This is a genomic window from Rhizobium sp. BK196 (genome assembly GCF_014193255.1).
Taxonomy (GTDB): Bacteria; Pseudomonadota; Alphaproteobacteria; order Rhizobiales; family Rhizobiaceae; genus Rhizobium.
On the sequence record NZ_JACHZB010000001.1, the window covers coordinates 466018 to 520160 of the forward strand.

The window sequence follows — 54143 nt, forward strand, 5'->3', positions numbered from 1 at the left end:
GGTGCCGCCCCAAAGACCGTCGATGCCATGGCCGTCATTGATCAGGATGTCGTCACCAGCGCCGCCATAAAGAGTGTCATTGCCGAGGCCGCCGGAAATGATGTCGCTCCCCGCGGTTCCATTGAGAACATCATCTCCATTACCGCCAGTCAGGACATTATTGAGCGTAACCACACTTTGAGACATCGATATTCCCCCAAAATTCAAAACTGCAATCTTAAGAATATGCGAAAAATACATATCGCTGAAGTTGCACTAATTGCAAGTTGGTTATTGGCTAGAGTTTCTGAAATCTGGTTCAAGGCTAAGAGTGGACTTCGGACCGAGACAGGCCAGCAATCAGTCGTTGAACCGTCGAACACCGTCCCTATGCTTCTGCACGAAACGGCAAAGACGAATGGAAGCGCGATGACCAACGAAATGTTGCAGGACGTGGCGACGCGATGGGACGCCAACGCAGATCAATGGACGCATGACGTTCGCAATGGCTACGATACCTACCGCGAACTCTTCACCTTCCCCGCTTTCGTGACTTCCTGCCGCCGCTTGCCGGGTTCGATGTGATCGATTTCGGCTGCGGCTAGGAACGAACACCCGCCGCTTCGCGCAGATGGCGCGTGCACGACCGGCATCGATCTCTCCGCATCGCCTATAAGTCGCCTCCTACAGCGCGTCATGCGGCAGGCCTTCCGCCTCATCCGCGCGGCGGTTTCCTCGCCTTCAGCGCGCTCCATCCTGCTTCATCACGCCCGGCCTTGGATGGCAGAGGAACGAGGCCGACATTGCTGCTGCGCTCTGCGTCTCGTGCTATTTCGACCGCACGAGCTTCACCGAGGAATGGCGTTTCGGCAGACGTCCGGCAGACGAAGAGGTCAAGCTCTTCGCCGTACCCGTTTCCCACGCACCATGTCCTGTTATCTGAACGCGATTGCCACTGCCGGATTCCGCATTATCAAGATCGGGCGAACCACAGCCCAGCCAGGAAGTCTGTGAAACCCCTCGTTTCGCCCGCTGGCGGAACCTCGCCGCATTCCTCTTGCTCGTCATGGCCTAGGACCCCTAGTGGAATGGCCGCCCATCATTCGAAGGCTCCCGGTAACGGCGAGCTTAAGCTTGTTCAGCTTCCGCTAGAAAATATTGCTGACTTGTGACCGCGGTCACTATCGGAAACAGCCACTGCTTGTATTTTGCCCTCGCTGGATGCTGCACCTACCAGCTGGAGAAGGGTCGCCGGGACCCTACTTGGTGGCCCTTCTCATTTTCTCGCTGACGATAGTGGTGCGATGGCGACCTCGGAGTCACCGAAACATCTCGCTCTGGCTGCCGATCCTGCCGCCTTTGCGCACTTCGGTGGCCGCATCCGGCCATGCAGGCTGCTTGTCCCCGAGCCAGGATACGATGACCAGAAGCACCGCAGCCACCATCAGCGGCGGGCAAAGGTAAACGATCATGAAGGAATGTAGCGGTCTCACAGTGGCGTTTTCTCTAGTTTCTTATTTTGTCACGGGAGCTATAGAGGCCGTCAAAGCCTGCGTCAGGTCGTCATCATCGGGTGTCGTTAGGGGTCATATCAGCCGGTGTGAAGGAAACATTCGAGGCGTGCGATGCATCCAGCTTGAGATAGAGTCCGCGGGCGCTATGGTAAACACCAACCCACATCAGCAGACTGAGCTGAAGCGCTATGATAAAAGAGTACACCCGCATAGTTTCCCTTCGGATCAGCTTTTTAAAAAGCCAGTATTTCAAGTTTAATCCGCAAATATACACGCAGAATAACTCGTTCTTTTAACAGCTATCACAACGATATTCGATTTACTATTATCTGAAGCATAGCAAAAAAGGCGGGAAAATAGCCCGAATGGGTGAAGCGGAAAGTACCAAAAGGGTTATATTTGCCATCCCATCAGCCGGCGGCGTCTCGGTTCTCACGGGTGCGCATTCGTCGTCCGACGATCATTGAAGAGGCGGCGAACCGGCCTATCCTCCCGCGACGTGAATTGGCAAAGAACAACGGGAGGCCCGATGACTGACGAAAATCTGCAGGACGTGGCGGCGCGATGGGATGGCAATGCCGATCAATGGACGCATGATGTCCGCAATGGCTACGACATCTATCGCGAGCTTTTCACCTTCCCCGCCTTTGTCGATTTTCTGCCGCCGCTGGCAGGGCTCGATGTGATCGATTTCGGCTGCGGCGAAGGCACCAATACCCGCCGCTTCGCTGAGATGGGTGCGCGCATGACCGGCATCGATGTCTCCGAACGCATGATCGGCCATGCACTCCAGGCCGAAGACAAACACCCCCTCGGCATTGCCTACAAGATTGCCTCCTATAGCGCCGATACCGGCTTTCCGGAGGCCTCCTTCGACGCCGTCATCTCCACCATGGCTCTCATGGACGGCCCGGATTTCGAGGCGGCCATGCGGGAGGCTTTTCGCCTGCTCCGCCCCGGCGGATTCCTTGCCTTCAGCATACTGCATCCCTGTTTCATCACGCCGGGCCTCGGCTGGCAAAGGAACGAGGCGGGCCTTGCGACCGCCCTTTGCGTCTCGCGCTATTTCGACCGCACGACTTTCACGGAAGAATGGCGTTTCGGCAGCCGGCCGGCCGACGAGATTGTTGAACCCTTCGCCGTACCCCGCTTTCCGCGCACATTGGCCGATTACCTGAACGGCATCGTGGCCGCAGGATTCCGCATCGGCAAGATCGGCGAGCCGCAGCCAGGCCCTCAAGCCTGCGAAGCCGATGCCCGCTTTGCCCGATGGCGGGATCTCGCCGCCTTCCTCCTGCTCGTGATGGCCGAGCGCCCGTAGATCGGCACTCCCCCGGGTGATGCCGTATCCACCGGAAGGTGATTGAACCTTTGGCGATCTGCCTAAGTCACGCGAACGAGCGCATCTTGATCACTGGGCCTGTTTGGGCCGAATGCTTGAGGACATGAAATGCGCGATCTGCTGTCAAACTTCGAAGAAGACCATCGTAGTCTCGGCTATGGTTCTGAGGTTCCAACCTATCGAGAACGTCGGTTCTCATGGCTCCATGCGATCGCGGCGATCTTGATTCTGGGCGCAGCGATCTTCATCGGCGGTCACGGATTGGTTTAGAGCGCCGTACGTCCATTCGGACGGTTGCGGGCATCAAAACCAGAGATCGCGCACGCATCGCCCCTTTGAGGGCAGGTCCTCGAACGTATCAAGTCCGTCGAAATGATCGATCGGCAGGTCGGAAACGAGATCCGGCGGCGCCAGCCGCATGTTGACGGCCATGCGCTGGCGGCCATCCCTGTCGAGCCTCAAACCGCGCCAGGCGAGCACACAGGCACAGGCGGGGCAGAACAGGATTTCCAGCGACGACGTCTCGCGGCCGGTCCGCGTATAGGAGCCGGTCTCGCCATTCACGGATATCCGTTCGCCCTCGTAATCATAGGCCCAGAGCGCCCGTAGCGCCGGCAGAGGGTGCAGTTGCAGGCGGTGATCGAGCCAGGATCGCCTTCCAGCGTCCAGGCCGCCTTGCCGCAATGACATGAACCGATCAGCATGCACCGTTTCATCCTGCCTGTTCCGATAAGCACACCTTGCTCCATTCCTCTGACGTCTGCAAACGACGAACGATCCGATGTCCCCGCACACAGTGACGGATCGCGGCCCTTGACTCCCGCCAAAATGAGAACATAATAGGAACATTCTTGGCGCTGCGGCCGCCATCCCGACAATCTGGAACTGAAATGCTCTGCAAGGAGAACGAGAACATGCGTCCGCAATCGGCCCCTAAAGTCTCGAATGAAGAGACTGCAAACGAAGACCTGAACTGGGAAGTCGAGGCCGTACTTTCCTGGCATGACGAGGATGCCAAGGCCGCCATCGCCACACTTCTGCAGGACTGCCGCCACCTGCGCAGCCAGCTTGCTCTGGCCGAGAGCGTGATAAGCCGGGGCATGGTGCGCGGCTGGCGGCCATCCTTCGACCGCCCTCCTTTTGAACGCAGATGAAACACCGCCGCAGCATCGATCTCGTCGCCGGCTACGAGGCGGTCGAGATCGACAGGGAGACGCTCGCCACCCTGCCGCAATGGTATGTCATCCACGCGCAATGCCCGGCCTGCCGGCACGAAACGATGATCGACCGGCGTCAGCTTGCCTACCGTTCCGGCAAGGACACGACCCTTGCCAAAATCGGCCTTCACCTGAAATGCAACGGCTGCGGCAACCGCAGGGGAAACCAGTTGCTGCTTGGAAAGCTGCCGCGCGATTGACCGCCTTTCGTTACCTGCCGGCCGAGGCAAGCAGCAGCCTTGCCGCCACCATTGCCCCATCGGTGCGGATTTCAGGGGCAAAGGCCGAAGCGCGTTTACGGATCTCCGGCTGTAGCGCTGCTGAAAGCGCACTCGAAAAGCTCTGAAGCGTCGGTGTCGTCCCTTCATGGGCCACGCCGATGCCGAGTGCTGCGACGCGGGCTGCCCAGTAGGGCTGATCGGCTATCTGCGCCACGACGACCTGCGGCACGCCGGCTCGGGCTGCCGCTGCCGTCGTCCCTGCTCCGCCGTGATGGACGACGGCCGCAACCCGCGGAAAGAGTGCCTGATGATTGGCCTCGTCGACGATGAAACAATCGCTTGCGCCATCATCAGGCACAAGACCGGCCCAGCCTTGCGACAGCACCGCCCGCCGCCCCTGCTCGCGGATAACGGCAACGATCAGGCTGGCAGCATCACGGAGCGCATGCATCGGCATGCTGCCGAAACCGACATAGACGGGCGGATCGCCGGCATCGAGAAAGGCTTCCAGCGCCGATGGCAGCGGCCGGTCGTCATCGAGCATCCACGCACCCGTCTGCACCGGGTCGATCAGATCCGTCTCGAGCAAAGGCGCGAGCACCGGATCGGCCGCAAGCAGGGGCCGGCGGGTCAGAACGGAGTCGCGCACATTTTCGACAGGCGCCATGCCCATCGATGTGCGCAGACGATTGAAAGCCCCGCCGAACATCACGTTCTTGGTTTCGATATCATAATCCCAGAGCACGCGGTTGTCCGTCACGCCGGGCGGATGCGGCCGGCCGGGAAACGCATGCGGCTTGTGATGTTCGGATGGCAGGAAGATCGGGCAGAAGGCGGCGCCGAAATAGCCGATGCCCGCCCGATCCGCCACGAGCCGCGCCGCCGCCATCGACGGAAAGAGGCCTGCCGCGACAACGAGATCGCAGCCTTCCGCAGCTGCCGAAAGGGCTTCGACCTGTCCTGCCATGATCCCTGCCGCCCGTTCGGAAATGCCTTCGGCGGAGCGCTCTCGCGTGTCGCCCGCAGCACTCCTCTTCATCACCTCGCTGACCCATTGCCGCACGGGCGCATTGGCTGGCGCCAGCGGCACGCCGAGGCGCTCGAGCAAAGCGGCAAATTCCGCATCCGGCGGCGCGCACACGATCGCCTCTGCGCCTGTTGTCCTCAAAGCCACCGCCAGCGCCGCCAGCGGCTGCACATCTCCCCGGGACCCATATGTGGACAGTAATACACGCATGCTTTTCTCCTGGTGCTGTTGATCAGGATAAGCGTTCTACGCCTCGATCGGGGTCTTGCCGCAAGCCCCCTCTGCGCCATATCTAAAGGCATAGCAGGCAGTGTTATCGTTTCCTGTCCGCAATTCTCCCTTCATCGCGCCACAGGCTTCAGGTCAAAAACCGGCTGAGATAGGCATAGCTGCGCGCCGCAAATTCGAAGGGCCGCCGCGGATTGTCGTGCTCGACGACGAAGAGCCGCACTCCGCTCGTCACCGCCGCCCGCCAGAGCGACGGCCAGAGCAGGACGCCGGAGCCGACATTCGCCCAGCCGTCTTCGTCCGGGTCCGTATCGTCAGGCGCCTGATCCTTCACATGCACTGCAACCAGCACACCGGCATAGCGCCTGATCCATTCGATCGCATTGGGTTGGGCGCGTGCCAGCCAGGCAATATCGGCCTGCCAGGTGAGCGGACTGCCCCTGGCCGCCTCGAACATCAGCTCGAAGCCGTAGCGTCCGCCGATGGTGCGCTCGAAGCCCGCCGTCTTGTTGTGATAGCCGAGAACGATGCCGTCGGCCTTCATCTGCTCCGAGAGAGCGCCGAGCTCGTGGCCGATCCTCTGCCATGCCGCTTGCGTTTCCCTCGCCATCGATGGTGCCGGATGCGGAACGAAGAGCTGCCCGATGCCGCATTGCTGGCAGGCCTCGACGAAGCGCTGCCGCTCGCTGCGCAACGCCTCCAGCCCGACATGGGCGGACGGCGCCGCCAGCCCGTTTCCGACGAGCCCGGCCTGCAGGCTATCGGCATCGCGCAAATGCCCCTCGAGCGGCTCGACCGCGCCAAAACCGGCAGAAGCCGCCTTTTCGAGCTGCGTGCCGAGATTTCCAAGTCCGCGCATCGAAAAGAGCTGCAGCGAAAGCACCGGCTTCGTCATCGCTCATCCCCAGATAATCGTCTCCCTCGCCGGCAAGGCATCCCGCGCATTCCTCCTGGCCGAATCCACGTCACAGTGTCGCCCGTGTCGGCGCAGATTGCGAGGGCAAAACGGCCGATGTCACCCCGATGCCGACAAGGCGGGTTTCGGCAGCAGCTTGCGTTTCAGGTTGACGATATGGCGGCCGAAGGATCTGTCGATACGCTTCACGTCGATCAGCGTCAGGTCCCCGCAGGCAGAAAACGTGTGCAGGCCGTCTGGGTAACCGGCAGTGGCGAGACCGCCTGTCAGCTGCGCCGGCAGATGCGCGCAGCTCACATGCTTCTCGCTGAGCAGGCTGAAGCGCAGGAAGCGCAGGCCGCCGCCATAGGTGACGCTGCAGTCCTGAACCGGCAGGATGATCTGCCCGTCAGCGCCGATAAAGGGCGTGCCGCCCGGCCGGGCGCCGGAGCGATCCACCAGAACCGGATTTTGCGGATGGGTCTTCCACGGTCCGGTCAGGCGATCGGCAAAGGCGATATGCAACTCGCGCTGGTCGCGGGCGCCGGCCCCGACGAGCGTGTAGAACATCCACCACTTGTCCTGATGCTGAATGAGGCAGGCTTCGGCGATGGGCAGATCGGCCAGAAGCACGGTTTCCCGCACCCAATCGTCAGGAAAAGCGCGGGCGCGGTACAGTGCGACCTCCCCCGCCTTATGGCTTTCCGGCATCATCAGCACCTCGCCATCCTGCTCGATGAGGAAAGGATAGGAGAGATGAAAAGGCTTGGTGAGCACCACCGCTCTGCCGCGCCATTGCAGGTCCGGCCCCACCAGTTCGTGGCGCTCGATGAAGCCATGCTTGGTATGGTAGTCATAGGCTTCCACGAAGACGTGCAAGCTGTCGCCCTTCTTCACGGCGAAGGGATCGGCGAGATATCGCCACGGCCCCGGATCGGGCAGCCATGTAATACGGCTGGAACAATCGGCCAAAGTCTCGGCATCGAGCAGCGCCTCGGCGGGCGCCGGCACGATACCCACGTGCCAGAAATCACTTTTGGGTTTCAGACGCATGGATCAACCGCGGCTGATCGTTGTCGGGCGCAGCCTTGACTGCGGCTCCGCGGGCAATTCGGAAATAAAAATCGATAACATTCGCAATACCTGCCGAACGGGAGAAAGGAGCCAAGTCGTAGCCTACGCGCGACAGGCGGACAACACTCTCTTCCCGCAGCGCATCGGCAAGCGCCGCTGCGAGCTGCTCGACGGAGCCGGGCGCGACCAGCGTCACCGGATGCTCGCGCAGATATTCCGACGGACCTTCGGCGGCCGTGGCGACGATCGGCAGTCCCTCCCGCATGGCTTCGAGAATGGCGAGCCCTGCCGATTCCTCGCGTGACGGCGATACGAAGAGATCGAGATTGCGCAGGAAACCCGGTACGTTATTGCAATGACCGAGCAGACGGATGCGGTCGTCGCCCTTGGCAAGCGTTTCCAGCGCGGCGCGATGCGGCCCCTCGCCGGCGATGACGAGAACCGCATTGTCGGGTGCCGTCTGCCGGAAGGCCGACACCAGTACGTCATATCCCTTGCTGAGATGCAGGCGTCCGACACCGCCGACGAGCCGTGTTTCGCGCGGCAGATTGAGCTGCGCCCGCAAATCGAAGCTCACCGCGGATCTGAGTTCAGGCAGCCAGTTGGAAATCAGCGTCGATTGGCCGTCATATGTGCCGAGCCGCGTCGATTGGGCGGTATTGACGCAGATAACGCCGTCCAGGCAGGCATGCTGCCTGGCCTTGTAGCCGACATGCAGGGTTGCGATCCTGGCGACGCCGTCCGGCGCTGCGGCGAGCGCCTTGCAGCCATGGCTGAGATGCCCATGCGCGATCTCGATCCCTGTCCTGTCCATCAGCCGCCGCAGCCTCAGGCCGCGCAGAAACGGGATCGTGAAGCCGTGGAAAACCACCTCTTTCGAGAGCAGGCCGACCATCGGTGATCCCTGTCGCCCGGCAACGTGAACCTCATGCCCAAGAGCAGCCTGCCCATTGGCAAGATCAACGCAGTATCGTTCCGAGCCCGCAACTCTGGAGGAGAACAAGACATGCAGAATTTTTAACTTTTGAGACGCTGCTATATTGGCAGCGGCATAGGCACGCGGGTACAACTCACCCACGAAGTTCTTTCGAGCGCTCATGATACACCTCAGACCGATAGCCGACCGAGTTGAGGTGTTGGGGAAACACTTCTCGATAGGTTCAGTGATGAGTTACAGCCGGGACTTGACGCCAACAAGACTGGCGAACCATACAAATCTGTAAGGTTTCACGCCACAGAACGACCATTTTTGAGGTAACCAGCTGAATTTTCTTCTAAAAATTGCGACAGTATTATGGGCGGCGATAACATCGATCGAAAAGCCAGCTAAAGTGCGACAAAAAGTCTTGAGACCAGCCGTAAGGACAACACCAAAGCCGACCCTCATAATCTGACCTTCAGTCCGGCATCTTATTTTTTCAGTGCGTAGTTAATTCTGCGCACCGCCTCGGTGATGCGGATTGCATAGGTCGGCAACCGCCTCCACCAGGGAAATTTGGTTTCCTTGTAGACGGATCGAGTCCCGATATTCGAGCTGCCCTCTTTTACATCGGCCACATTCTTACGGGTCGTGTAGATCCGCGCTCGCGATGCCCAGCCGCGCTCCAGTTCGATATCCCAGGGAAACCGCATGACGCCGATCGTCTTCAGAAGCTTCAGGGCGCCCATCCGCGTCACCGCATAGCAGGCCGCCGATCCTTGCGGACCATGGGTCGCCCGGCCGATCTCGTCGCCGAAAGTCGAGGCGGCGACGGGCCTGAAGCCGACAGTGCGGTGATTGAAGAGCTTGATCACATCGGCGCCGGGTACTGCCGCGAGCGCCGCCTCGGCGCGCGTAACCAAGTCGGCAGACAAAATGACATCGTCCTCGACGACGATGCAGGCAGCCTCGCCCGTTTCGAGAAAGGCTGCGAGCACCTTCAGGTGGCTCCGGTAACAGCCATATTCGCCCGGCAGCATGGTCCGGCCATTGTTGCGTTGAAATGCGCGCTCATCACAGGCCGTGCGCTGGTCAGCGGCGACCTCCCGCCCATCGACGCCGGCAATGCGAACGAGGTCGAACTGTAGGGCTTTGGCCTGATCGGAAAGAGCATTCCACCGGTCCTCGGACCGGTCGAGATTGATCACATAAATGCTGATGCTCATCGTCCAACCATGGTTCGCCTTGCAGCGGGATTACGCCCCCCGTCAGAAATGCTCGCCTAGCACTTCCTCCGGCGGCTGCGCAACCTGCCGTCTGCGATGACATCAGCTTGAATTGCCGGCTTAGAGCGCCCTTAGTCCAATCGGACACAAAGGAGGCTCTAATTCTTTGAATCGCGCATCAGGCCTTCCGAAAATCGATTCCGATTTTCCGGCCAATGCTGTAGAGCCTCCAGCACTCCTTGCCTATCGATCAGCCGTTCAGGACACACAGATTGCCCGCCTTCCCCTTCTCCCTAAACGATCCCATCCAGCATCATGGCCCGCTTCCGAAAATCTCCGACGTCGTCATCATCGGCGGCGGCGTTATCGGTGTTTCAGCGGCGCTGTTTCTGGCGAAGCGCAAGATCTCCGTGACGCTCATCGAAAAGGGCCGCATCGCTGCGGAACAGTCCTCCCGCAACTGGGGCTGGATTCGCAAGCAGGGACGCGATGCCGACGAGCTGCCTATCGTTATCGAAGCCTGCCGCCTCTGGCAGGAGCTCGCAGCAGAATGCGGCGAGGATATCGGCCTGAACCGGACGGGCGTCACCTATCTCGCAAACTCCGACAAGCAGATGGCGGGCTTCGAGTCTTTCATGAAGCTCGCGAGCGCCTACGACCTCGACACCCGCCTGCTCGACAGCGGGCAGACGGCTTCCCTCTTCAAAGGCATGTCCCGCAGATTTGCGGGCTCGATGACGACACCATCGGACATGCGCGCCGAACCGTGGCTCGCCGTCCCCGCGCTTGCCCGGCTCGCCGCCCGCCTGGGTGTAACAATCATCGAAAACTGCGCGGCGCGAACCCTCGACCTCTCCTCGGGCAAGGTGAGCGGCGTGTGGACCGAGGCCGGCCGCATCGAGACCTCGACCGTGCTCGTCGCAGGCGGCGCCTGGTCGTCGCTCTTCCTCAGAAACCACGGCGTCTCAATCCCCCAGCTCGCTGTCCGCGCCACCGTCGCCGCAACCGAGCCGATGGCCGAGATCCACGCGGGTGCCGCAGCCGGAGCAGACGTCGCCTTCCGCCGCAGGCAGGATGGCGGCTACACGCTGGCGCCGGGAAGCCACCGCCTCTATCTCGGCCCTGATGCCTTCCGCCACGCCACGAAATACCTGCCCGCGCTCGTGGCCCACCCCTTCGGCACCCGCTATTCGCCCGCAGCACCCGAATTCTATCCCGACAGTTGGTCGACGCCGCGCAGCTGGACGGCAGATGCGGAGAGCCCGTTCGAAAGGATGCGCGTGCTGAACCCCGCTCCCGAACAATCCAGCCTCGATGCCATCAGCCGCAATTTCAAACGCCTCTTCCCGCAATTTCAAACCGTGCGCCTGAAAGCGACCTGGGCCGGCATGATCGACGCCATGCCCGACATCGTGCCGATCGTCGACCGCGTAGAGGCAGTCACCGGTCTCTTCGTCGCCACAGGCATGAGCGGCCATGGCTTCGGCATCGGCCCTGGCATCGGCCGCGTGGTCTCGGACCTCATCCAGGGCAATGCCATCGGCCATAATCTCAACCGCTTCCGTCTCTCGCGTTTCACAGACGGCAGCCGCATCCGGCCGGGGCCGGCGATTTGAGCGACCTCCAGCCCTATTTCCTCCTCGCGATAAAAACCGATGTCGTCATATTCCTGGTGACGACACCGCCAAAATCGGCCCTTGCAATATCTTCCAGCGCGTCCAGCAGCGCCTCGCGCTTCTCCGCCTCCAATGCCACGACATTAGAATAGGTCGCATAGAGCCGCCGCACCGCGGGCGGATCAAGCGTCAACGTCCACTCGACCATGACAGGCAGTTCGCATTGGAATGAAGCCTCCTCAAAATCGCTGATACGGGCTTGGCTATCGAGCCCGTAAGGCGTCTGCACTGTCCCTCCGCCGGACGGGCTTGGACGATGCCCGGCAAAAAGATGCGCGCTCGCCTCATGAAAGGGATCGGGCCGGATATTGTCGCCAAAGACGTTCCAGATCAGAGCCACAGCGCCGCCATCACGAAGCAGCGCATGGATACGCCGCAGCGCCGGAACAGCATCGAGCCAATGAAATGCCGTCGCGCTGACGACGAGATCGAAGGACTGCGGAGCCTCGGCCAGCTCTTCGAAGGTCTGCTCGATCACCTCGAATTCGTCGCGGTGCAGCCGCGCACGCAGGAATTCCGCAAGCCTCCTGTCCGGCTCGACGGCCAGAAGCCGCCGCGGCTCGTGATCCAGAAGATGTTCGGTGGCAAGCCCGGTTCCCGCGCCGATCTCCAGTATCGCGATACCGGATCGCAAACCGGCCCGCTTCCGCAACAGATCCCACACCTGATGCGGATAAGGTGGCCGGGCGGACTGGTAGTTTTCAGGGCTCAGTCCAAAGGCCTGCCGGCCGAATGAACGGGCAATTATATCGCCGGACATAACGATCTCCGCGCTGATCGGCTTAGATCTAGCGTCAAATGTCGCGCTCAACAAGCATCCGGGTGGTCGTCTATCTCGGCGGCACCTTCGTGCGCGTGCTGCCCGCCACGTGGTCCGCTGGCTCGTTATCCTCGCCGGGACAGTCATGACAATCGTCTACGCTGTCAAATATTGGAGCTGAGGCCCGCCCTATCTTCACCTCCCTCGCCACAACCGCTTCAACCCCTGCCACCGTTTCACGAGACGGATCACGACAGGCGGCGGGATCTTCCTATTGTCGGCCACCGTCCCCTGTCGCGTGACGGGCGCTCGAGGATCGAGCAGGAAGGCGACCATCACACAGTCGCTCGTCGCCTCTGCCGTCAAACGCTCCTCCGACAGCAGCAGACCTTGCTCGCCTTCGCCAAACGTTTGCCCGGCGGCAAGAACCGCGCCGCTGAACACATAGAAATAGAGGTCGCACCCCTGTTTAAACGGAAATTCCGCCCGCCCGCCGGCCTCCAGCCGAATATCGAAGAAATCGATCCGGTTGCGAACGAAGAACGGCGCATCGCCTCCTTTCGGCCCGACGAGATGCCGCCAGCGATTGGGCGTCATTGCGGGCATCGCCCCATACTGGATGCCGGGTTCGAGATCGACCGCATTAGGCCGCACCAGGATCTGCAGCATGCGCAGCGGCGGATCGGAAGCGAGCGTCTCCTCGGAATGCCAGAAGCCGCGCCCGGCATTCATCACCATCAGATGGTCGCCGTCGCAAACCAGCCGGCCTTTGGACCGGTCTTCGTGGCGCATCACGCCTTCAGGCACCCAGGAGATGATCTCGTCATTGCGATGCTCATGCATGGCGATCAGCCGGCCCGGATGCAGGATGGACTCGACCACCATCGCCAGCGGCCCGTGACCGTGATCGCGAGGCTTCGGATTTACCCATCCCGGCATGTTGATATGCGCAACGAACCCTCCCATGTCGCGCACGACGAAGGTTCGCTCCCCCTTGAGCAGCATCGTGTCCTCCTTGCCTGCAAGCAGTGACGATACCGGCCCATTAGCGCCCCGATACCATCAGAGGTCAACAAAGCGGCCTGCCATTGATCTGTTCCGCCCCGGCCTTAAATGCCTGCGCCGTATCGCAACAAGGAAACTCATCGTGAGCAATGACAACACAATTCCGTTCCGGCGCCCTGACGCCCTCGCCAGATTTGCGAAGTCCCGTCTCGTCGCAGCCCGCTATGGCGGCGCGGATGAAGCGCGGCTCTCGGCATTCGAAACGCAGCACGAGGTTAGTCTGTCCGATGGCTATCGCGATTTCCTGATGCGGGAAAACGGCCTTGACTATCACATCCCCCACACCACCATCGCCACCCTGCCTGCAGAGGCGCAGAGCGATGCCTTCGTTCTCTCCGACATCAACACGCTGTTTGGCATCGGCAACGGGCATCCGTATTTCGATCTCGAGGAACTCGCCCGGGACATGGATTTCCACGACTACGGCTTCACCCCGTTCGCACATGTCATCGGCCTCGGCGGCGACTTTTCCACCCTCGTCGAAATTACCGAAGGCAAACATACAGGCGCGATCATGTACACCGATGGCGAGCTTTTCCATGGCATGCGCAGCGACGGCATCGCCGGAAAATCCGCTGACGAAGCGATCGACTATTTCATTGATAGCGGCTACTACTATCGGGTCGCGACAAACCTCTCCGACCTCTTCGAAAAATATGCCCGGCTGATCTGAAGCTTCGCATCATCCCCGCAGATACAAAACTCTCGGCGGCCGATATCAGACCTCTCGCGCTTCCCTATATCGGACAGGTTCAAGCTGCGATAGCAACGCGGCAACAGCCTCATCCACGCCCTGCTTCGCAGTGTCGATGACGATGGGACTTTGCTCCCAAGACTCATAATAGTGTGCAGTCACCTCTTCCCAGCGAGGTTTTACCAACCCCGGAACATCGCTTGCCCGCGTTTCCACCCGCCAGCGATGTTCGTTCCGGTCCGAGCAGACGATTTCGATCTCAACGGCCGGCACACCTGATCGCGCTGCGACCGACAGCCAGGCATCCCGTGTCACTTTCAAAGGATTGACCGAGTCCGCAACGACGATCTTGCCGAGCGTGAGATTGTCTTCGGCGATCCCATATCCGACCATGTAGCCCGCCGGGCCAACCTCCGAGCTCAACATGTCCGAAGCCCGTATGTTCTGTTCGATCGTATCGATACGCAGATGGACGGCCCCAAGCTCCTTCGCCAGGGCACGCGAAATCGTCGTCTTCCCCGAGCCGGGTAAACCGCCGAAAATGATCAGCATGAATAGGCACCTCCCGCTTGCTGATGATGAACCCCGTGAATCCTAGCGGCATTTCCCGATCTTGGAATATGCGGCTGTTTTTTGCCCGCCACGCCGGCCATTTCGCAGGAGACGCGTCTCGCCTTTCGCGCTATGAATCTCGATCACATCCCGCCCCATCCGATACCGAGGTCCCCACATGGCACTGAAAATCCTTTTCATCGGCGGCACCGGCCAGATTTCCTATCCTTGTGTAGAGCGCGCAGTGGCCCAGGGCCATCAGGTCAGTGTCTTCAACCGCGGCCTCAGGGGCGATCCGCTGCCCGCCGGCGTCACCTCCATCGTCGGTGAGCTTGGATCATCAGCCTATGCCGATCTTGCCAAGGCCAATTACGATGTCGTCGCCCAGTTCATTGCCTTCACGCCGGATCAGATTGCCCGCGATATCGAGATATTCTCGGGCCATTGCGGCCAGTACATCTTCATCTCGTCGGCCTCGGTCTATGAAAAGCCGGCCCGCCACTATGTGATATCAGAAGAGAAGACACCGGCGATCAACCCCTACTGGCCCTATAGCCAGGCCAAGATCGCCTGCGAGGAACTGCTGAAGAGGTCCGAAAACCTCGCCTGGACGATCGTGCGCCCCAGCCACACCGTCCGCACCGGCCTGCCCATCATGATGGGCGACAGCGATGTCATGGCGCGGCGCATGCTGGATGGCGAGCCGACCATCGTGGCCGGCGATGGCCATACGCCCTGGACGCTGACCCGTTCGGTCGATTTCGCCGTGCCCTTCGTCGGCCTCTTCGGCAAGCAGAAGGCGCTGCAGGACATCTTCCACATCACCAACGACCACGCCCATATCTGGGACGACATTCAGAAGACGATCGCCAGATTGCTCGGCGTCGAAGCCAAGATCGTCCACGTGCCGACAGACACGCTCGTCAAGTACAACCCGGAATGGATCGGCCCGCTGACCGGCGACAAGGCCTGGACGGCAATTTTCGATAATTCCAAGGTCAAGAGTGTGGCCGGTGACTTCACCTGCGCCGAAAGCCTCGATGAAATCCTTGCCGAGCCGATCATGCATCTCAAGCAGCGTTTCTCGAAGGGTCGTCCGCCGAAGGGAGAGTTCGACGCTCTGATTGATCGCATCTGCGCCGAACAAAGCGCTCTCGGCGCTGCCGCATGACAGCTTAGGCAAAAGCCCGTTACGCCTCGAAGGCGCGAAGGCACTTCATCACTTCGCGCAGCCCCCGCGTCAGATGTTTGTCGCGGCGGATGACCATGCCGAGTTGGCGCACGAGCGGCGGCTGGACGGGTGATGTCACGAACCGGCCCCGGTCGCGCTTCAGGGCAAGCCCAGGGAGTATCGACCACCCGAGCCCCGCGGCGACCAGCTCCTTGATCGCCTCGACGCTGCCGAACTCCATGGTGGGCTGGCTCCTGATGCCGGCGACCTCGAACCACTCGTCGGTGGCGCGGCGCGTATTGCCGCCCTCGTAGAGCATCATGATCTTGTCCTTGAAGAAATCAGGCGTCGGGCCACCCTCCGGGATCGCACTTCCTTTCGGCGCCACGGCGACGAGTTCGTCCTCGTAAAAGGGCTCGATCTCAAGTGAACGCCCGGAGGCCGGCAGCGTCACGACGGCGATGTCGAGCGCGTTGGCTTCGAGATCGCGGATCATCTCATCGGTGTTGCCGACACGAACCACAATCTCCAGACCGGGCATGCGTTTCTTGACGGGGGCGATCGCGCGGGGAAGCAGATGGATCGAGGCGGTGCCGCCGCTGCCGATCCGCACGCGCCCCACCGCACCTTGTCGGTAAGGCGTCATCGCCTCCTCGGCGGCCGCGCATTCGCCAAGAATCCGGCGCGCATGAGCCAGCAGTTCGACGCCCGCCGCAGATGGCTGGGCCCGGCGGCCGACCCGCTCGATCAGCCGAACCCCCATCCTCTGTTCCAGAAGCTTCACCTGCAGGCTGACGGCCGGCTGCGTCAGCCCCGCTCTTTCGGCAGCAGCCGTAAAGCTGCCGAGATCGACGACGCTGACGAAGGCGGCGAGCTGGTCGAGATTCAGCATCAGAAGAATTCCTTATGGGTTGCATAAGAACCATAAGCTTCCCTGCCGGCATGCGCCAGTCCATTTTGAGGCACCCGAGATGAAAGCTGGAGATGCCCGATGACAACGAATTTGGAACTGCCGACTACGATGGATCGCGCCCCGAGCGGCGGCATCGCGCGGCGCTGCCTGATGCGCCTCAACCTCTATTTCAGTAAGCGCCGCGAGCGGCTGATGCTCTCCTGCCTGTCGGACGAGCAGCTCCGCGATATCGGCGTCAGCCCTTCGGAGGCGAGGGTCGAGGTCAACAAGTCATGGTTCTGGGGATAGCGGCCACTGGGCTCTAAATGATCCGCCGGGGCTGGAGAAAACCGGTTTGGCTCTTATGTCTCTGCCATCAGGGAAAAAACAGCCGAGGAGCGCGCCATGGCAGTAGCAAAGAACACGATCTGCGTCTGGTACGACAAGCACGCCGAGGAAGCTGCCCGCTTTTACGCCGGCGTCTTTCCAGACAGCAAGGTCGGCGCCATCCACCGCGCCCCCGGCGATTATCCGGACGGCCAGCAGGGCGACGTGCTGGTCGTGGAATTCACGGTTGCCGGCATTCCCTGCATCGGCCTGAATGGCGGCCCTTCGATCAAGCACAGCGAAGCCTTTTCCTTTCAGATCTCGACGGAAAATCAGGAAGAGACCGACCGCTACTGGAACGCAATCGTCGGCAATGGCGGCCAGGAAAGCGAATGCGGCTGGTGCAAGGATAAATGGGGCGTCTCCTGGCAGATCACCCCGCGTGTCCTGATGGAAGCGATACAGGCAGGCGGGGCCGAGGCAAAACGCGCTTTCGACGCGATGATGACGATGCGCAAGATTGACATCGCGGCAATAGAGGCAGCCCGCCGCGGCTGAGGCAGCGGGTTCTGCAACTATGGCAGCCGGCTGGTGTCTGGCGCTCGAACAACAGCCGGGAGTTATTTCCGAGCAGATAATCGCCTTCATAGCTTGTAATGTTCAGCTTGAACTTTCGCGGCACCTCCCAAAATAGCCGCCGCTGATGGCAACCGCCGTCGTTTCAAGGCGAGTGGATTCAATCCGGCACGCCGGCATCTCCCCATAAATCCCGAAATCTTTCCCAAACCTCGCGAAACAGGAGTCTTCCGATGGCCGATGCCCAATGCAGCTGCGGCGCGCTCAGACTGGCGCTGCCGGAAAAACCAAATGTGGTGATCGCCTGTCACTGCATCGAATGCCAGAGACGAACAGGCGCCCCTTTCGGCGCCGGTGCCTTCTATCCGGCCGAAGCCGTCACCATGTCCGGAACGGCCAAGCAATACAGCCGTGACGCGGCAAGCGGCGGAAAGGTGCATTCCTATTTCTGCCCGAACTGCGGCTCATCAGTGTACTGGAAGGCCGACAACCTGCCCTCCATGATCGGTGTGGCTCTGGGAGCCCTGAGCGACGTGAGCCAGTTCCGGGCTCCGGCCAAATCAATCTTCGAGCGGTCGAAGCACAATTGGGTTCAGATCGACAGTGCCGACGAACACTTCCAGCAGGGCAGCGTTGCGCGGCAGTCACATTGAGGCCGCAGGTCCGGAAGCAACCCACGGCCGCTGCCCGCACTTTTCCAAAATTTCTAATTGAGATTGCAGCCGGAAGATGATTCCATACGGTTCGCGTCGCCTTGTATACCCGCCCTCCTCCGATCTTTGACCCGAGAGGCTTCAAGCCGATTATGTCGATCTCAGATGCGATCTATCGCCCCTTCGAACGCCTGATCCAGCCGCTCGACATCCCCTACCGGCCGCTGCCGTCAAAGGGTCCTGTGACGGTGCTTCTGCACTTCATCTCGATGTTCCGCGGCGTGCTGATTGCGGTGGCCCTTTCCACCATGGCGATCGAGGCCATGAATCTGACGATCGTCTGGGGGCTGTCGGTCATCGTCGACGGCGTGACGCAGCAGGGAGCACGCGCTTTTCTGCACAGTGAATGGCCGCTGCTGACCTTCTTCGGCCTGCTGCTCTTCCCGGCCATTCCGATCGCCTCGTTCCTCGTCAACACGCTGACCTCGCATACGCTCGGCATCGGCATGCCGGCCGCCATCCAGTGGCAGGGCCACAAGGCAGTGGAGCGGCAGGATCTCGCCTTCTTCCACGATCTCTATGCCGGCCAAGTCGCCTCGCGCCTGACGCAGGTTGCCTCCGCCGTCCAGCAGCAGATCATTTCGGCTTTCCAGTCCATCCCCCGCTTCCTGATGCAGATGGTGGGCTCTGTCGTCCTGCTGAGCGCGCTGTCCTGGCAACTTGCCCTGCCGGCGATCGTCTGGATCACGCTCAACGTTCTGCTCGCCGTCAGGCTGGCCCCTGTTTTCACCGAGCGCTCACGCCGCTCTGCCAAGCGACGCAGCCTGATTTCCGGCGCCATCACCGATCTCTATGCCAATATGCAGATGGTGAAGCAATTCGCCGCCGAAGACAGCGAGGCGGGCGCTATCCGCGGCATCATCGGCAAGGCGATAAAGGCGCAGCAAAGCGAACAGCGCATCTATCGGACCGCGGAGCTCACCGTCGTCGTCCTCAACATGATGCATTGGCTGGCGATTCTGTCGATCGGCTTTACAGGGCTCGTCGACGGCTTCGTCACGATCGGCGAATTCACTGGTGCCGTCTATGTTCTGACCCGCCTGTCCGGTCACACGTTTACATTCCTGCAGATGGGTTCGCAGATCTTCCAGGCGATCGGCACGATCAAGGACGCCATGCCTGTCATGACGACGCCGCCCACCATCACCGACCGGCCGGATGCGAAAGAGCTTGCGGTGACATCAGGCGAAATCCGTTTCGACCATGTCCGCTTCGCCTACAAATCCGGCAGGTCCGTCATCGACAATCTCTCGCTGACGGTCCGGCCGGGCGAAAAGGTCGGCCTCGTCGGCCTTTCCGGCGCCGGCAAGACGACGCTGGCCAACCTGCTTCTGCGTTTCTACGACATCAAGGATGGCGCTGTCCTCATCGATGGCCAGGATATCCGAACCGTCACCCAATCGAGCCTGCGCCGCGCCATCGGCGTCATCGCTCAGGATGTCGCTCTGCTGCACCGCTCGGTCGGCGACAACATCCGCTACGGCCGGCCGGAGGCCACGCAGGAGGAAATCGAGGCCGTCGCCAAAATGGCGAGCGCCGATCTCTTCATCGCCGATCTCGCCGATAGCGAGGGCCGCAAGGGCTACGAGGCCTATGTCGGCGACCGTGGCATCAAGCTTTCGGGCGGGCAGCGCCAGCGTGTGGCAATCGCCCGCGTGCTCCTTAAGAACGCGCCGATCCTGGTACTCGACGAGGCAACCTCAGCCCTCGACAGTGAATCCGAAGCTGCCATCCAGGAACGGCTTGATCTCGTGATGGAAGGCAAGACGGTCATCGCCATCGCCCATCGTCTCTCGACCATTTCCAGCATGGACCGCATCGTTGTGCTCGACCACGGCCGCATCATCGAGGAGGGCCGGCCGGAGGAACTGATTGAAGGCGACGGGCTCTTCGCGCGCCTGTGGCGGCGGCAGACGGGCGGGTTTATTCCGGAGGAGATTGAAACGGAATAATAATTGCTCTTTCCAGCAGAAAAGCTGGAGCGCGCGGCCCCTCACCCTAACCCTCTCCCCGCTGGGTAGAGGGGACGTGGCACACGACGCCTTCGAGAGCGTGGAAACGGTGCGGCATATCCCTTCTCCACGCCGGATGTAACCCGAGCAACCTTGCGGATGCGACCACGCCAGGAACTCACCCTCTCGTTACTCATTGGTCGGCTCGGGTACATGACGAGAGGCCCATTCGAACGCTTCGTCGATAGCCGCAAACTTGACCGCCTGCCAATGTCGGTAGTCTCGGACTAGCTTTGCCCCGATCCAGAAATTGCCGCGCTCACCGTCGACGTCCCATCCACAAGCATCGAGCAACTGGGCACGGTCGAAGAGACGCCGCGCATGGGTTCGGGAGATGGCGTAGCGCTTGAAGAAGTCTCCAATGCGCAAAGGGCCGACAGGCATGCGCGCTTCCAGCTCCTTTTCCGGCGGCACCCGAGACATCAGGTCGTGCAGGATGTTGCTGCCGGAAGCAGTTCGAACGAAAGCGTCTACGCTCTGCGGAGGGCTGGCCCATTCCGGATCGTGAAAGAGGCTCTGGGCCATTCTTGGCTGCGCATACCACAGCAGGCGCCGATCGGCCGATGACCGCGAGAACCGCGTGCCCCGATCGAGCATGTCGAGCGATTTCAGATGTTCATCGAACCATTCGCGGATCAAGGTTTCCGCAGTTTCGGAAATTCTGAGCTGACGAACGCGCCTGTCCCCGCTTTCATGAGTATCGAGCAGGAGACCGTAATTGCGCATCTCCGCAAGATGCGCGAACGCCGTGTTCTTGGAGGCAATGCTACTCTCGGCGATGAGGGCCTTCAGCTTGGCGGCAGTAAGGCCCGAATGAGACGGTGACGTGACGCGCTGAAAATGAAAAGCCAGAATGGATTGCGTCAGCAACCATCGTTTCATATCTGCGGTATAGCGCACGATACGAGGCGCGGCATCGTGCATGGCGATGAGCTTCAGCGCAGCATCCTTCAAAGCGAACGGATAAAGGCGATTTTCCACAATGGCTTCGACGGTTAGAATCACCGTCGCATCGGTGGCGCAGCGCATTGCGGTTGATACGGAAGTCAACGGATCTCTCTAGGCAAAGTTTGAATTGGGCAAGTTACGGCCTGAGCGATCTGCACCATGTCTCTTAAAATTGAATTGCAACGGGCCGAAAGCCCCACAAAAGCGTAAGCCAGAGGTCTGGTCTCGCAGATCGCGAAAGCGGTCCTGGACCACGCCGCAGCAATTCGACGATCACGCATCCGATACCGGCCGTCCAAAAAGGCCTTGAGCTATGTTTTCCAGTTCTATCGGCTTTTCGCAGAGAATATAGCCGCCAAATCGCCCCGGAATGACGGATGGATCGTAAGCGGTGGCGAACACGAAGGGTATGCCGAGTTCTTCGAGGCGTTCTGCCACGGGAAAGACCAGCGCATCGGACAGAAAAACATCGAGAATGGCGGCATCGATCTGCTGATCTTTGATAAGGGAGAGCGCATGGTCGACACGTGGTGTCGGACCGATCACGATCGCGCCGAGCTTGGTAAGCTCTTTCCGCGCATCCTCTGCAAGCAGAAACTCATCTTCTACAACCAGAACTCGCTTTCCGGCAAAAAGGGAACTGTGGGGAAAGCTGGACTTCAACGGCTCACTCCACCTGTTGCTAATTGAGCGGGAAAGAGAGATTAACGGTCAAACCATCGGGATCGAAATTAGTTTCAACCTGCCCTCCGAGCCGGTAACCGATTTCCCCCTGCATCAGCGACATTCCAAATCCATCCGCCTGCGGTTTCTTGACGGCCGGGCCGCCGCGTTCGCTCCAGTCGAGGATGAAAGAATGGTTTTCGAGCTGCCACCGGACATCGATACGGCCCTCGCCATTGCTCAAGGCTCCGTATTTGGCGGCATTGGTCGCAAGCTCGTGGACGACCATCCCGAGCGCAAGCCCGCGCTGGGGATTGAGCTTATATTCCGGTCCGTCGAGCGTGATCCGTTCCGCGCCGAATGGCGTCAATTCCTGGCTTATCAGCTCCTGCACGGAAGCTTCTTTCCAGTGTTCGCGTGAAAGCAGGCCATAAGTCCGCGACATGGCTTTCAAGCGGCCGACGAAGGCTGCGTGAAACGCCTCCGGCGAAGCAGAAGATTCCAGCGTCTGGGTTGCGATGCTGATAGTCACCGCGAGCATGTTCTTGACGCGATGATTGAGCTCCGAGATCAGCACCTTCTGGTGCTCTTCGGCTTCGGCCAGCGTCGTGACGTCGATCAATGTCACGATCACGCCATCGATCTTGTTGTTGTCGCCGCGATAAGGAATGAGGCGCGCCAGGAAATGACGCCCCTGATCGTCGCGCTGAAGATGATGATCGCGCTTTTCCCCCAAAGCGAAAACCTCGGCGATATGGTCCTTCAGTTCCGGATAGTCGATATCGCTGGAAAGTTCGGTCAGCGGCCGGCCGACATCGGATGCACGCAGTTTGAAAAAATTCGACGCCGTCGGCGTGAAATTGCGGATGACCAGATTGCGGTCGAGGAAGATCGTTGCGATCTGCGTGGCGTCGAAGAGGTTTTTCAGATCGTTATTCGCGCGGTCAAGTTCCTCGATCTTGCTGTTGAGTTCGGCATTGATCGTGTTGAGCTCTTCGTTGAGGGACTGCATCTCCTCCTTGGAAGCCTCGAGCTCCTCGTTGGAGGATTGCGCCTCTTCGTTGACCGATACCAGCTCCTCGTTGGAGGACTTCAGCTCTTCGAGCGCAGTCTCATATTCCTCGATCGTCGACTGAAGGCGCTCGCGTGTGTCGCGCAGTTCCCGCTCGAGGTCTGCCGTGCCTTCCAGGTTTCGCTGCGCGCGTTCGGCTTCCGAGCGCGCCTGCGACGGTCCAAGCGTTTGAAACAGAACGACATAAAGTGCTTCGCCTGACCCGCGATTACCGAGCGGCTCAACCGCCAGCGACACAAGCTGGACGCGGCCGTCATCGTCATCCACGACGATATTTTCCTTCGTGACACGCTGCCTTGACGACGCGCATTCGCGCAAGGCGGCCCTGAGATCGAGCCGCATGTCGCGCCGTGCCATGTTGATCAGCTGGCGGCTCGGCGCTCCCTGCGGCACTTCCAGAAACTTGCCCGTGCGCCCGGACGTATAAACGACATCACCGTCAGCATTCACCACGACGTGAGCGGGCGCAAACGATTCGAGCACTTGCGCTTCAACCGCCTGGCGCAATTGCGCGCCACCAAATCCGCGCGACTCGATTCTGGCGGACGTGGGGAAAGGCGTATACCGCTCGTCCCCGGTTAGGATCGGAACACGGTACGCATTGGCATGTTCCCGCGCCTGAAAGATGCGGTTCTTCTTGTCGACGGTGGTAAAGAGATCGCCGTGCTGACCGATCCCCTCCGAAGTGCCGAGAAAGAGATAGCCGCCGGGTTTCAGCGCATAGTGGAATGTCGGGATCACCCGGTTCTGTATGTCAGGGCCGAGATAGATCAGCAGGTTGCGGCAGGACACGAGGTCCATGCGGGAAAAAGGCGGATCGCGGATGACGCTGTGCGGCGAGAAGATGCACAACTCGCGGATGCTGCCGCTGACGACGAAACTGGCGCCATCGCTACCGAAATACTTTTTCTTGCGCGCGCTTGAAACGCCTTCCAGCAGCACTTCCGGATAGCGGGCGGTCCTGGCGATCTGCAGCGCAGGTTCATCGATATCAGTCGCAAATATCTGCACCCTCGGCACCTGCGACAGTTTCTCCATATGCTCGCGCATGAGAATTGCAATCGAATAGACTTCCTCGCCCGTTGCGCAGCCCGGCACCCAGACGCGCACCGTATCGGTCGCTGTTTTGCCGGCAAACAATTCCGGAATCACCTTTGTATCGAGCAGAGAGAATGCGTCAGCGTCACGGAAGAAATTGGTGACGTTGATCAACAAGTCGCCGAAAAGCTTCGAAACCTCATCGGGATCCTGCTCCAGCGAGTCAACATAAGCCTCGATGGTCTTCAATTGCCTGACCTGCATGCGCCGGCGCACCCGCCGCAGGAATGTCTTGGTCTTGTACCCGGAAAAATCATGGCCGGTCTGATTGCGAAGGATCGAGTAAATGCGCTCGCGGGCCTGTTCGAGATCTCCAGCCTTGTTCTCTCCATCGGCCTCTCCGACATCGGAAAGAAGATCGAAGCTGCGTGCGAAGGCTACCAGCTTTTCACCCATTTGCTCGGCCGGCAGGGCGAGATCGATGAGGCCGCTCGCAATGGCGCTTTGCGGCATATCCGGATTGCGGGGACCCGAGCCATCGGCAATCTGAGCGATCGTCAGGCCGCCGCGCTCCTTGATGGCCTTGACGCCGAGCGTCCCGTCGCCATCGCCGCCGGACAGAATGACACCGACGGCAAATTCGCCCTGGTCTTTCGCAAGCTCGCCGAAGAAGACATCGATGGGCTTACGTTCCCTGGAATTGATGTCGAGCGGCTTGACGGAAAGCACGCCGTTACGAAGGCTCAGCACTACATTTTCCGGCATGACGTAGACTGTTTCGGGAACCACCATTACCCCATCGGCGGCAAGCACCACCTCCATGTCGGTATAGCGGGCAATGACTTCGTGCAGGCGGCTTTCGCGCCCCGGATTCAAATGAGTCACGATGACGAACGCCATGCCGCAACGTTCCGGCAAGCCCTGGAAGAAGCCTTCCATGGCAGGGATACCGCCCGCCGACGCGCCGATGCCGACGATCGGAAATTTCGGATTTGCCTGTGCCATGTCGCCGCTCCTCAAGACCGGAGATCGCGGCCCTTCCCTTCGTAGAATTAGGGTGCAGGCCTGTCTTTGGCAATCTCCATTTACTCGCGGAACTTCTGCCTTATTTTCTCTGTCTGGAGCCATGATGAGATGGAGCGCTCAGGTGGAAGAAAAACTGGGCCATGTGCTGGTTGTCGAAGACGAATACCTGATAGCGGCCGATCTCGTGGAGGCTCTCGAACAGCACGGGGCAACCATCGTCGGCCCGTTTTCAAGCATCGCACATGCCAAGGCAGCAATCGAAAGCGCTTCCGAACTCGATGGCGCGGTGATCGATATCAATCTCAGGGGAGAATTGAGCTTTCCTATCGCCGAGATGCTGCGGCAAAGGCACATTCCCTTCATATTTACGAGCGGCTACGACCATCTCGTCATCCCCTCGTCTCTCTCCGAGGTGCCACTGGTGTCGAAGCCCGCCGAACCCGGCGAAATAGCGGGATTGCTTGCAAGCCTCATCAGCAAGGGACATCAGACGCTTCAATGACCACGGACCGCCGGCCCAGCGAGAACCCCAGAGAACCTTAAGCCAGAGGCTTCGTCGCACAGATCGCGAAGCGGTCCTGCACCATGCGCTCCAGCCCGCGCAGGAAGGGCATCTTGCGCGCCTGCGCCCAGTGAATGTCGGAGAGCTTGCGATCGACGACGATATTGTCGAAGCCCGCCTGCCGCAGCAGTTCGACGATCGCTTCCGCCGGCATCTGGTCCGAGAAGTAGACGTGCGAGCGGATCGCCTGATGGCGGGCCATCATCTCCGGCTTCATGTGGCTGGCAGGCGCCCTGCCTGTCAGCCTCGTCCAGACTTTCTGCAGCCCCTTCACCCAGGTTTCCTTGCCCATATTGCCGTCGACGATCAGCACCTTGCCGCCCGGCTTCAGCACGGAGAACCATTCGCGGAAGGCCGAGGGCGGATCGACCAGCGTCCAGACGAGATGACGGTTGGTGATCACGTCGTAGCTATCCTTGGGTTCCATGGTATTTTCCGCGTCGCCCGAGACGAAACGGATATCGGTGCCGCGCTTTTTCGCCTTGGCGCGCGCCTGCGCCAGCATCGCATCCGACCAGTCGAGCCCGGTCACCTTGAAGCCCGCCCCGTGCATGAGATGAGAGATAACCGCCGTGCCGCAGGCAAGGTCGAGCGCCGCACGTCCCTGCCCCTCGCCGAGATGCTTGCGGATCAGCCGCTGCCAGCCTTTTCGCTCGGCTTCGGAAAAGATTTCGTGGCCGACGCTCTCGTCGAAGGTCGCTGCCCTTTCCGACCAGAAATCCCGGATTTCATCGCGAATGGAGTAGTTCGTGTTCATCATATTCATCGTCTGCACCCAACGCCGGACTTACTTTGGAAAAGCTCTAAAACATAAAACTTGATTCCAAAACTCAGTTTTTCTATGCCTCGGGAAATAACCGAGGACGGAGAGACTTTCCAGATGAATTTTATGAAATTGCTTGCACTGGTCGCGGCCGCGGTTGCGGTACTGCTGCCGTTCTCGGTCTTTGCCGATCCTTTCACCATCAAGGATGTCGCCGGCCGCGAGGTCACTTTCGACAAGCCGGTCGAACGCGTGATTCTCGGCGAAGGCCGCATGCTCTATGCCATTGCTCCGATCGAGAAGGACGATCCCTTTGCCAAGATCGTCGGCTGGCGCAACGATCTCTGGACCACCGACAAGGATGGCTTCAACGCCTACGTCGAGAAGTTTCCTAAGGGTAAGGACCTGCCCTTTCTCGGCAACCTGACGGACGGCACGCTGCAGACGGAGACCGTCGTCGCTCTCCACCCAGACCTGATGCTGCTGCCAATCGGCAACAAGAAAGCGGCCGACGAGGTGAAGCTCGAGGAGATGCTCAGCAAGATCGGCGTTAAGATCGTCTATATCGATTTCCGCGAACACATCCTCGCCAATACCGAGCCGAGCCTGAAAATCCTCGGCAAGCTCTTCGGCCATGAAGACCGCGCCGAGGCCGTCGCCACCTATTGGAAAGAGCAGATGGCGCGCGTCACCGACAAGCTGAAGGAAGCCAATCCGAAGAAGCCCAACGTCTTCATGTATCGCGCCGCCGGCCTCGTCGAATGCTGCGGCACCTTCGGTCCTGACAATTTCGGCCTGATGGTGGATTGGGCCGGTGGCCACAATCTCGGCTCCGATTTCCTGCCCGGCTATACCGGCTCGATCAATGCCGAACAGGTCGTCGCCTCCAACCCTGACGTCGTCGTCGTCACCGGCTCGAATTGGAGCCAGACCAAGGACGCCAAGGATTTCGTCAATGTGGGCCCGGCCGCTGCCGGTACGATCGACGACAGCCGCAAGGCGCTCGACGCGCTGGTGCAGAACCCGGCCTTCACCGGCTCCAAGGCCGTTGCCGATGGCAATGTGCATGCGATCTGGCATCAGTTCTACACGAGCCCGTACCAGTTCGTCGCCGTGCAGCAGATGGCCAAGTGGTTCCACCCGGATCTCTTTGCCGATCTCGACCCGGATGCGACCTTCAAGGAATTCCACGAGAAGTTCCTGCCGGTTCCTTATCAGCCGGGTTACTGGGTCGACGCCAAGGCCGGAAAGTAAGGCCAATGGCAGAGATCGTCGCCATGCCGATCGAAGCCGAGGAAGGCAGGGCGCGTTACCGCGCCCTCGCCCGCCGCAAGCTTTTGATCCTCGTTGCCATGACGGCAGCGCTCTGCCTGTCCTTCGCCATCGATCTCGCCTGGGGTCCTGCCCGCTACGGCCTCGGCGAAGTCGTGACCGCGCTCTTCGATCCAGACGCCGTCTCCGCGCAGATCCGTACCGTCGTCTGGGATATCCGCATGCCGGTCGCCATCATGGCGATCGTCGTCGGCGCCTCGCTCTCGGTTGCCGGTGCCCAGATGCAGACGATCCTTGCCAATCCGCTGGCAAGTCCCTTCACGCTCGGCATTTCCGCCGCCGCAAGCTTCGGCGCGGCACTCGCCATCGTCACGAGCGTACCGATCCTGCCGGTTGCGGCAGGCCTCTTGGTACCGGTCAATGCCTTCGTCATGGCGCTCATCGCCACCCTCTTCATCCATTTCATCTCGCAGGCACGCGGCGTGTCGGTGCAAACCGTCGTGTTGCTCGGCATCGCGCTGGTCTTCACCTTCAACGCGGCGCTCGCCTTCCTGCAATATCTCGCCTCTGAACAGGCGCTGTCGGCCGTCGTCTTCTGGACCATGGGCAGCCTCACCAAGGCCACCTGGCCGAAGATCTGGATCACGCTCGTCGTATTGCTGATTTCGCTGCCGCTCTTTGCCCGACACGCCTGGGCGCTGACCGCGATCCGCCTCGGCGAGGACAAGGCGGCAAGCTTCGGCGTCAATGTGCGCCGCATCCGGCTGGAGACGATGCTGATCATCTCGCTGCTGGCTGCCGTGCCCGTCAGTTTCGTCGGCACGATCGGTTTCGTCGGCCTCGTCGGCCCGCATATCGCCCGCATGATCCTCGGCGAAGATCAGCGCTTCTTCCTGCCGGGCTCGATCCTCTCGGGCGCGCTGCTGCTCTCGCTGACGTCAGTCGTCTCGAAGTCGATCATTCCGGGCGTCGTCTTTCCGATCGGTATCATCACCGCACTCGTCGGCGTGCCCTTCTTCTTCTCGCTCATCCTCTCGAACAGGAGCCGCTCATGGTAGCGCTTCAACTGCAGTCGGTCGGCGCCTATCACGGTCGCAAGCTCTTCGTCGAAAACGTCACGACGCCGAAGCTGACTGCCGGCGAGCTCGTCGCCGTGATCGGCCCGAATGCCGCCGGCAAGTCCACCCTCTTCAAGCGCATCACCGGCCTCCTGAAAGGGCCCGGAAACGTGCTGGTCGAGGGTGCAAAGACCAGAAACGCGATCAGCTACATGCCGCAGGACACTTCGGCCAATGCGGTGCTGACGGTCTATGAATCGATCCTGCTTGCCCGCAAGCAGGGCCAGTCCTGGGGCGTTGGCGATCAGGATCTGAGGCTCATCGACGACATCATGAAGGCGCTGAATATCGAGGCCATCGCCTTCCGCGACCTTGGCGCTCTCTCCGGCGGCCAGCGCCAGCTCGTCTCCATCGCCCAGGCGCTGGTGCGCGAGCCCGAGATCATGCTGATGGACGAGCCGACCAGCGCGCTCGATCTTCACCGCCAGGTGGAAGTGCTCGATTTCATGCAGCGCCAGGCCCGCAAGCGCGGCATGATCGTGCTGATCGCCATCCACGACCTGAACCAGGCGCTGCGCTTCGCCGACAAGGTGCTGGTGATCCAGAACGGCCGCATGCTGGCCTGCGGCAAGCCGCGCGAGGTCGTCACCGTCGACATGCTGCGCGAGGTCTACAAAATCCACGCCCGCATCGAGAAATGCTCTATGGACCACGACCACGTCATCGTCGACGGTACGGCGCATTAGGGTGTTCCCAACACCCTTGAAGTGAGCACAAAATATCGTCTTATCGGATTTAATTGTGATTGACGCCCTCAACTAAAACTGGCAGCCACTCCTTCATTCAAGTCGCAACAGGCTCGGGCATACAAGCGACTGATCGGCTGATGAAGAGAGACGGAACAGTATTGGTTGGAGGCACATATGGCATCTAATAGAGCGCGATGGAGTATGGTTGCCGGACTAGTCGCAGCGCTGATTGCGACACCAACGCTGGCGATCGACTCTGTAAAGCTACAGTCAATTCGCTCATCGCTGTCTCTGGAGGAAATCGTCGCATTTGCCATGTCGAAATCGACAGCGCCAATTCTCGACATCGACAAAACAATCGAGATCAACATCGTCATCAATGCGAAGGGTATGGAGAGGGGCGATGTTCAAGCTTTGCAGCTCGAGTTTTTGCGCGTGTTTTTTGGGCTAATGGCGTACGCAGACGTGCGTCTCAATTTTGATGCCAGCCAATCGATAAATTATTCAGCTGGAACACCATATGCGCCTTTCGGTGATCAGAACCGGCCTTTAAACACCCAGACCTTCGAAGTGTTCGTTGATCGTGATGCGCTCAAGCTGGCAAAATTAGGGCAGATAACAGTGCACGATATCGACACGCTTCGAAGCAAACCGGACACGTTGGAATGCTACCACGAGCGCCGAAAAGGATACCCGACTATCAGCGTAGTGGTCGACCGCGATACTAATCCGGTAGGCTGCCTTTACACAGTCCTGTTGCAGTCGATCGGAATTGAGCTACCTTTCGGCGGGGTTGCAGCAACATATCGCGCCGGGGACCTTCCCGGCTTCAGACGCAATGCCGAAATGGCGGCAGCATATGCCATTCATGAGTGTCGATCTCTCATAGACGAAAAAAATCAGTTCGAAAAATGCGTGAGGGGAGTTTTTGGCAATGGGAAGTTGTGACCGTTACCTTAGACCCGACAATCAAAGTTGGCGTCCCAGTTGCCAATTGGATCCAGTTCGGTCACCGGCGAGTTCAGGGGGAATACCGGGCTCACCTATGTAAGGCTAGGCAATCCAGCGCGAGCCTAATCGCTGCGTTAGGTTAGAGCATCGGGCCGAAAGGTATAAAGTGGTTTTCGGATAATGCGATGCTTGAACAAAAAACCTAAAGCAGCGGAGATGATTCTGTTTTCCCTTCCGCCGCAATAAGGGCGCGCGCCCAACTTCAGACCATTATCGACCGCGCGGCAGGGTCTGCTCCTGCCGCATCCCATCCACGTCCTGCGCCTGGCGAAGCTCGCGTTCCGCACGCTCCTCGGATTCCTCCACTGTGCGGTGATGTCCGGTCTGCATGATATCGTCACGCAGTTCCTGATCGAGCGGCGCTTCGTCATCGAGATCGTAGGCGCGAACGCCGGGCGCGTCCGGATCGAGCCGGCTGGTAACACCTCCGGTCGGCGCGGCCGGACCGGCCGCTCCGGCTGCAAAGACGTCGTCCTGCACAGCGCTTGCCTGCCGGGCACGCTCGGCGTCGTCAGCCTCACGAGCCCGGCTCGCATCATATCGCGATGCCGCGAGGGTTTCGTTCGACTTGTTGATATTCCAGCCTTCTGCGCGCCAGAGGTCCGCACGCTCATCCATGTCGATGCAGCCTTCGTCGTCGAGAATGTCATGAGCGATACCGTAGGTCGCATCGTCAACCTCGACGGAGATCAGAAAGCCGCCACGCCGCAGGCCTTCGGCATAAACCGATCGGTCTTCATCCGGAAACAGCCAGTCCTCCAGCTTCGACCAGAAACCACCGCGGTCGTCGCCGGCAACGCCGGCCTTGTCGCCATCGGCTTCATATCCCGGCATCATTCTGACACTGGTGATACCCAGGTTCTTCAGCCGGTCGATTGCGCGATCGGCGTCGTCACGGCTGTCGAAGAAAGCGGTCAGCGTGCTGCGGCCCTCACCGCCTGAAAATTCGGGGGCGCTGTCATTACGAAGATTGCTCATGGGGTTCCTCCTCCAGGTCTTTCCTCTCCGCAAACGGGCGAAGAAGCTTGAGGTTCCAGATGATACCTGAAGCCGTCAAAATGCTACTTAGGCAAGCAATTCGATCCAGGAGAAACCGGACCTCCATCGATATCGATGCCCTCGGCCCCAAGAGCACCGCGCCTGATGATATCAGTGGCTTGACGATCTCCTCCCCTCCGCATGCCGGGTGGTGATCCGGCTCGTATGGCGGGTATAAGTCTCCACGCCCAGAATAACCGGAACACCGAATGAAGACCGTCCGCATCGCCGCCGCCCAGACCATTGAATACCGGGAAAATGTCGAGGCGGCCCTGACATGCGCGCTCGACATGATCCGTCAGGCCGAAGCGGAGGGTGTGCGGCTCCTTTGCTTTCGCCGCCGATCGCTAGGGCGTGGTCGCACTGCTGGATCTCTAACCGGATCGGTTGGATCTCTTGACCTCTTTCGCGGCAACTTCTATTTTGACCACATATGGTCATATTAACCGGAGGCCGCGATGTCGACAATAAGTGTGGCTGATGCCAAGGCCGGTTTTGCCGGTCTGGTGGAAGCAGCAGCAAACGGAGAATTCGTGACGATCACGCGCCACGGCAAACCCGCTGCGGTGCTCGTTTCGGTCGAAGCCGCCGAAGCCGCAAAGAAAGCTCTGAATAAACCTCGGCCAAATTTCGGAGATTTCCTGCTCACCTTTCCCGGTGGCGTTGAGCTGGAACGGAATCCCTCGAAAATGCGAGATGCTGATCTGTGACCGCGTATCTTCTCGATACGAATATCATCAGCAAGTTCGCGCCGGACAAGACCCCGCCTTCCGTTCCTGTGCGGGCATGGTTCCACGAGCAAGGCGAGGCCGACGCGCTCTTTCTATCCGCCATGTCGGTCGCGGAGATCGAAAAGGGAATGCGAAACCTGCACCGTCGCGGCGGGATCGAGCGCGCAAAACGCCTCGCCTCATGGCTGGACTTTATCACTGAGAGTTTCGGCGATCGTCTTCTGCCAATGGATACCGTAGTCGCGCGGATCGCCGGGGCACTGGAAGATGAGGCCGCGAGCCAAGGGCACAATCCCGGCCTTGGCGATATCATTATCGCAGCCACCGCACGTGCCTATGACCTCACCGTAATCACCGAAAACTCCAGGCATTTCCGGCCGCTCAACGTTGCCGTCGATCTTCCGGCGGCGTTCCGGCCGGAATGATCATCACCCCCATCACGCGTTCGTTACCGCCCCGCCTGTAACAACTCGTCCTCCGCTTGCGAATACCCTGACGTGCCCCGCCGAAAACAGGGGCGTTACGAGCAACGGAGACTATCCATGTTGAAGACTTCCATCAGCACTGCCCTTCTTGCCGGCGCAATCACCTCCGCCCTTGCCAGCATGGCAGGCGCCGCCCCGCTGACCAAGGCCGAGGCCGCTGCTGCAACCGCTGCCCACAAGGAGAAGTGCTACGGCGTTGCGCTGAAGGGCCAGAACGATTGCGCTGCCGGCCCGGGCACGACCTGCCAGGGTACCTCGGTCAAGGACTTCCAGGGCAATTCGTGGAAATTCGTCCAGGGCGGCACCTGCGCCAAACTTGATCTGCCCGGCGGCCGTCATGGCTCGCTGAAGCCGCTGGAACGCGACATCTAAGCCGGCACAAAAATCAGGAAAGCGGAGGCGAACTTGGCAAACGTCAGCATGATGGCGAACCTTCCCATGGAGACGGAAAGCACCCTCCGCTTTCCGACACTTTCGGTTGCCGGCCTGGCCGGTACCAGCTTCAAGCCGGAGCATCTTGCGGCAATCTCAGCCGTATCGGGCCGGGAGGGCTTCTTCGAAGTCCATGCCGAAAATTATATGGGCGCCGGCGGCCCGCCGCATCGCGCGCTCGAAAGCGTACGCCGCGACCACCCGATTTCATTGCATGGCGTCTGCATGTCTCTCGGCGGCCCGCAGCCGCTCGACAAGGATCATCTCAAGCGTTTCAAGACCCTCGTCGACCGTTACGAGCCGGCGCTGGTCTCCGAGCATCTCGCCTGGTCGACGCATGTCGACACCTATCTGAACGACCTGCTGCCGCTGCCCTATACGGCTCAGACGCTTGCCCATGTCTGCGATCACGTCGATGAGATGCAGAACGCGATCGGCCGGCCGATCCTGCTCGAAAACCCGTCCACCTACATCCTCTTTTCGGAATCCTCCATGAGCGAGACGGATTTCATCCGCGAGATTTCATGGCGAACCGGCTGCGGGCTGCTGCTGGACATCAACAACGTCTTCGTCTCCGCCACCAATCACGGCTTTTCGGCGCTGGAATACCTGCGCGATTTCCCGCTCGCCAAAGTCGGCGAGATCCACCTTGCCGGCCATGCCGAACAGGAGGATGACGAGGGCGAACTGCTGCTGATCGACAGTCATGACGGACCGGTCGCCGATGCCGTCTGGCAGCTCTATGAAATCGTCATTGCCAGGTGCGGACCGATTCCGACGCTAATCGAATGGGACAGCAAGATCCCCGACTGGCCGGTGCTGCGCGCCGAGGCGCTGGCCGCGCAGGCAATTCTCGACCGGCATAGCACTGAGAGGGAGACCTCCCATGCGCTCGGCTGACATCCTGCCGATCCGGCAACCCGCGCCCGATTTTGCTGGCCGGTTCTCGGCAGCACTGCTTTCCCCCGATGCCCCGGCCCCTGACCTGGTCACCGGTCCGCGAGGCAAGCGGGCCGAGAAACGCTACAATGTCTACCGCAACAATGTCACCGTCAGCCTGATTGCGGCGCTGTCGTCGATCTTCCCGGCGGTAGAGCGCATCACCGGGGCGGATTTCTTCCGCGCCATGGCCCGCTTTCATGTGCGCGAAACACCGCCCGCCTCGCCGCTGCTCTTCGAATACGGCCAGGATTTCCCCGATTTCATCGACCGCTACGAATATGCCGTCGACATGCCCTGGCTTTCGGATGTGGCCCGCATCGAGCGGGCCTGGCTGGACGCCTATCACGCCGCCGACGCGCCCGCCTTGCGCGCCGAAACCCTTGCCGCCATACCCCAGGAGAATCTGGGCGCGGCGACATTCCGGCCGCATCCGGCAACGCGAGTGGTTTCATCTGACCATCCCGCCGTCACCATTTTCGCCATGAACCGCGGCACGGGACCGGTCAGCCGCGTCGACGATCACCCCGAAGACGGGCTGATCACCCGTCTCGACGACGAGGTCACCGTGCGCCTCCTGCCGCCAGGCGGTGCGGCTTTCTTCAACGCCCTTCTATCAGGCGAATGCCTTGCCGCCGCTGTCGCAGCCGGCCTCGACGCCTGTGCCGCTTTCGATCTCTCTGCTGCCATCGGCGAGATGATCGCATCAGGCGCCTTTTCCGCTATCGAACTGGAGATTTCCAATGTCTGATACGCTTCACTCCATGCCTCACGATGGGCCTCACAACGAGCCCCGCAACGGCGCTCTCTCCCCGCTGGCGAGGCTGGCGGCGACGGCTGACAGACTTGTCCGCGCCGTCGCCCAGCCCGATCTCGTTCAGGCTGTTCTGCGTGTGGCGCTCGCCGTGCCCTTCTGGCGCTCCGGCATCCTGAAATGGGATGGCTTCCTGCAATTGAACGATACGGCGATCGATCTCTTCACCCAGGAATTCATGCTGCATCTGCCCGGCGGCCCCTATCCCTTCCCCGCGCCATCAGTCATGGCCTTCCTCTCCGGCTGTGGCGAGATCATCTTCCCGACGCTCCTCGTCTTCGGTCTGGCCACCCGCTTTGCCGGCCTCGGCCTGCTCTTCATGACTCTCATCGTCGAACTGACTGTTCCCGATGGCTGGCCGATCCACATCACCTGGGCGGCGATGGCACTTGCCATCATGCGCTACGGCCCGGGCCGCCTGTCGCTCGACCATCTGATTGCGCGGATGTCAGGCGCTGCCAACAGCTAGAATTCACCGCAGCCTGCACCGACACAAATACCCGTCCGGCTCCGCATTGAGCCGGGCGGCTTTTGCGCTTTGTTGCCGTACTCCTCTTGCCGTCTGCCTGCCGATGCGTTCAATAGGCGCCGACGCCGGCTTTGCCTCACGTACCGCGTCATCAAAATTTTCAGGATGACGGTAACAAACACGTGGCCCCGTGCGTAGAGATGAGTAGCGGATGAAATATTCGGCCCGTGAAGAGGAATGGGCGGCATGGATGCGCGCGGCAATCGCCGGCGACGCGCTGTGCTATGACCGTTTCCTGAAGGCCGTGACACCCTATCTGCGTTCGATCGCGCGCAGGCGCTGCGACCAGTTCGGTGCCCCGCCGAGCGAGGTGGAGGACGTGGTGCAGGAAGTGTTGCTGGCAGTGCATCTGAAGCGTGGGACCTGGGATATCTCGCGGCCAATCGGCCCGTGGCTGTCCACCATCGTGCGCAACAAGCTGATCGACAGCCTGCGCCGCCGTGGCCGCCATGTCAGCGTGCCGATCGAGGATGTGATGGAGACACTGGAGGCCGACCACCAGGAAGACGGCGCTGACCGCATCGACGTCGAACGCATGCTGGACGGTCTGCGCGATCCGCAGCGCGAAATCGTCCGCTCGATCTCGCTCGGTGGCGCCGGTATCCGCGAAACGGCGGAGCGGCTACAGATGACGGAAGGCGCCGTGCGAGTGGCGCTGCACAGGGCGCTCAAAGGATTGGCCGCCCTCTATCGGAGCAACACGCGTGAAAACGGATGACCTGATCAACATGCTGGCAAAAGATGCGCGCGTCCGCCTCCGCTTCGGCCGCGTCTTCCTGATCGCGCTGGTCATCGGTGTGGTGATATCAGCTGCGCTGCTGCTCTCGACTATCGGCATCCGCAAAAACATGGCTGAGATGATCGAGACGCCGCGCGTCCTCTTCAAGCTCGGCATCACCCTGCTGCTCGCCCTTACCGCCACCCGCCTAGCCTTCCGCATCGGCAAGCCCGGCGTCTCGCTGCGCTCTGCGGCCTTGACGCTCATCTTGCCGCTGGCGGTTCTGATTGCAGGCATCGTGACCGAACTTCTCGTCGTGCCGCAGGCAGACTGGGCAAGCCGCATGGAGGGACAGTTCTCCGCCTTCTGCCTGTTCTTCGTGCCGACGCTCTCCATTGCCCCGCTCGCCGCCATCCTCTATTCGATCCGCGAGGGCGCCCCGGAAAATCCGGGCACGGCGGGCGCGGTTGCGGGCCTTGCCGCCGGCGGCATCGCGGCCGCCATCTATGCCTGGCACTGCCCTGACGATAGCCCGCTGTTTCTGGCGACATGGTATTCGATCGGCATTCTCGCCGCGACGGGAGCCGGCTTCCTGCTGGGCCGAAAAATTCTCCGCTGGTAGCAGCGGCGGCAGAAAAATCATCCGGCGCCGGGAACTTTCGGCCTCGATCTCAGTCCGGTACGCGGACCGCACGGCGCACTTTCCTTTGATAGAACCATGCACCACACGATGCGTCGTGCGATCCAGCTGCCATTTCCCAATTTGGCCCGCTTCGGCGGGCCTCTTTCCAGCCCTCAACGGCGACGCTTTAACGTGTCCGCTTGCCTGTCAACACCTGCCAGGCGAGCCGCAGCGTATCGAGACGGGAGCGAATGCGCTCCTGTTGCGGGATGGCTAGCCGGTTGCGAAAATCGGCAAGCGCCTGGGCTTCGAGCCTGCTTCCCAATTTTTCCGGCAGATGCGGCACGGGCGCGCCCGTCAGCCGGTCGATAACGGTCCAGTCGTCGTCGTTCCGGCGCTCGATGTCGTAGCGATTCATGATGGTAGGATATCTCTACATTAGAGGATGCGGACGACAAGAAAAGCGGCTTTCTGATGCACTTGCAATCGCCAAAATGTGAGCAAACGTCAGAAAATACGTTCATGGTCAAAATTGCGTTGCCGACCCGGTGTCACGCGCTAAGTTTCCTTGCTCTGAATCTGTCGAAGCGCTTGCGAACCTTTGCCGGCCTGGCCTTCAGTTCGGCCTTGGCATATTCCAAATCCAGGAGAGGCAGGGGCCGGGCGTTGATCTCGCTGATCTTGGCCCCAAGCGCGGCAAGACCCATCACGATCTCGTCGAACATCCTTGCTTCCCCCTGCCTGGCTTCCTCTTGCCTGGCTTCCATGTGGCCCCTCCTCCACTGCGGTTCCCTCTCGGTCACTACGGTAGCATTCGATGAAATCTGAGACCAATGCCACATTGGAGCTAGCCCGAATGAACCTCATTTGCCGTCTTTTCGCCATCGCCGCGACATGCATTGATAGCAATACGGATTTATGATGCCGCAAGCGCCGGAAGCAGCCACGGGAGGATACCATGCGCGAGATGACACCATCGGAAATGCTGAAAGACCCGATGATCCGCCAGATGCTACGCGCCGACAGGATCACCCTGGCATCCTTTGCGGCCCTGCTCGACGCCGCCGCCCGTCAGCACGCCCGCCCCGAAAGCGACAAAGCCTTTGCGATGTCGAAGAGGTCGGACAGCTGGAACGTCGATGCGGCGGCCTATATCTGATCAACCGTTTTCCCGATGCCCGTCCGACTCCGGGCACCCCTGAGGCCCGCTCCCAAGTGAGCGGGTCCTTTTTGTTTGCGGAGGCGCAGGCCTTCGATGACCGAATACCTGATAATGAAGGCGGCAGGCCCTCATGCATGCCTGCCGCCTCCCACCTCCGAGCGTCCGCCGCCCAGCGCTCAAGGAGGGAGGGCCACAATAGCTCCGCATTGTGGCCTTTAGGACAGTTTGTCAGGAAGATATTGCCGGTGTCATCGGGCCGCCACATCACCCATCTGGGGCAGCCCGATGGCTTTGGGCATATGTCGTTGAAAGTCTTGGAGGAGATCGGTCCCCCCCTGTGGATAAGCTGTGGAAACATTGTGGATTACAGGCCGGATGCAGGCGCAGGACCGCGTCGGACGTTGCCATTTCGTTCCAAATGCGGTGTTCTAACACTGCCTGCGTCGGCCTCCGCCGCAACTGACGCCGACGCAGCCATAGGGCGCTCCGACTTGAGGTCGTGGAGCGCCCTTTCTTTCTAGCGTGGCAGACATGTCACGCGCTCAAGATTCAGGCAAAGCGCAATTCCGAATTTCATAATTCGCGCGTATAGTGTGTTCAAGGTCTCCAATCTCCGTGCCTTGAGGGGTCGAGGACAATGAACTGGAACACGTCATCGGTATTCGCACCGGTCGGGCTGGTCTTGCGCGGTCGGGAGACGCACACGGTCGTGCGCACGCTTGGCGATGCCGCATACCTGCTGATCCGGGACTGGCCTTTCGACGACGGCGAGGAGTACATGATCGCCGTCAAAGCCTGCATCGATGCCATCTGTGGAGAAGTTGCTCCGGAGCAATTCCGGGAGGCGTTTTTACGCGCCGCCGACGAGGCGGGTATCGCCGCGCTGACCATCGTTCATTGATGGGCGTCCGTTGGGGCAAATGGCGCAGACCGCATTGATTTTCTCGTCAAAACCGTCTTCTGCTCGCGGTATGACACGCGCAGAAAGACATCTGAGGCAATGAAGGCAGCAGTAATAACAGGCGTCATCGCCGGAATGGTCTTCAGCGGGGCTTCCCTCGCGCAGTCAGCCTCCGACACCTCTCCGCCGCTGCCGGACTATGTCGCTACCATGCAATCCCTCGACAAGAATGGCGTGCCGATCGATCCCACAACCACCGTTATCCATCACGACGGCATGTTTCGCAGCGAAACCCGGTGGGATGGACTGACAAGCTTCGGCTACGGACCGGACAGAAAAGATCCGGTGCTGCGCTGGAGCCGGCAGACGGATGGCGAGATCACGCAGATGGAACTCATCGGTTCAGGTCAGAAGCTGGACGCGACTGTCGCAGACGTCTCCCGACCACTCGCGGAACGGTCAACCGTTGCCGGGCAGGATTGCCTATGGCGCGAGACTGTGGAAAAGGCGCCGCCGTTGGGCTCGATCGAGCCGGGCGAACTGAACTGCGTCACCGATGATGGCATTGTCATCGAAACGAAGCTTTTGGCCGGTGAGAGTGTCCCGATCTACCATACTCGCCTCGCCAGTCTCGAACGCCGCGCCGTGACATCGTCGGAGCTACGCCCGCCACAGGAGATTTTGAGCCCGGACTTCTGGCTGCGACCGATCCGCAGCCATGAGCCCGACCCTTCCCGGCCCGATTTCGAGATGACGCTCGAGAGCCCGGCTGGAATTAACGTCCGTTTGCTGCGGCATTTTCCCTGGCGCTATGAGGAAAGCCGCGGCAGAAACGGCACGATCCACACGATCATCCAGAACGAGCTCGACGATCAAGGCATCTGGTATCGGCAAAGCAGCGGAGATCGGCGCATCACCGCCTGGCGCTCGTCGGAACGTGAGTCTCCGTCCGTGCAAGCCGGCCAGACAACCGGAAAGGTTTCTCTCGGGAAAACGGACACGATCCTCGGCGAAACATGCGAATGGTTTGATCTGGTCCCGCACGAGACGCACGGCGAAAACCAGGCGTGCCTCACACAGGATGGGATACCATTGAAAGAAGAGGTCAGGATAAAGGTTTCGACCACCTCTTATACGGCAACATCGTTTCGCCGCCGCCCGGTCGACTTCTCGGAAATGCGCCTGCCCTCGGCGCTCTTCCCGCCAGCTGAATGGGGGCTTCCGGCGCTACAGTGACGGCGTCAGCGGGAGCGTGGCTTCCCTACTTCCCAGACGCGGCAAGACAGGACCGGATGCGGGGCGCAACCCCACACTTTTCCAGACCAAAGTCTTTCATGCACGCCCGCTAAAATCACCTTGCATCCGGCAGACGGCATGAAAACATAGGAAATAGGCATACCCCTTGTCGCAATCGCCAGAGCACTTTCGTCTTAAAGCAGAACCACGTCTTACAGATATGGATACAGGAACACCATGACCAGTGAACCCTTGCTTTCAGAGATCGAAGAACAGGCCGAACTGCCGGTCGAAGACCATAGCGCCCGCAACAGGCTGGTGATAGGCCTGCTGCTCGTCTCCGCCTTCGTGGTGATCCTCAACGAAACCATCATGGGTGTGGCGATCCCGCACCTGATGGCCGATCTCAAGATCCCCGCGAGTTCCGCCCAATGGCTGACCTCGGCTTTCATGCTGACCATGGCCACCGTCATCCCCGTGACAGGCTTTCTCCTGCAGCGGCTGAACACGCGTCCGGTCTTCATCCTCGCCATGTCGCTCTTTTCCGCCGGCACGCTGGTCTCCGCGCTTGCCCCCGGCTTCCCCATGCTGGTCGTCGGCCGCATCGTCCAGGCCTCAGGCACGGCCATCATGATGCCGCTCCTGATGACCACGATCATGAACCTCGTGCCGCCGCATTCGCGCGGCAAGACGATGGGCAATATCTCGATCGTCATCTCGGTCGCGCCGGCGATCGGCCCGACGATTTCGGGCCTCATCCTCTCCTCGCTCGACTGGCGCTGGCTCTTCCTGCTGGTGCTGCCCATCGCGCTTGCGGCTCTCGCGCTGGGTGCTGCGAAAATCGAGAACGTCACCGTGCCGTCGAAGGCGCCGCTCGATGTTGTCTCGGTCATACTCTCGGCCATCGGCTTCGGCAGTTTCGTCTTCGGCATCAGCGAGCTCGGTGCGCCCGAGACAGGCGCGACGCCGCTCGATCCCCGCGTCATGCTCGTCGCCGGCGCCGCCGTCATCGCCATCTTCGTCTGGCGGCAGATCCATCTTCAGAAGCACGAGAGGGCGCTGCTCGACCTGCGCACTCTGCAGACGAAGACCTTCACGATCGCCGCCGGCATGATGGCGATCCTGATGATGTCGATGTTCGGCGTCTTCATCCTCATACCGATCTACCTTCTGTCCGTGCTTGGCCAAACGACCCTGACGGCCGGCCTGCTGCTTCTGCCTGGCGGCCTAATCATGGGCCTCTGCGCTCCCTTCGTCGGCAGGCTGTTTGACCGCTACGGCCCTGCCCGGCTGGTCATTCCCGGCGCGCTCCTGTTCAGCTCCGTCATGTGGGGTCTGACCTTCCTCACCGTCATGACTCCGATCTGGGTCGTGCTCGGCTTGCACATCGTGATGAGCATCGGCCTTGCCCTGATGTTCACGCCGCTCTTTACCGTCAGCCTCGGCTCCCTGCCGCCGAACCTCTATTCCCACGGCAGCGCCATCATCGGCACCACCCAGCAGGTCGCCGGTGCCGCCGGCACCACGCTCTATGTCGCCATCATGACCTGGCGCGCCGGCATCCTGACTCAAGGGGAAGCAGACGCCGCTACGGCAACCGTCGGCGGCATGCAGTCGGCTTTCCTCGTCGGCGCGATGATTTCGCTGGCGGCCGTGCTGGCATCCTTCTATGTCCGCCGCCCGCCCGGCCAGCCCGAGGGGCAGCCGATGGGCGGGCATTGAACGCAAGGAGCTATTGCGCGTAATAGCCAGGCTGGTCGAGATCGTCGAGCAGGCCCCGGCAGGTCGGCTGCCAGCCGAGCAGCCAGCGCGTATGGGCGCTGGACGCCGCCATGTTCGTTGCCGCCATGGTGGCAAACCAGCCGAAATGTTCGCGGGGGCGAGACTCCACCGGCAGGCCGAGCTGGCGCCCGATCACTTCGGCGATCTCCCGGAACGGCACCGCCTCGTCGGCGACAGCATGATAGGCGGCTTCGGTCACGCCGCTTTCGAGCGCCAGGCGATAGAGGCGGGCCGCATCCAGCCGGTGCACGCCCGACCAGCAATTCCTTCCATCGTCAGGATAGGCGGATACGCCGGTTTCCCGGGCAATGCGCACGAGGATCGGGATGAAGCCGTAATCGCCGATGCCGTGCACGCTCGGAGCAAGCCGCATCGTCGCCGCACGGATCCCCTGCCCGGCAAGCGCACGGGCAGCGGCTTCCGACTTGCGTGGCGACGCCGGGTTCGGCAGGTCCGCTTCCGTGGAACCCCGCGGAAAGCCCAGCAGGCCCGATGTGACGATGAGCGGGCAATCCGACCCGGCCAGCGCATTCCCGAGCGCATGGATCGCGCGCTCGTCCTGCGCCGCATTGTCGAGAAATTTCGAGAAGTCGTGGTTGAAGGCAGTATGGATCACCGCATCAGCCTTGGACGCGGCCTCGGCGAGAAGGTCGAGATCGTTGAGCGATCCCGGAACGACCTTTGCGCCGATGATCGCGATGGCCTTTGCTTTTTCAATCGAGCGGACAAGCCCGCTGACCTTGTGACCCGCGCGGATCAGTTCCTCGACGATAGCGGTGCCGACCCAGCCGGTCGCACCCGTTACGAATATGTGCATTGCTGCGATCTCCATCGCCGGGCTGCCGTCAGGCAGCTGGTGTTGAGGTTATTGCGTTGTGCGGGAACTAGTCGAAGTCAGGCCACGCGCATCGACAGCTCGATGTCATCGGCGAAGGGCGTGGACATGTATCCGCTCGTGGGCGAACGGACATGGTCGAGATATTGGGGGGAGTCATCGGCATCGTCGGCAATGACGAGCGCACCGGGCCGCAGCCGGCTTTCGACCAATGCCAGCACCTCTGGATAGAGCGACTTCGCCCCGTCAAGCAGAAGCAGGTCGATACTGTCAGGAAGATCGCTACTCAATGTCTGGAGCGCATCGCCTTCTCGGATCTCGACGAGATCGGCAAGGCCGGCATCGACGAGGTTCTGGCGAGCCCGCGCAACCTTCGAAACCTCGAACTCGCTGCTGATCAGCCGCCCGCCGCCATTGTTGCGAAGGGCCGCGGCAAGATAGAGCGTCGAAATGCCGAAGGATGTGCCGAACTCGATGATAGTCCTGGCATTGGTGCTGCGCGCTAGCATGTAGAGCAATTCCCCTGTCTGGCGCGAAACGGGCAGCCACAGATCCTTCAGGCGTCCGTAGAAATCGAGATATTCGGTCTTGCTGTACAGAAGCCGTTCCCGCTCGTCGCGAGAGAGTGCGGCCATGACCGGGCTGGTGGCTCTGTCTGCCTCGGCAAAGAGCTGATCGAGAAGCGGCGCGAGCGGTGCGCTTGTGAGGGTGTTCATCGGAGAGATCCTTCATTTCAGATGGCTTGCCTTCGAAATGAAAATACGAATAATCCGTCGCATTCGCTAATCGCATTTGCGGAACGCCAATATGGCCCATCGTCCAAACCATGGAATTTCCTCAAGAAAATTGCCGAGACAGGCGCGCTCGAACGAGCTCGTAAACGCCATTCTGCAGGCCGCTGTTCAGGTTTTGGCGCAGGAAGGCGCGCAGCGTTTTACGACCGCTCGCGTAGCCGAAAGAGCCGGCGTCAGCGTTGGCTCGCTCTACCAATATTTCCCCAACAAGGCGGCCATCCTGTTCCGGCTGCAGAGCGACGAATGGCGGCAAACTTCGAATTTGCTGGGCGAAGTTCTGGGCGACGAGACCCGCCCGCCGCTCGACCGGCTGCGCTCCCTGGTCCACGCCTTCATCCGCTCCGAATGCGAGGAAGCCGCCGTCCGCGTCGCGCTGAACGATGCCGCCCCCCTCTATCGCGACGCCCCCGAAGCGCAGGAGGCTCGGGGCGCCGCCGATGCCATTATCGACCAGTTCATGCGGGAAGCGCTGCCCGATGCCTCGGACGCAATCCGGACCATGGCCGCAGACCTGATCATGACGACGATGAGCACGGCCGGAAAGGAGTTTTCCGAGGCAGCGCACGACGAGAACGAGATCTCAGCCTTCGCGGACGCGATGGCGGACATGTTCTGCGCTTATCTCCGCAGCCTGAAGTAGGCAATTAGGTGATATCACGAGCGGCGGCTATCTTCAGCGCCTTGGGAACCCTTCGCATCTGATCCGACGTCCAGCGGCGTTTTCGCGCTATGGCTCACGGCTCAAGCTCAGCATCGTGCGCCTTCTTGAGCGCGTCGCATCCGCCGAGTTCTTTAGCGGCTGTCGATGCCCATTCCCGCACCTGTTTATCGGACAGCTTCAACTTCGAATTTCCATCCTGCGCGAGAAGCTTCAGGCTAGCGCTTTCTATGTAACCGATGCCCTTCTGTATCTCGATGTAGATCTCGGTTCCCGGACCACAGCCTTGCTTCTCGACAGATCCAAGGAACCGCGGCCCCATCGGCATCGGCTTTGCCCCACAATACTTCTCTGCCAGAGCATGCATCATCAGCGCATACTGAAGTCCCATGAAACGCGACTCAATCGGTTCATTGGGCTTGAAGCTAGTTCTGCAATAGTTGGGCGATTGAGCACGCGCGGATACGATCGGCAGCGACACCAATATCGCTATACAGAAATAACGAAACAAACCGCTTCCTTTCATTGCTCGAACCGTTGCGAGCCCAGCCGACCGGCAACCACGCCGGCCTAATGATATGTCACAACCGGATTGAATACCCTCTGCAGAAAGGAGCGCTGCGCCGTCTGCGCATATTCCCGTGGAATGTCATGCCCGCATTCGAACACGTGGAGCGTCACCGGCACGCCGGTTTCGGACAACACATCCGAGAACCGTTCGGCCTGGGCAACGGGAGCACGCTCATCGAGCCTCCCGTGGAGCAACAGGGTCTCCGCCCGGATTTTCCGCGCGTGATGCAGGGCAGAGCGAGCCAGGAAGGCTTCGCTCGACAGGCCGGCTTCCTGCTCGATCGTCCACCGCAAGCCTTTCGAACTCGCCTCATAGGCAGCCTTGAGATCGTAAACCCCGCTGCGCAGAATGACAGCCCTGAGATCGGGAACCTGGGCTGCGACCATAGCCGAAGCAATCGCTCCCCGGCTGTTGCCGTAGAGAACAACGCGATCAGGATCGACGCAAGGCTGCTCCAGCAGGAAGGAGAGTGCGGCCATGATCGCCCGCTGGGTATTCTGACCACAGAAATCCGCCGGTCCATCGGAAGCACCGAAGCCCGGCTGCGAGACCGCCGCCGCGGTTATATTCAAACGGGAACAGAACCGAAGCAGCGTACCCGTATCGACGGCCTCTTTCGCGCCGATGAGGCGGCCGCCCTGATTGCCGTGGACGAACAGAATTGCGCCCGCAGGCGTTTCGCTCTCGGGCTGAACCTGAAAAAGCTCCACACTTGCCCCGCCACCCCTGTCGATGAGATGTCGTGTCACATCAGGCATGTTCACCCTCACCTTCGCATCCTGCATGAGAGGCAGGCCTCACCATCGAAGCCGCGGCCCCCTGCTCCTCAGCTTGGCGAAATTCGCACGTGCAGGCCGGCAAGTCTCCCATAAATTTCTGCGGGATTTGTCGGCATGCCGGCGCATGGTTCGTCCTCAGGCCGAGATCCGGCCCTGATGGCGCGGATCACCAAAAGGAGAGACACCCATGAGAAAGATCATCGCCTCCACATTCGTCAGCCTCGACGGCGTTATGCAGGCACCCGGCGGCCCTGACGAAGACCCCGTCAACGGTTTCAAATTCGGTGGCTGGGTCTCCCCCTATGCGGACGAGACGATGGGATCAGTGATCGGCGAGCTCTTCGCAAAGCCGTTTGCGCTGCTGCTCGGGCGCAAGACCTACGACATCTTCGCCGCCCATTGGCCCTATCAGGACGATGATATCGCCAGGGCCTTCAATCCCGCCACGAAATATGTCGCGACGCACCGCCCTGAAAGCCTTGCCTGGCAGAATTCACAATCGCTGGGATCCGACATCGTCGCGTCACTCCGCAAGATCAAACAGGAGAACGGGCCTGACCTGCTCATCCAGGGATCGGGCAATCTCATCCAGACCCTGCTTGCCAACGACCTGATCGATGAAATGACCGTGCTGACTTTCCCGCTGATCCTCGGCAAGGGCAAACGGCTGTTCGAGGGGGGCGCGACACCTTGCGCCCTCACGCTCACGAGATCGGTGGTATCGAGCACCGGCATCATCATCGCGACCTATGAGCGCAACGGCGCAGTCCGGACGGGCTCGTTCGCGTCCGATCAACCTTCCGAAGCAGAACTCGAACGCCGCCGGAACTGGAAGTAGCGGTCTCTCACGGTCGCTGCGGCGGGATCGGATCTGCTCCGATCCCGCCGTCGTCACAATGATGTGCTGCAAATATGGATGCTGTCGGAAAAGTGATTTCCTTCCAACGGCTTCTGTCCTCTATGGGCTAGCCAGAATACGCGATGCCCATCTTCTGCCCGAATGTTGGGGTTCTACTCGGACTTCACCCATACGGACTATTGCGGCGTGCCGCGACAGCATATTTTGCCAGGTTTCGAGGACATCAGAATGCCGCTGAAAACATCTTCCCGCTGGATTGTACCGCTCGCCGGTCTGCTGGCGCTCTCGGGAAGTGCAATTGCCGTGCGCGCCGAGCCGCTGCCGGCGCCACCCGTCACGCAGGCAAGCCCGAAGCCCGGCTATACGGTTCCGCCCCGCCGGCCCGCCCATATCGTCCGGCAGGATACGGGCGCGTCGCTGTCGGCGCTCTTTGATTCAGCCAGCGGCAATCAGGCCAAGGTGCTGAACGAAATGGGCGGCCTGACGGTTTCGATGAACAACGACATCGCCGAGGCGGTCGAGGCCTATTACGCCCAGCCGAAGGCAAAGCTCATCTGGGTCGATGGCAAGGGGCCGACCCCCAAGGCCGCGCAGGCGCTCAGCCTCCTGAAACAGGCCGATGACTGGGGATTGAATGCCGGCGACTATGCCGTTGCCCCTCCTCAAAGATCGGACGCGAAGGCGCTGGCCGAGTTCGAAGCCTCTCTCTCGGCCAAGATGCTGATGTTCCTGCAGGATAATTTCCGCGGCCGCATTGATCCCAACAAGCTGTCGAACTATTACGATTTCAAGCGCAAGCCGGTCGATCTGAAGGGCACGATCGCCCAGCTTTCGGCCACGCCGGATCTGATGGTGGTCTTCGACCGTCTCCTGCCGAGCAACCCGAAATTCGCCCAGCTCGCCGCCGAACTGCATTACCTGCGCACATCAGGCCAGGGCGGCGATACTGCCGCCAACATCAACAAGGTGATCGTGGCGATGGAGGAAATGCGCTGGCTGCCGCAGGAATTCCCGGAGCGCTACGTTTTCATCAACCAGCCGGCCTATATGGCTTACTATTATGAAAACAGCACGCTGACGCTGTCGATGAAGGCTGTGATCGGCCAGCAGGATCACCAGACGAACTTCTTCGATGCCTCGATCAAGACGGTGGAATTCAACCCCGACTGGGGCGTGCCGCAATCGATCATCCGCAACGAAATGCTGCCGCACCTGAAGCGCGATCCCGCCTATCTGGACAAGGAAGGCTATGTCGTCTCGGTCAAGGGAAAGACCATGCCTTCGGCCAAGGTCGACTGGTCGCAGCCGCTCGAAAATATCGGCGTCGTCCAGCCGCCGGGTGCTGACAATGCGCTCGGCCAGCTGAAGATACTCTTCCCGAATTCGCACGACATCTACATGCACGACACCCCGGCACGCGGAAAATTCGCCTCGCAGGACCGCATGTTCAGCCATGGCTGCGTGCGCCTGGAAAACCCGAAGGCGATGGCCGCCGCCGTCCTGAAGACCTCGGTCGAGTTCGTCGATCAGCAGATCTCAGCCGGCGGCAAGCAGGACATGCCGGTTCCGGAAGAGGTTCCCGTCTACGTTTCCTATTTCACCGCCTGGCCGACGGACGACGGCGTCATCCACTATTTCGACGATATCTATGGCCGCGACGCGCAGACCTTGTCGGCGATTTCGGCCACGACCGCGAGCCGCGCCCAATCGTAACTCGGCCGGGGCTGTGCCAGCCCCGCCACTCCGTCGCTAGCTGCCCCTCTGCCAATCCTCTCCTCGTCACCACCGACAGCGTTCGGCGGGTGACGATACGTGCATTTTACACATATTTATTGACGACATGTTCCGCCCCTGATATATGTGCGTTATACACACAATGGAGCGGACATGGCACATCAGATCTCAACCGGCGCACGGAAGTGCGGCGCCGGCGCGGCAGAACCGCGCACGGCAATCAGGCCGATCGACGCAATCATTGGGAACAGCTCCGATGGCCGCTAGGATCACCACACGCAGTTGGGCGACACCCCTGACGATCGGCTCCTTCCTGCTGATGGCAGGCACAGGCGTCATGATGTTCTTCGAATGGGAACGAGGCCTGATGACCGTCGTCCACCAGTGGTTCTCCTGGTTCTTCGTGACCGGCGCCATCGGCCACATCGTCGCCAACATCAAGCCATTCCAGTCGCATCTGAAGGCGCGCTGGGGCCGCTACAGCATTGCGGTTTTCGCGATCGTGCTTGCCGCATCCTTCTTCAGCTGGGGCCAGATCACCGGACCGCAGCTGGAGCGCCCGATCGAACAGGCGCTTGTCTATGCACCCCTCTCGGCCCTTGCCGATGTCACCGGCCAGTCACAGGCCGATCTCCTGGCCAGGCTCAGGCAGCAGGGCATAGAGGCGGAGGCGCATCAATCCGTCGAAGACCTCGCCCGCCTGCACGGCGTCGATGAGAACCGCGCCCTCGCAATCATCTTCAGCGTGGAAGGATAGGGCCTGCCTCTTACCGCTTATTGCCGACAGTGCCTTCACCTGTGCGGCGCCCGGAAATTGTGGCATAACTGGGTGATGGCAATACATGTCTTGGCAGTCCATCGTGATACTGTCGGGACGGAACAGGCCGCAGGCGGCTCGCTTGCAGGGGCCTATTCCGTAGGCGTGCTCTGCTGGCTCCTGTCAGCCGGCGTCTATATCGCAGCCAAATGGGTCTCCACGGAAATGCCGCCCTGGGCGCTCTGCTTCTGGCGCGTGCTGATCGCCTTCGCGATCCTGCTGCCTATCGTGCGCCACCATTTCGGCGAGATGCTTGCGCTGGTGCGGGCGCGCGGCCTGGAATTGCTTTTCATCGGCGGCATGGGGCTGGCCATCTGTCAGGGCCTGATCTTCGTCGGCCTTCAACATGCCGATGCCACCACCGCCGGCATCATCATCGCGCTGATCCCGATCATCACCATGATCCTTGCTCGCCTGATGCTGTCAGAGCCGATGGGAAGCTGGCAGGTGGCCGGATCGATCCTCGCCTTCCTCGGCATCGTCGCCATCATCATCAAAGGCAGCCCGGCAGCACTTCTGCGCCTCGACTTCAACCCCGGCGAACTCTGGATCGTCGCCGGCGCCTTCTGTTTCAGCCTCTACACGGTGCTACTGCGCCGCGCGAAATTCGACCTGAACCGCCTTGCCCTGCTCGTCCTGCTGCTCGGTGCTGCGGCGCTGACAGCCCTACCCTTCTACCTCTACGAGCTCACCGCCGACGAACGCACGACGCTCAATACGAGCGGGCTCATCGCGCTCGCCTATGTCGCGATCCCTGGCGGCGCGCTCATGTATTATCTCTTCAATCGCAGCATCGAGGCGCTCGGGGCCGCCCGCGCCGGCGTGCTCCTCTACATCCAGACGATCTTCATCGCCGTGCTCGCCTATCTGATCCTCGGCGAAAAGCTGCAGACCTATCACCTCGAAGGTGCGGCCCTCATCATCGCCGGGTTGCTGCTGATCATTCTGCTGAAACCGAAGGAAAAGGCAGCGGCAGCCTGAAGACAGGAGGCGAGGAGCAAGACCCTCAGCCCTTCACGCCCGCCCCATAGCGCAGCCCGTCTACCAGCAACGCAATCATCCGCTGCGTCGTCGCCGGATCATCCCCCTGCCCAAGATTGGAAAGCTGTGCGCCGGCACGCAGGAGTTCGCTCGCCTCGACATCGCCGCGTGCGGCTCCGGCGGCAACGGCCCTGTCCAGCAAGCCCTGCAATGCCGGGATCATGCGCTGCTCGAAATAGGCCGGCAGCGCCTGATAGGCCGGGTCGCCGGAATGGAGCGCTGCGGCAAGGCCGCGCTTGGCCATGATGAAATCGGCAAAGCGCTGCATCCAGCGCGACAGCGCCTCGCCCGGCTCATGCTCGGCAGCAAGCGTCACCGCGGCATCGGCGCAGGCATCCACTTCGTTGCGCATCACCGCCTTGATGAGATCGGAGCGCTGCGGAAAATGGCGATAGACCGTGCCGACGCCCACGCCCGCCTTTTCCGCAATTTCGCGCACCGGGGCATCCACGCCTGAAGTCGCAAACACCGCCAGGGCGGCTTTCAGCAGCGAATCCAGGTTGCGCCGCGCATCCGCTCTTACAGGCCTTTCATGGCCGCTATCAGCCTTACGCCCCTCGCCCGGGCTGTCCGTCCCGTCAGTCACATCAACACCCCTTGCAAAACGGAACATTGTTCCGTATAAACGGAACCGCGTTCCGGATGCGCTTTTATACTCTGTTTTCCAGGACTTTGCCAGCGGCAAAGTCTGCTGACAGGCAGTTCAAGATTCACCTGCTCCTGCGAGCAGTCCAAGATTCAAAGGAAACGAAGATGCAATACCGCCCCCTTGGCCGCACCGGCATCAAGGTCAGCCCCTATTGCCTTGGCGCCATGATGTTCGGCGCCATCGGCAATGCCGATCACGACGATTCCATCCGCATCATCCATAAGGCACTCGACGCCGGCATCAACTTCATCGACACCGCCGATATGTATAGCCACGGCGAATCCGAGGAGATCGTCGGCAAGGCGCTGAAAGGCCGGCGCGACAATGTCGTTCTCGCCACCAAATGCTTTATCCCGATGGGCCAGGATCCGAACCAGCAGGGCAGTTCGCGCCGCTGGATCTATCGCGCCGTCGAAGATTCGCTGCGCCGCCTGCAGACCGACTATATCGACCTCTTCCAGATGCATCGCCCGGCGCCGGACACTGATATTGAGGAAACGCTCTCGGCCCTTACAGATCTGATGCGCGCCGGAAAGATCCGCGCCATCGGCTCCTCCACCTTCCCCGCCTCCGATATCATCGAGGCGCAGTGGGTGGCAGAAAAGCGCAGTCTCGCCCGCTTCCGCACCGAACAGCCGCCCTACTCTATCCTCCATCGCGGCATCGAGCGTGAAGTCCTGCCGGCCCTCGAACGCTATGGCATGGGTGCCCTCGTCTGGAGCCCGCTTGCCATGGGCATGCTCACCGGCCGCTACCGCCGCGGTGCGGCTCAGCCCGACAGTACGCGCGTCGCCTATTTCCCCAAGCAGATGTCGAACGAAAACAGTCTCGACGCCGTCGAACAGCTCATCCCGCTCGCCGAAGGCGCCGGCATCTCGCTCACCCACATGGCGCTTGCCTTCGTCATCGCCCATCCGGGTGTCACCTCGGCGATTCTCGGACCGCGCACCATGGAGCAGCTCGACGATCTACTGGCCGGCACGCAAGTGCGCCTGAGCGACGAACTGCTCGATGCCATCGACGCCATCGTACCACCAGGCACGGAAACCGGTCCGCTGGAAGCCAATTACAAGACCCCGGCGATCCAGACCGCGAGCCTGCGCCGCCGTCCGCCCGCCGAACGCGCCGCCGGCTGATCGGCAAAACAGGTCTGAAGGCTCCGCTATTCCCGCGGAGCCTTCGGCACAACGGAACGGCATCCTCCGGCGGATATCTTTGAAAAATCTCGCCGTTCAACCATTCATCAGCCTGTTTCAGCATGTGTCCCGACGATTTCAATGGACCTTGTCGATTCCGCCGTCGTAACATCGATAGCCGTTAGCCAGCGCGGAATGAGCCCAAATGCCCACTTTTCATGCCAAATGTACCTGCGGCGCCCTTTCCCTGGAAGTCAATGGCGATCCTGTGCACAACCACGTATGCACCTGCACACGGTGTCAGCGCGCATCCGGCAGCGCACTTGCCCACAACGTGTGGTTCCATGAGGAAGATGTCCGGATCATTTCTGGAGAATATTCCGTATGGTTTCCGGAGGGCGAAACCACACCCGATGTGATGAAAGCTTTTTGTCGGATCTGCGGTGGGGGCGGATTTTCTAAGTCCGGAACGTATTTTCCCGGCACCGTCGTCATCGCTGGGGGCACATTCGCCGATCCATCCTTTCCTGCTCCGGATCATGTCCATTGGTGGGAGGATCGCCCGCATTGGATCGACCTTGCCGGGACGATCGAGCGTCATGCCGGAAACTGAATTCTCTCGGGATCGCCGACGTCAGCAGCCTGGTGAGAAAAATTGCTTATTAAATGCCAGCGGCAGGCAATTGCTGCAACCGGCGTTGCGCCTCCTCCACCTCGATAGCGAGCTCCTCCAGAAACTCGTCCCACATATCGAGCGCCCGCAAGCCTTCACGGGTGCGAAACAGATAGTCAGCCGAACTGCCGATGCTGCCTGCAGCCGTGGCAAGCCGCTGAACGGTCGTTTCTCTTGAAAGCCCGCCGGCATAGGTATTTGCCAGCGGGTTCATGGTGAAAGCGATGCCGCTTCCAAAACGCGCGCCGTCTTCGTCCAATAGATCGACCCAGCGCGGAATATAGGCCTCGGCCACCATCTCCCGCCGCCACAGCAGCTCGAGTTCGTGCCGGAGATCCTCTTCCTGCAGCCGCAGGGCGACGCCATCGCAGGCTCCGCCCGCATCCAGGCCGAGCACGAGACCCGGATTATCGGGCGAACCCCGCCCGGAAACGGTGGCAAGGCAGAAGGACCGGCGCCAGCCCTCAATGCGGGCTTTGCGGCTTTCGACGCTGAGAATGATCGGATTCCAGATCAGCGAGCCGTAGGCGAAAATCCAGACATCACCTTCCGGCCTCTCGGCGAGTATCGATGCGAGGGATGCCTGTCGCTCCTCATCGCTGAGAAGTTTGAGCGAAGGCGCCTCCCCGGCAATCAGGTTAGCGAATGTGCCGCTCAGCAGCAGCTCGCGCGAAAGGATTTCTTCGCCGCGGCAGGCGATGGCATCGCAGCCTTTATTGTTGATGGTCATGACGCTCCGTTTCCCTGAGCCAGGGATGCCTATGATGGTTCTTTTCTACCGCCATCATTCATGCCTTACGCGCCGGATAAAGCCGTTTGCCACGGACACACTGTCTCCAATACCGGAACAATCGGGCTTGGAGGACTTTGCCGCGCCCGCGCGGACACCCTTTCCCTTCCCAAAACCCGCGCCACATCGTTCTGATGAAACCCATGGTGCGGGAGCCCGACATGAGCGAAATCGGCCGTCTGCTCGGCGCCGGCAAGGAAGCGGAAGTCTTTGAACATGGCACGCTGGCGCTGAAGCTCTATAGGCCTGGCCGTCCGAAGGCCCCAGCCTTCCGCGAGGCCGCCAATCTGGCGATCGCGGAAAAGCTCTCGCTGCCGGCACCCAGGGTCCACGTCGTCGGCGATTACCACGGTCGCTGGGGCCTGCTGATGGATCGCGTGACCGGCACCAGCCTTGCCGATGAGATGACGCCGGAGCCGCCATTGTCAGCCATCAAGGAGATGGCAGCACTCCACCAGCGCCTGCACCGCGAACCGGGCATAGGCCTCCCCTCGCTGAAGGCAAGACTGTCGGCCAATATCGAGCGCATCGAACCTGTGCCACCGGATCTACGCGACCGTCTGCTTCTGGCACTTGCCGCCCTGCCGGATGACGACCGTGTCTGCCACGGCGACTTCCATCCCTGGAATATCATGGGCTCCGGCGATGGCATCATGATCGTCGACTGGCTGGACGCCTGCAGCGGCAACCCGGCCGCCGATGTCTGCCGCACCTATCTGTTGATGCGGCGCGTCCTTCCGGCAATCGCCGAAGCCTATGTCGTCACCTATGCAAAGACGGCCGGATTGACCCCGGACGAGATCTTTGACTGGCTGCCGGTGATCGCTGCCGCCCGCCTGGCAGAGGGCGTTCCCGAGGAGACCGAGGACCTTCTGCATCTCGCATCGCTGGCCCCCGCAAACGGCTAGAGCAATGCCAGCAAAGGTGTGTCGCGGTTTTGCGTCCGGAATTGCGTGAAAACAAAGAGATAGAGCATTTTCGTGATTCGAAAAAAACGGAAATGCTCTAGGACGATTACGCCGCACAAGCCTCGCAGGTGCCACGGATTTCGATCGTCGTCTTCGCCGGCTTGAACTTCTGGCTGCGCACCCAGCCCATCAGGCGGTGATCCACCTCGTGGTCGTGGAATTCGATCACCTGGCCGCAGCTTTCGCAAATCGCGAAGGCGACGATGCC

At 60.7% G+C, this 54143-nt stretch carries 62 protein-coding genes and 2 pseudogenes (1 of these 64 running past the window's edge); 37 read left to right on the forward strand and 27 right to left on the reverse strand.

Annotated features, from left to right (window positions below; translation table 11 throughout):
• The 3 genes and pseudogenes from FHT78_RS29215 to FHT78_RS02550 form a co-directional block, all read right to left on the reverse strand.
• Positions 1–240: pseudogene (locus tag FHT78_RS29215) on the reverse strand (hypothetical protein); the annotation flags it as partial.
• A gap of 454 nt (positions 241–694) precedes the next feature.
• A complete protein-coding gene (locus FHT78_RS29220; protein ID WP_246715065.1) occupies positions 695–901 on the reverse strand; it encodes a hypothetical protein in 207 nt (68 codons plus the stop codon).
• 397 nt (positions 902–1298) lie between these two features.
• A complete protein-coding gene (locus FHT78_RS02550; protein WP_183740111.1) occupies positions 1299–1472 on the reverse strand; it encodes a hypothetical protein in 174 nt (57 codons plus the stop codon).
• A gap of 550 nt (positions 1473–2022) precedes the next feature.
• Here FHT78_RS02550 and FHT78_RS02555 point away from each other — a divergent pair.
• Positions 2023–2814, forward strand: a complete 792-nt coding sequence (locus FHT78_RS02555; protein WP_183740114.1) for a class I SAM-dependent methyltransferase — start codon at positions 2023–2025, stop codon at positions 2812–2814.
• Between the two features lie 129 nt (positions 2815–2943).
• Positions 2944–3105 (forward strand): hypothetical protein, encoded by a 162-nt coding sequence (locus FHT78_RS02560; protein WP_183740117.1) that lies wholly within the window; start codon positions 2944–2946, stop codon positions 3103–3105.
• A gap of 33 nt (positions 3106–3138) precedes the next feature.
• Here the strand turns inward: FHT78_RS02560 and FHT78_RS02565 are convergent.
• Positions 3139–3539 (reverse strand): annotated as a pseudogene (locus tag FHT78_RS02565) (GFA family protein).
• A gap of 210 nt (positions 3540–3749) precedes the next feature.
• Here FHT78_RS02565 and FHT78_RS02570 point away from each other — a divergent pair.
• Together FHT78_RS02570 and FHT78_RS02575 are read left to right on the forward strand one after the other, a co-directional pair.
• Complete coding sequence (locus FHT78_RS02570) at positions 3750–3989, forward strand: hypothetical protein (protein WP_183740120.1); 240 nt, start codon at positions 3750–3752, stop codon at positions 3987–3989.
• Entirely contained in the window at positions 3986–4252 is a 267-nt protein-coding gene (locus tag FHT78_RS02575; RefSeq protein WP_183740122.1) for a hypothetical protein, read from the forward strand. The genes FHT78_RS02570 and FHT78_RS02575 overlap by 4 nt, the downstream gene beginning before the upstream one ends.
• Before the next feature lie 10 nt (positions 4253–4262).
• On the opposite strand, the gene FHT78_RS02580 is transcribed toward FHT78_RS02575, so the two are convergent.
• The 5 genes from FHT78_RS02580 to FHT78_RS02600 all read right to left on the reverse strand — a co-directional run bounded on the left by FHT78_RS02580 (position 4263) and on the right by FHT78_RS02600 (position 9642).
• Positions 4263–5510: a glycosyltransferase gene (locus tag FHT78_RS02580; RefSeq protein ID WP_183740124.1), complete on the reverse strand. Its 1248-nt coding sequence runs from the start codon at positions 5508–5510 to the stop codon at positions 4263–4265.
• 148 nt (positions 5511–5658) lie between these two features.
• Entirely contained in the window at positions 5659–6423 is a 765-nt protein-coding gene (locus FHT78_RS02585) for a sugar phosphate isomerase/epimerase (protein ID WP_183740126.1), read from the reverse strand.
• 120 nt (positions 6424–6543) lie between these two features.
• Positions 6544–7476, reverse strand: a complete 933-nt coding sequence (locus FHT78_RS02590) for a glycosyl hydrolase family 43 (RefSeq protein ID WP_183740128.1) — start codon at positions 7474–7476, stop codon at positions 6544–6546.
• Complete coding sequence (locus tag FHT78_RS02595; protein WP_246715067.1) at positions 7454–8596, reverse strand: glycosyltransferase family 4 protein; 1143 nt, start codon at positions 8594–8596, stop codon at positions 7454–7456. The genes FHT78_RS02590 and FHT78_RS02595 overlap by 23 nt, the downstream gene beginning before the upstream one ends.
• Positions 8597–8907: 311 nt before the next feature.
• Complete coding sequence (locus tag FHT78_RS02600; RefSeq protein ID WP_183740130.1) at positions 8908–9642, reverse strand: glycosyltransferase family 25 protein; 735 nt, start codon at positions 9640–9642, stop codon at positions 8908–8910.
• 272 nt (positions 9643–9914) lie between these two features.
• Here FHT78_RS02600 and FHT78_RS02605 point away from each other — a divergent pair, with 272 nt between their 5' ends.
• Positions 9915–11258, forward strand: a complete 1344-nt coding sequence (locus tag FHT78_RS02605) for an FAD-binding oxidoreductase (RefSeq protein WP_183740132.1) — start codon at positions 9915–9917, stop codon at positions 11256–11258.
• A 13-nt stretch (positions 11259–11271) separates the two neighbouring features.
• Here FHT78_RS02605 and FHT78_RS02610 read toward each other — a convergent pair whose 3' ends face one another.
• Positions 11272–12078 carry a class I SAM-dependent methyltransferase gene (locus tag FHT78_RS02610; RefSeq protein ID WP_183740135.1) on the reverse strand — a complete coding sequence of 269 codons (807 nt, stop codon included), beginning with the start codon at positions 12076–12078 and terminating at the stop codon, positions 11272–11274.
• Between the two features lie 195 nt (positions 12079–12273).
• Positions 12274–13083, reverse strand: coding sequence for a pirin family protein (locus tag FHT78_RS02615; protein WP_183740138.1), 810 nt, complete (start codon positions 13081–13083; stop codon positions 12274–12276).
• Between the two features lie 142 nt (positions 13084–13225).
• On the opposite strand from FHT78_RS02615, the gene FHT78_RS02620 reads away from it, so the two are divergent.
• Positions 13226–13816, forward strand: coding sequence for an SMI1/KNR4 family protein (locus FHT78_RS02620; RefSeq protein WP_183740142.1), 591 nt, complete (start codon positions 13226–13228; stop codon positions 13814–13816).
• Between the two features lie 45 nt (positions 13817–13861).
• On the opposite strand, the gene FHT78_RS02625 is transcribed toward FHT78_RS02620, so the two are convergent.
• Entirely contained in the window at positions 13862–14389 is a 528-nt protein-coding gene (locus FHT78_RS02625) for an AAA family ATPase (RefSeq protein ID WP_183740145.1), read from the reverse strand.
• A 178-nt stretch (positions 14390–14567) separates the two neighbouring features.
• Here FHT78_RS02625 and FHT78_RS02630 point away from each other — a divergent pair, with 178 nt between their 5' ends.
• Positions 14568–15560 carry an SDR family oxidoreductase gene (locus FHT78_RS02630; protein WP_183740148.1) on the forward strand — a complete coding sequence of 331 codons (993 nt, stop codon included), beginning with the start codon at positions 14568–14570 and terminating at the stop codon, positions 15558–15560.
• Between the two features lie 19 nt (positions 15561–15579).
• Here the strand turns inward: FHT78_RS02630 and FHT78_RS02635 are convergent, their stop codons facing one another.
• On the reverse strand, positions 15580–16452 hold the full coding sequence (locus FHT78_RS02635; protein WP_183740151.1) for a LysR family transcriptional regulator: 873 nt from the start codon (positions 16450–16452) through the stop codon (positions 15580–15582).
• 99 nt (positions 16453–16551) lie between these two features.
• Between FHT78_RS02635 and FHT78_RS02640 the strand changes: the two genes are divergently transcribed.
• The 4 genes from FHT78_RS02640 to FHT78_RS02655 all read left to right on the forward strand — a co-directional run bounded on the left by FHT78_RS02640 (position 16552) and on the right by FHT78_RS02655 (position 20020).
• Positions 16552–16761 carry a DUF1127 domain-containing protein gene (locus tag FHT78_RS02640; RefSeq protein ID WP_183740154.1) on the forward strand — a complete coding sequence of 70 codons (210 nt, stop codon included), beginning with the start codon at positions 16552–16554 and terminating at the stop codon, positions 16759–16761.
• Between the two features lie 96 nt (positions 16762–16857).
• Positions 16858–17337 (forward strand): VOC family protein, encoded by a 480-nt coding sequence (locus FHT78_RS02645; RefSeq protein WP_183740157.1) that lies wholly within the window; start codon positions 16858–16860, stop codon positions 17335–17337.
• A 251-nt stretch (positions 17338–17588) separates the two neighbouring features.
• Positions 17589–18008: a GFA family protein gene (locus FHT78_RS02650; RefSeq protein ID WP_183740160.1), complete on the forward strand. Its 420-nt coding sequence runs from the start codon at positions 17589–17591 to the stop codon at positions 18006–18008.
• A 152-nt stretch (positions 18009–18160) separates the two neighbouring features.
• Complete coding sequence (locus tag FHT78_RS02655; RefSeq protein WP_183740163.1) at positions 18161–20020, forward strand: ABC transporter ATP-binding protein; 1860 nt, start codon at positions 18161–18163, stop codon at positions 20018–20020.
• Between the two features lie 189 nt (positions 20021–20209).
• Here the strand turns inward: FHT78_RS02655 and FHT78_RS02660 are convergent, their stop codons facing one another.
• From FHT78_RS02660 to FHT78_RS02670, 3 genes are all read right to left on the reverse strand, one after another.
• Positions 20210–21130 (reverse strand): hypothetical protein, encoded by a 921-nt coding sequence (locus FHT78_RS02660; protein WP_246715069.1) that lies wholly within the window; start codon positions 21128–21130, stop codon positions 20210–20212.
• Positions 21131–21301: 171 nt separating this feature from the next.
• Positions 21302–21691 (reverse strand): response regulator, encoded by a 390-nt coding sequence (locus FHT78_RS02665; protein WP_183740166.1) that lies wholly within the window; start codon positions 21689–21691, stop codon positions 21302–21304.
• A gap of 19 nt (positions 21692–21710) precedes the next feature.
• Complete coding sequence (locus FHT78_RS02670) at positions 21711–24806, reverse strand: CheR family methyltransferase (protein WP_183740168.1); 3096 nt, start codon at positions 24804–24806, stop codon at positions 21711–21713.
• A 142-nt stretch (positions 24807–24948) separates the two neighbouring features.
• Between FHT78_RS02670 and FHT78_RS02675 the strand changes: the two genes are divergently transcribed.
• Complete coding sequence (locus tag FHT78_RS02675; protein WP_183740171.1) at positions 24949–25329, forward strand: response regulator; 381 nt, start codon at positions 24949–24951, stop codon at positions 25327–25329.
• Positions 25330–25366: 37 nt separating this feature from the next.
• On the opposite strand, the gene FHT78_RS02680 is transcribed toward FHT78_RS02675, so the two are convergent.
• On the reverse strand, positions 25367–26155 hold the full coding sequence (locus FHT78_RS02680) for a class I SAM-dependent methyltransferase (RefSeq protein ID WP_183740174.1): 789 nt from the start codon (positions 26153–26155) through the stop codon (positions 25367–25369).
• A 114-nt stretch (positions 26156–26269) separates the two neighbouring features.
• On the opposite strand from FHT78_RS02680, the gene FHT78_RS02685 reads away from it, so the two are divergent.
• From FHT78_RS02685 to FHT78_RS02700, 4 genes are all read left to right on the forward strand, one after another.
• Positions 26270–27406 carry an ABC transporter substrate-binding protein gene (locus tag FHT78_RS02685; protein WP_183740178.1) on the forward strand — a complete coding sequence of 379 codons (1137 nt, stop codon included), beginning with the start codon at positions 26270–26272 and terminating at the stop codon, positions 27404–27406.
• Between the two features lie 5 nt (positions 27407–27411).
• Positions 27412–28482: an iron ABC transporter permease gene (locus FHT78_RS02690; protein ID WP_183740181.1), complete on the forward strand. Its 1071-nt coding sequence runs from the start codon at positions 27412–27414 to the stop codon at positions 28480–28482.
• Positions 28476–29228: an ABC transporter ATP-binding protein gene (locus tag FHT78_RS02695; RefSeq protein WP_183740183.1), complete on the forward strand. Its 753-nt coding sequence runs from the start codon at positions 28476–28478 to the stop codon at positions 29226–29228. The genes FHT78_RS02690 and FHT78_RS02695 overlap by 7 nt, the downstream gene beginning before the upstream one ends.
• A 177-nt stretch (positions 29229–29405) precedes the next feature.
• A complete protein-coding gene (locus FHT78_RS02700) occupies positions 29406–30179 on the forward strand; it encodes a hypothetical protein (RefSeq protein WP_183740186.1) in 774 nt (257 codons plus the stop codon).
• Positions 30180–30452: 273 nt separating this feature from the next.
• On the opposite strand, the gene FHT78_RS02705 is transcribed toward FHT78_RS02700, so the two are convergent.
• Entirely contained in the window at positions 30453–31220 is a 768-nt protein-coding gene (locus FHT78_RS02705; protein ID WP_183740189.1) for a hypothetical protein, read from the reverse strand.
• A gap of 269 nt (positions 31221–31489) precedes the next feature.
• On the opposite strand from FHT78_RS02705, the gene FHT78_RS29225 reads away from it, so the two are divergent.
• The 9 genes from FHT78_RS29225 to FHT78_RS02750 all read left to right on the forward strand — a co-directional run bounded on the left by FHT78_RS29225 (position 31490) and on the right by FHT78_RS02750 (position 36550).
• Positions 31490–31726: a hypothetical protein gene (locus FHT78_RS29225; protein WP_246715071.1), complete on the forward strand. Its 237-nt coding sequence runs from the start codon at positions 31490–31492 to the stop codon at positions 31724–31726.
• Positions 31727–31738: 12 nt separating this feature from the next.
• Positions 31739–31990, forward strand: a complete 252-nt coding sequence (locus FHT78_RS02715; RefSeq protein ID WP_183740192.1) for a type II toxin-antitoxin system Phd/YefM family antitoxin — start codon at positions 31739–31741, stop codon at positions 31988–31990.
• On the forward strand, positions 31987–32436 hold the full coding sequence (locus FHT78_RS02720; protein WP_183740195.1) for a type II toxin-antitoxin system VapC family toxin: 450 nt from the start codon (positions 31987–31989) through the stop codon (positions 32434–32436). Before FHT78_RS02715 ends, FHT78_RS02720 begins: the two co-directional genes overlap by 4 nt.
• Positions 32437–32553: 117 nt before the next feature.
• The gene (locus FHT78_RS02725; RefSeq protein WP_183740198.1) at positions 32554–32868 is read left to right on the forward strand and encodes a DUF2282 domain-containing protein; all 315 of its coding nucleotides are present in this window, start codon (positions 32554–32556) and stop codon (positions 32866–32868) included.
• 51 nt (positions 32869–32919) lie between these two features.
• Positions 32920–33828, forward strand: a complete 909-nt coding sequence (locus FHT78_RS02730; RefSeq protein ID WP_183741818.1) for a DUF692 domain-containing protein — start codon at positions 32920–32922, stop codon at positions 33826–33828.
• Positions 33815–34618, forward strand: coding sequence for a DNA-binding domain-containing protein (locus FHT78_RS02735; RefSeq protein WP_183740201.1), 804 nt, complete (start codon positions 33815–33817; stop codon positions 34616–34618). Before FHT78_RS02730 ends, FHT78_RS02735 begins: the two co-directional genes overlap by 14 nt.
• Complete coding sequence (locus FHT78_RS02740; protein WP_183740203.1) at positions 34611–35150, forward strand: DoxX family protein; 540 nt, start codon at positions 34611–34613, stop codon at positions 35148–35150. The genes FHT78_RS02735 and FHT78_RS02740 overlap by 8 nt, the downstream gene beginning before the upstream one ends.
• 211 nt (positions 35151–35361) lie before the next feature.
• Complete coding sequence (locus FHT78_RS02745) at positions 35362–35928, forward strand: sigma-70 family RNA polymerase sigma factor (RefSeq protein ID WP_183740206.1); 567 nt, start codon at positions 35362–35364, stop codon at positions 35926–35928.
• A complete protein-coding gene (locus tag FHT78_RS02750) occupies positions 35915–36550 on the forward strand; it encodes a DUF1109 domain-containing protein (protein WP_183740209.1) in 636 nt (211 codons plus the stop codon). The genes FHT78_RS02745 and FHT78_RS02750 overlap by 14 nt, the downstream gene beginning before the upstream one ends.
• Positions 36551–36737: 187 nt before the next feature.
• Here FHT78_RS02750 and FHT78_RS02755 read toward each other — a convergent pair whose 3' ends face one another.
• Entirely contained in the window at positions 36738–36968 is a 231-nt protein-coding gene (locus tag FHT78_RS02755; RefSeq protein ID WP_183740212.1) for a hypothetical protein, read from the reverse strand.
• 133 nt (positions 36969–37101) lie between these two features.
• Entirely contained in the window at positions 37102–37317 is a 216-nt protein-coding gene (locus tag FHT78_RS02760) for a hypothetical protein (RefSeq protein WP_183740215.1), read from the reverse strand.
• A 191-nt stretch (positions 37318–37508) separates the two neighbouring features.
• Here FHT78_RS02760 and FHT78_RS02765 point away from each other — a divergent pair, with 191 nt between their 5' ends.
• From FHT78_RS02765 to FHT78_RS02780, 4 genes are all read left to right on the forward strand, one after another.
• Complete coding sequence (locus FHT78_RS02765; protein ID WP_183740218.1) at positions 37509–37709, forward strand: hypothetical protein; 201 nt, start codon at positions 37509–37511, stop codon at positions 37707–37709.
• 640 nt (positions 37710–38349) lie between these two features.
• Positions 38350–38613, forward strand: coding sequence for a DUF982 domain-containing protein (locus FHT78_RS02770; protein ID WP_183740220.1), 264 nt, complete (start codon positions 38350–38352; stop codon positions 38611–38613).
• Positions 38614–38712: 99 nt separating this feature from the next.
• On the forward strand, positions 38713–39849 hold the full coding sequence (locus tag FHT78_RS02775; protein ID WP_183740222.1) for a hypothetical protein: 1137 nt from the start codon (positions 38713–38715) through the stop codon (positions 39847–39849).
• Between the two features lie 237 nt (positions 39850–40086).
• Positions 40087–41571, forward strand: a complete 1485-nt coding sequence (locus FHT78_RS02780) for a DHA2 family efflux MFS transporter permease subunit (protein ID WP_183740225.1) — start codon at positions 40087–40089, stop codon at positions 41569–41571.
• Positions 41572–41581: 10 nt separating this feature from the next.
• Here FHT78_RS02780 and FHT78_RS02785 read toward each other — a convergent pair whose 3' ends face one another.
• On the reverse strand, positions 41582–42448 hold the full coding sequence (locus FHT78_RS02785) for an SDR family oxidoreductase (protein ID WP_183740228.1): 867 nt from the start codon (positions 42446–42448) through the stop codon (positions 41582–41584).
• 77 nt (positions 42449–42525) lie between these two features.
• Positions 42526–43182, reverse strand: coding sequence for a class I SAM-dependent methyltransferase (locus FHT78_RS02790; protein WP_183740231.1), 657 nt, complete (start codon positions 43180–43182; stop codon positions 42526–42528).
• Between the two features lie 91 nt (positions 43183–43273).
• On the opposite strand from FHT78_RS02790, the gene FHT78_RS02795 reads away from it, so the two are divergent.
• Positions 43274–43900 carry a TetR family transcriptional regulator gene (locus tag FHT78_RS02795; RefSeq protein WP_183740233.1) on the forward strand — a complete coding sequence of 209 codons (627 nt, stop codon included), beginning with the start codon at positions 43274–43276 and terminating at the stop codon, positions 43898–43900.
• Positions 43901–43994: 94 nt separating this feature from the next.
• Here the strand turns inward: FHT78_RS02795 and FHT78_RS02800 are convergent, their stop codons facing one another.
• Together FHT78_RS02800 and FHT78_RS02805 are read right to left on the reverse strand one after the other, a co-directional pair.
• The gene (locus FHT78_RS02800; RefSeq protein ID WP_246715073.1) at positions 43995–44429 is read right to left on the reverse strand and encodes a hypothetical protein; all 435 of its coding nucleotides are present in this window, start codon (positions 44427–44429) and stop codon (positions 43995–43997) included.
• 59 nt (positions 44430–44488) lie between these two features.
• Positions 44489–45247, reverse strand: coding sequence for a prolyl oligopeptidase family serine peptidase (locus FHT78_RS02805; protein WP_183740239.1), 759 nt, complete (start codon positions 45245–45247; stop codon positions 44489–44491).
• Between the two features lie 208 nt (positions 45248–45455).
• Here FHT78_RS02805 and FHT78_RS02810 point away from each other — a divergent pair, with 208 nt between their 5' ends.
• From FHT78_RS02810 to FHT78_RS02825, 4 genes are all read left to right on the forward strand, one after another.
• Positions 45456–46106, forward strand: a complete 651-nt coding sequence (locus FHT78_RS02810) for a dihydrofolate reductase family protein (protein ID WP_183740242.1) — start codon at positions 45456–45458, stop codon at positions 46104–46106.
• Positions 46107–46355: 249 nt separating this feature from the next.
• Complete coding sequence (locus FHT78_RS02815; protein WP_183740245.1) at positions 46356–47840, forward strand: L,D-transpeptidase family protein; 1485 nt, start codon at positions 46356–46358, stop codon at positions 47838–47840.
• Between the two features lie 277 nt (positions 47841–48117).
• Entirely contained in the window at positions 48118–48618 is a 501-nt protein-coding gene (locus FHT78_RS02820; RefSeq protein WP_183740248.1) for a DUF4405 domain-containing protein, read from the forward strand.
• Positions 48619–48693: 75 nt separating this feature from the next.
• Entirely contained in the window at positions 48694–49659 is a 966-nt protein-coding gene (locus tag FHT78_RS02825) for a DMT family transporter (RefSeq protein ID WP_183740251.1), read from the forward strand.
• 25 nt (positions 49660–49684) lie between these two features.
• Here the strand turns inward: FHT78_RS02825 and FHT78_RS02830 are convergent, their stop codons facing one another.
• On the reverse strand, positions 49685–50305 hold the full coding sequence (locus FHT78_RS02830; protein WP_183740253.1) for a TetR/AcrR family transcriptional regulator: 621 nt from the start codon (positions 50303–50305) through the stop codon (positions 49685–49687).
• A gap of 167 nt (positions 50306–50472) precedes the next feature.
• On the opposite strand from FHT78_RS02830, the gene FHT78_RS02835 reads away from it, so the two are divergent.
• Positions 50473–51504 (forward strand): aldo/keto reductase, encoded by a 1032-nt coding sequence (locus FHT78_RS02835; RefSeq protein WP_183740256.1) that lies wholly within the window; start codon positions 50473–50475, stop codon positions 51502–51504.
• 205 nt (positions 51505–51709) lie between these two features.
• A complete protein-coding gene (locus tag FHT78_RS02840; RefSeq protein ID WP_183740259.1) occupies positions 51710–52117 on the forward strand; it encodes a GFA family protein in 408 nt (135 codons plus the stop codon).
• A gap of 49 nt (positions 52118–52166) precedes the next feature.
• Here the strand turns inward: FHT78_RS02840 and FHT78_RS02845 are convergent, their stop codons facing one another.
• Complete coding sequence (locus tag FHT78_RS02845) at positions 52167–52907, reverse strand: gamma-glutamylcyclotransferase (protein WP_183740262.1); 741 nt, start codon at positions 52905–52907, stop codon at positions 52167–52169.
• 221 nt (positions 52908–53128) lie between these two features.
• Here FHT78_RS02845 and FHT78_RS02850 point away from each other — a divergent pair, with 221 nt between their 5' ends.
• A complete protein-coding gene (locus tag FHT78_RS02850; RefSeq protein ID WP_183740264.1) occupies positions 53129–53875 on the forward strand; it encodes an aminoglycoside phosphotransferase family protein in 747 nt (248 codons plus the stop codon).
• 106 nt (positions 53876–53981) lie between these two features.
• Here the strand turns inward: FHT78_RS02850 and FHT78_RS02855 are convergent, their stop codons facing one another.
• On the reverse strand, positions 53982–54143 hold the final stretch of the coding sequence (locus FHT78_RS02855) for a Fur family transcriptional regulator (protein ID WP_183740267.1). The gene runs 237 nt beyond the window's last position; the window shows 162 of its 399 coding nt (coding positions 238–399); its start codon lies off the right edge, out of view — the gene reads right to left on this strand; it ends in the stop codon at positions 53982–53984.

What these genes read in the sequence shown, in the direction of transcription:
- FHT78_RS02590 (WP_183740128.1), bottom strand. Translation starts at nt 7,476, where the DNA reads ATGCGTCTGAAACCCAAAAGTGATTTCTGGCACGTGGGTATCGTGCCG.
- FHT78_RS02795 (WP_183740233.1), top strand. Translation starts at nt 43,274, where the DNA reads ATGGCCCATCGTCCAAACCATGGAATTTCCTCAAGAAAATTGCCGAGA.
- FHT78_RS02765 (WP_183740218.1), top strand. Translation starts at nt 37,509, where the DNA reads ATGCGCGAGATGACACCATCGGAAATGCTGAAAGACCCGATGATCCGC.
- FHT78_RS02595 (WP_246715067.1), bottom strand. Translation starts at nt 8,596, where the DNA reads ATGAGCGCTCGAAAGAACTTCGTGGGTGAGTTGTACCCGCGTGCCTAT.
- FHT78_RS02600 (WP_183740130.1), bottom strand. Translation starts at nt 9,642, where the DNA reads ATGAGCATCAGCATTTATGTGATCAATCTCGACCGGTCCGAGGACCGG.
- FHT78_RS02630 (WP_183740148.1), top strand. Translation starts at nt 14,568, where the DNA reads ATGGCACTGAAAATCCTTTTCATCGGCGGCACCGGCCAGATTTCCTAT.
- FHT78_RS02745 (WP_183740206.1), top strand. Translation starts at nt 35,362, where the DNA reads ATGAAATATTCGGCCCGTGAAGAGGAATGGGCGGCATGGATGCGCGCG.
- FHT78_RS02645 (WP_183740157.1), top strand. Translation starts at nt 16,858, where the DNA reads ATGGCAGTAGCAAAGAACACGATCTGCGTCTGGTACGACAAGCACGCC.
- FHT78_RS02695 (WP_183740183.1), top strand. Translation starts at nt 28,476, where the DNA reads ATGGTAGCGCTTCAACTGCAGTCGGTCGGCGCCTATCACGGTCGCAAG.
- FHT78_RS02705 (WP_183740189.1), bottom strand. Translation starts at nt 31,220, where the DNA reads ATGAGCAATCTTCGTAATGACAGCGCCCCCGAATTTTCAGGCGGTGAG.
- FHT78_RS02625 (WP_183740145.1), bottom strand. Translation starts at nt 14,389, where the DNA reads ATGCTGATCATTTTCGGCGGTTTACCCGGCTCGGGGAAGACGACGATT.
- FHT78_RS02690 (WP_183740181.1), top strand. Translation starts at nt 27,412, where the DNA reads ATGGCAGAGATCGTCGCCATGCCGATCGAAGCCGAGGAAGGCAGGGCG.
- FHT78_RS02685 (WP_183740178.1), top strand. Translation starts at nt 26,270, where the DNA reads ATGAATTTTATGAAATTGCTTGCACTGGTCGCGGCCGCGGTTGCGGTA.
- FHT78_RS02835 (WP_183740256.1), top strand. Translation starts at nt 50,473, where the DNA reads ATGCAATACCGCCCCCTTGGCCGCACCGGCATCAAGGTCAGCCCCTAT.
- FHT78_RS02780 (WP_183740225.1), top strand. Translation starts at nt 40,087, where the DNA reads ATGACCAGTGAACCCTTGCTTTCAGAGATCGAAGAACAGGCCGAACTG.
- FHT78_RS02825 (WP_183740251.1), top strand. Translation starts at nt 48,694, where the DNA reads ATGGCAATACATGTCTTGGCAGTCCATCGTGATACTGTCGGGACGGAA.
- FHT78_RS02555 (WP_183740114.1), top strand. Translation starts at nt 2,023, where the DNA reads ATGACTGACGAAAATCTGCAGGACGTGGCGGCGCGATGGGATGGCAAT.
- FHT78_RS02650 (WP_183740160.1), top strand. Translation starts at nt 17,589, where the DNA reads ATGGCCGATGCCCAATGCAGCTGCGGCGCGCTCAGACTGGCGCTGCCG.
- FHT78_RS02580 (WP_183740124.1), bottom strand. Translation starts at nt 5,510, where the DNA reads ATGCGTGTATTACTGTCCACATATGGGTCCCGGGGAGATGTGCAGCCG.
- FHT78_RS02770 (WP_183740220.1), top strand. Translation starts at nt 38,350, where the DNA reads ATGAACTGGAACACGTCATCGGTATTCGCACCGGTCGGGCTGGTCTTG.
- FHT78_RS02575 (WP_183740122.1), top strand. Translation starts at nt 3,986, where the DNA reads ATGAAACACCGCCGCAGCATCGATCTCGTCGCCGGCTACGAGGCGGTC.
- FHT78_RS02615 (WP_183740138.1), bottom strand. Translation starts at nt 13,083, where the DNA reads ATGCTGCTCAAGGGGGAGCGAACCTTCGTCGTGCGCGACATGGGAGGG.
- FHT78_RS02570 (WP_183740120.1), top strand. Translation starts at nt 3,750, where the DNA reads ATGCGTCCGCAATCGGCCCCTAAAGTCTCGAATGAAGAGACTGCAAAC.
- FHT78_RS02840 (WP_183740259.1), top strand. Translation starts at nt 51,710, where the DNA reads ATGCCCACTTTTCATGCCAAATGTACCTGCGGCGCCCTTTCCCTGGAA.
- FHT78_RS02680 (WP_183740174.1), bottom strand. Translation starts at nt 26,155, where the DNA reads ATGAATATGATGAACACGAACTACTCCATTCGCGATGAAATCCGGGAT.
- FHT78_RS02700 (WP_183740186.1), top strand. Translation starts at nt 29,406, where the DNA reads ATGGCATCTAATAGAGCGCGATGGAGTATGGTTGCCGGACTAGTCGCA.
- FHT78_RS02730 (WP_183741818.1), top strand. Translation starts at nt 32,920, where the DNA reads ATGGCGAACCTTCCCATGGAGACGGAAAGCACCCTCCGCTTTCCGACA.
- FHT78_RS02820 (WP_183740248.1), top strand. Translation starts at nt 48,118, where the DNA reads ATGGCCGCTAGGATCACCACACGCAGTTGGGCGACACCCCTGACGATC.
- FHT78_RS02815 (WP_183740245.1), top strand. Translation starts at nt 46,356, where the DNA reads ATGCCGCTGAAAACATCTTCCCGCTGGATTGTACCGCTCGCCGGTCTG.
- FHT78_RS02805 (WP_183740239.1), bottom strand. Translation starts at nt 45,247, where the DNA reads ATGCCTGATGTGACACGACATCTCATCGACAGGGGTGGCGGGGCAAGT.
- FHT78_RS02585 (WP_183740126.1), bottom strand. Translation starts at nt 6,423, where the DNA reads ATGACGAAGCCGGTGCTTTCGCTGCAGCTCTTTTCGATGCGCGGACTT.
- FHT78_RS02640 (WP_183740154.1), top strand. Translation starts at nt 16,552, where the DNA reads ATGACAACGAATTTGGAACTGCCGACTACGATGGATCGCGCCCCGAGC.
- FHT78_RS02785 (WP_183740228.1), bottom strand. Translation starts at nt 42,448, where the DNA reads ATGCACATATTCGTAACGGGTGCGACCGGCTGGGTCGGCACCGCTATC.
- FHT78_RS02670 (WP_183740168.1), bottom strand. Translation starts at nt 24,806, where the DNA reads ATGGCACAGGCAAATCCGAAATTTCCGATCGTCGGCATCGGCGCGTCG.
- FHT78_RS02845 (WP_183740262.1), bottom strand. Translation starts at nt 52,907, where the DNA reads ATGACCATCAACAATAAAGGCTGCGATGCCATCGCCTGCCGCGGCGAA.
- FHT78_RS02810 (WP_183740242.1), top strand. Translation starts at nt 45,456, where the DNA reads ATGAGAAAGATCATCGCCTCCACATTCGTCAGCCTCGACGGCGTTATG.
- FHT78_RS02560 (WP_183740117.1), top strand. Translation starts at nt 2,944, where the DNA reads ATGCGCGATCTGCTGTCAAACTTCGAAGAAGACCATCGTAGTCTCGGC.
- FHT78_RS02725 (WP_183740198.1), top strand. Translation starts at nt 32,554, where the DNA reads ATGTTGAAGACTTCCATCAGCACTGCCCTTCTTGCCGGCGCAATCACC.
- FHT78_RS02715 (WP_183740192.1), top strand. Translation starts at nt 31,739, where the DNA reads ATGTCGACAATAAGTGTGGCTGATGCCAAGGCCGGTTTTGCCGGTCTG.
- FHT78_RS02635 (WP_183740151.1), bottom strand. Translation starts at nt 16,452, where the DNA reads ATGCTGAATCTCGACCAGCTCGCCGCCTTCGTCAGCGTCGTCGATCTC.
- FHT78_RS02850 (WP_183740264.1), top strand. Translation starts at nt 53,129, where the DNA reads ATGAGCGAAATCGGCCGTCTGCTCGGCGCCGGCAAGGAAGCGGAAGTC.
- FHT78_RS02755 (WP_183740212.1), bottom strand. Translation starts at nt 36,968, where the DNA reads ATGAATCGCTACGACATCGAGCGCCGGAACGACGACGACTGGACCGTT.
- FHT78_RS02775 (WP_183740222.1), top strand. Translation starts at nt 38,713, where the DNA reads ATGAAGGCAGCAGTAATAACAGGCGTCATCGCCGGAATGGTCTTCAGC.
- FHT78_RS02655 (WP_183740163.1), top strand. Translation starts at nt 18,161, where the DNA reads ATGTCGATCTCAGATGCGATCTATCGCCCCTTCGAACGCCTGATCCAG.
- FHT78_RS02740 (WP_183740203.1), top strand. Translation starts at nt 34,611, where the DNA reads ATGTCTGATACGCTTCACTCCATGCCTCACGATGGGCCTCACAACGAG.
- FHT78_RS02735 (WP_183740201.1), top strand. Translation starts at nt 33,815, where the DNA reads ATGCGCTCGGCTGACATCCTGCCGATCCGGCAACCCGCGCCCGATTTT.
- FHT78_RS29225 (WP_246715071.1), top strand. Translation starts at nt 31,490, where the DNA reads ATGAAGACCGTCCGCATCGCCGCCGCCCAGACCATTGAATACCGGGAA.
- FHT78_RS02790 (WP_183740231.1), bottom strand. Translation starts at nt 43,182, where the DNA reads ATGAACACCCTCACAAGCGCACCGCTCGCGCCGCTTCTCGATCAGCTC.
- FHT78_RS02760 (WP_183740215.1), bottom strand. Translation starts at nt 37,317, where the DNA reads ATGGAAGCCAGGCAAGAGGAAGCCAGGCAGGGGGAAGCAAGGATGTTC.
- FHT78_RS02610 (WP_183740135.1), bottom strand. Translation starts at nt 12,078, where the DNA reads ATGTCCGGCGATATAATTGCCCGTTCATTCGGCCGGCAGGCCTTTGGA.